The 57,671-nt window shown below is 33.4% G+C and carries 47 protein-coding genes and 1 tRNA gene (1 of these 48 running past the window's edge); 15 read left to right on the top strand and 33 right to left on the bottom strand.

Annotation, left to right across the window (positions count from 1 at the left end):
• On the bottom strand, window positions 1-590 hold the 5' portion of the coding sequence (locus BM153_RS07275) for a YitT family protein (protein ID WP_092872237.1). It extends 256 nt beyond the left edge of the window; 590 of the gene's 846 nt are visible here — the first part of the coding sequence; its start codon is at window positions 588-590; its stop codon lies off the left edge, out of view.
• A gap of 365 nt (window positions 591-955) precedes the next feature.
• Here BM153_RS07275 and gdhA point away from each other — a divergent pair, with 365 nt between their 5' ends.
• Window positions 956-2,290, top strand: a complete 1,335-nt coding sequence (gene gdhA / locus BM153_RS07270) for an NADP-specific glutamate dehydrogenase (RefSeq protein ID WP_092872235.1) — start codon at window positions 956-958, stop codon at window positions 2,288-2,290.
• Between the two features lie 228 nt (window positions 2,291-2,518).
• Here the strand turns inward: gdhA and BM153_RS07265 are convergent, their stop codons facing one another.
• The 8 genes from BM153_RS07265 to BM153_RS07230 all read right to left on the bottom strand — a co-directional run bounded on the left by BM153_RS07265 (window position 2,519) and on the right by BM153_RS07230 (window position 8,650).
• On the bottom strand, window positions 2,519-3,067 hold the full coding sequence (locus BM153_RS07265; protein ID WP_092872233.1) for a GNAT family N-acetyltransferase: 549 nt from the start codon (window positions 3,065-3,067) through the stop codon (window positions 2,519-2,521).
• Between the two features lie 12 nt (window positions 3,068-3,079).
• Window positions 3,080-3,553 (bottom strand): tRNA adenosine(34) deaminase TadA, encoded by a 474-nt coding sequence (gene tadA, locus BM153_RS07260; RefSeq protein ID WP_092872231.1) that lies wholly within the window; start codon window positions 3,551-3,553, stop codon window positions 3,080-3,082.
• Window positions 3,554-3,893: 340 nt separating this feature from the next.
• On the bottom strand, window positions 3,894-5,330 hold the full coding sequence (locus BM153_RS07255) for a DUF6382 domain-containing protein (RefSeq protein ID WP_092872229.1): 1,437 nt from the start codon (window positions 5,328-5,330) through the stop codon (window positions 3,894-3,896).
• 50 nt (window positions 5,331-5,380) lie between these two features.
• Window positions 5,381-5,809, bottom strand: a complete 429-nt coding sequence (locus tag BM153_RS07250) for a hypothetical protein (protein ID WP_092872227.1) — start codon at window positions 5,807-5,809, stop codon at window positions 5,381-5,383.
• Window positions 5,810-5,832: 23 nt separating this feature from the next.
• Window positions 5,833-6,255 carry a prepilin peptidase gene (locus tag BM153_RS07245; protein ID WP_143088284.1) on the bottom strand — a complete coding sequence of 141 codons (423 nt, stop codon included), beginning with the start codon at window positions 6,253-6,255 and terminating at the stop codon, window positions 5,833-5,835.
• 28 nt (window positions 6,256-6,283) lie between these two features.
• Window positions 6,284-7,096, bottom strand: coding sequence for a TadE family protein (locus BM153_RS07240; RefSeq protein WP_092872223.1), 813 nt, complete (start codon window positions 7,094-7,096; stop codon window positions 6,284-6,286).
• A complete protein-coding gene (locus tag BM153_RS07235) occupies window positions 7,097-8,545 on the bottom strand; it encodes a DUF5702 domain-containing protein (protein WP_092872221.1) in 1,449 nt (482 codons plus the stop codon).
• Between the two features lie 3 nt (window positions 8,546-8,548).
• Window positions 8,549-8,650 (bottom strand): Flp1 family type IVb pilin, encoded by a 102-nt coding sequence (locus tag BM153_RS07230; protein WP_092872219.1) that lies wholly within the window; start codon window positions 8,648-8,650, stop codon window positions 8,549-8,551.
• 738 nt (window positions 8,651-9,388) lie between these two features.
• Here BM153_RS07230 and BM153_RS07225 point away from each other — a divergent pair.
• Together BM153_RS07225 and BM153_RS07220 are read left to right on the top strand one after the other, a co-directional pair.
• Entirely contained in the window at window positions 9,389-9,793 is a 405-nt protein-coding gene (locus BM153_RS07225; protein WP_092872217.1) for a plasmid mobilization protein, read from the top strand.
• Entirely contained in the window at window positions 9,742-11,337 is a 1,596-nt protein-coding gene (locus tag BM153_RS07220; RefSeq protein WP_092872215.1) for a relaxase/mobilization nuclease domain-containing protein, read from the top strand. Before BM153_RS07225 ends, BM153_RS07220 begins: the two co-directional genes overlap by 52 nt.
• Before the next feature lie 35 nt (window positions 11,338-11,372).
• On the opposite strand, the gene BM153_RS07215 is transcribed toward BM153_RS07220, so the two are convergent.
• From BM153_RS07215 to BM153_RS07180, 7 genes are all read right to left on the bottom strand, one after another.
• On the bottom strand, window positions 11,373-12,896 hold the full coding sequence (locus BM153_RS07215; protein WP_092872213.1) for a hypothetical protein: 1,524 nt from the start codon (window positions 12,894-12,896) through the stop codon (window positions 11,373-11,375).
• Window positions 12,897-12,907: 11 nt separating this feature from the next.
• Window positions 12,908-13,969, bottom strand: a complete 1,062-nt coding sequence (locus BM153_RS07210) for a nucleoid-associated protein (protein ID WP_092872211.1) — start codon at window positions 13,967-13,969, stop codon at window positions 12,908-12,910.
• Between the two features lie 52 nt (window positions 13,970-14,021).
• Window positions 14,022-15,410, bottom strand: coding sequence for a DNA (cytosine-5-)-methyltransferase (gene dcm, locus BM153_RS07205; protein ID WP_092872209.1), 1,389 nt, complete (start codon window positions 15,408-15,410; stop codon window positions 14,022-14,024).
• A 64-nt stretch (window positions 15,411-15,474) separates the two neighbouring features.
• A complete protein-coding gene (locus BM153_RS07200) occupies window positions 15,475-16,608 on the bottom strand; it encodes a PDDEXK family nuclease (RefSeq protein WP_177205609.1) in 1,134 nt (377 codons plus the stop codon).
• Entirely contained in the window at window positions 16,609-18,084 is a 1,476-nt protein-coding gene (locus BM153_RS07190) for a Sau3AI family type II restriction endonuclease (RefSeq protein WP_092872207.1), read from the bottom strand.
• A gap of 80 nt (window positions 18,085-18,164) precedes the next feature.
• Window positions 18,165-19,415 (bottom strand): hypothetical protein, encoded by a 1,251-nt coding sequence (locus BM153_RS07185; protein WP_092872205.1) that lies wholly within the window; start codon window positions 19,413-19,415, stop codon window positions 18,165-18,167.
• Window positions 19,416-19,453: 38 nt separating this feature from the next.
• Complete coding sequence (locus BM153_RS07180; protein ID WP_092872203.1) at window positions 19,454-20,191, bottom strand: hypothetical protein; 738 nt, start codon at window positions 20,189-20,191, stop codon at window positions 19,454-19,456.
• 645 nt (window positions 20,192-20,836) lie between these two features.
• Between BM153_RS07180 and BM153_RS07175 the strand changes: the two genes are divergently transcribed.
• The 7 genes from BM153_RS07175 to BM153_RS07145 all read left to right on the top strand — a co-directional run bounded on the left by BM153_RS07175 (window position 20,837) and on the right by BM153_RS07145 (window position 27,829).
• Window positions 20,837-21,070, top strand: coding sequence for a hypothetical protein (locus BM153_RS07175; protein ID WP_092872201.1), 234 nt, complete (start codon window positions 20,837-20,839; stop codon window positions 21,068-21,070).
• 40 nt (window positions 21,071-21,110) lie between these two features.
• Window positions 21,111-22,223, top strand: a complete 1,113-nt coding sequence (locus BM153_RS07170; protein ID WP_092872199.1) for a tyrosine-type recombinase/integrase — start codon at window positions 21,111-21,113, stop codon at window positions 22,221-22,223.
• A gap of 143 nt (window positions 22,224-22,366) precedes the next feature.
• The gene (locus BM153_RS07165; RefSeq protein WP_092872197.1) at window positions 22,367-24,283 is read left to right on the top strand and encodes a tyrosine-type recombinase/integrase; all 1,917 of its coding nucleotides are present in this window, start codon (window positions 22,367-22,369) and stop codon (window positions 24,281-24,283) included.
• Complete coding sequence (locus BM153_RS07160) at window positions 24,274-26,163, top strand: tyrosine-type recombinase/integrase (RefSeq protein ID WP_092872194.1); 1,890 nt, start codon at window positions 24,274-24,276, stop codon at window positions 26,161-26,163. Before BM153_RS07165 ends, BM153_RS07160 begins: the two co-directional genes overlap by 10 nt.
• Window positions 26,163-26,540: a DUF6262 family protein gene (locus tag BM153_RS07155; protein WP_092872191.1), complete on the top strand. Its 378-nt coding sequence runs from the start codon at window positions 26,163-26,165 to the stop codon at window positions 26,538-26,540. Before BM153_RS07160 ends, BM153_RS07155 begins: the two co-directional genes overlap by 1 nt.
• An 18-nt stretch (window positions 26,541-26,558) precedes the next feature.
• Window positions 26,559-27,476 carry a ParM/StbA family protein gene (locus tag BM153_RS07150; protein ID WP_092872189.1) on the top strand — a complete coding sequence of 306 codons (918 nt, stop codon included), beginning with the start codon at window positions 26,559-26,561 and terminating at the stop codon, window positions 27,474-27,476.
• The gene (locus tag BM153_RS07145) at window positions 27,476-27,829 is read left to right on the top strand and encodes a hypothetical protein (RefSeq protein ID WP_089932555.1); all 354 of its coding nucleotides are present in this window, start codon (window positions 27,476-27,478) and stop codon (window positions 27,827-27,829) included. Before BM153_RS07150 ends, BM153_RS07145 begins: the two co-directional genes overlap by 1 nt.
• A gap of 588 nt (window positions 27,830-28,417) precedes the next feature.
• Here BM153_RS07145 and BM153_RS07135 read toward each other — a convergent pair.
• From BM153_RS07135 to BM153_RS07065, 15 genes are all read right to left on the bottom strand, one after another.
• A complete protein-coding gene (locus BM153_RS07135; RefSeq protein WP_092872185.1) occupies window positions 28,418-29,794 on the bottom strand; it encodes a hypothetical protein in 1,377 nt (458 codons plus the stop codon).
• Between the two features lie 2 nt (window positions 29,795-29,796).
• Window positions 29,797-30,585, bottom strand: a complete 789-nt coding sequence (locus BM153_RS07130) for a type II secretion system F family protein (protein ID WP_092872183.1) — start codon at window positions 30,583-30,585, stop codon at window positions 29,797-29,799.
• Window positions 30,582-31,793 (bottom strand): TadA family conjugal transfer-associated ATPase, encoded by a 1,212-nt coding sequence (locus BM153_RS07125; protein WP_092872181.1) that lies wholly within the window; start codon window positions 31,791-31,793, stop codon window positions 30,582-30,584. The genes BM153_RS07130 and BM153_RS07125 overlap by 4 nt, the downstream gene beginning before the upstream one ends.
• Window positions 31,783-32,802: a P-loop NTPase family protein gene (locus BM153_RS07120; RefSeq protein WP_092872179.1), complete on the bottom strand. Its 1,020-nt coding sequence runs from the start codon at window positions 32,800-32,802 to the stop codon at window positions 31,783-31,785. Before BM153_RS07120 ends, BM153_RS07125 begins: the two co-directional genes overlap by 11 nt.
• Before the next feature lie 33 nt (window positions 32,803-32,835).
• A complete protein-coding gene (locus tag BM153_RS07115; protein ID WP_177205608.1) occupies window positions 32,836-33,348 on the bottom strand; it encodes a prepilin peptidase in 513 nt (170 codons plus the stop codon).
• Window positions 33,349-33,704: 356 nt separating this feature from the next.
• Window positions 33,705-34,181, bottom strand: coding sequence for a flagellar export chaperone FliS (locus BM153_RS07110; RefSeq protein ID WP_177205607.1), 477 nt, complete (start codon window positions 34,179-34,181; stop codon window positions 33,705-33,707).
• 30 nt (window positions 34,182-34,211) lie between these two features.
• The gene (locus tag BM153_RS07105; RefSeq protein WP_092872173.1) at window positions 34,212-35,798 is read right to left on the bottom strand and encodes a flagellin N-terminal helical domain-containing protein; all 1,587 of its coding nucleotides are present in this window, start codon (window positions 35,796-35,798) and stop codon (window positions 34,212-34,214) included.
• A gap of 107 nt (window positions 35,799-35,905) precedes the next feature.
• Complete coding sequence (locus tag BM153_RS07100) at window positions 35,906-39,166, bottom strand: DUF6240 domain-containing protein (protein WP_092872171.1); 3,261 nt, start codon at window positions 39,164-39,166, stop codon at window positions 35,906-35,908.
• A 200-nt stretch (window positions 39,167-39,366) separates the two neighbouring features.
• Window positions 39,367-41,271, bottom strand: a complete 1,905-nt coding sequence (gene glgB, locus BM153_RS07095; RefSeq protein WP_092872169.1) for a 1,4-alpha-glucan branching protein GlgB — start codon at window positions 41,269-41,271, stop codon at window positions 39,367-39,369.
• Window positions 41,272-41,292: 21 nt separating this feature from the next.
• Window positions 41,293-43,467: a tetratricopeptide repeat protein gene (locus BM153_RS07090; RefSeq protein WP_092872167.1), complete on the bottom strand. Its 2,175-nt coding sequence runs from the start codon at window positions 43,465-43,467 to the stop codon at window positions 41,293-41,295.
• Between the two features lie 619 nt (window positions 43,468-44,086).
• On the bottom strand, window positions 44,087-46,093 hold the full coding sequence (locus BM153_RS07085; protein WP_177205606.1) for an ABC transporter permease: 2,007 nt from the start codon (window positions 46,091-46,093) through the stop codon (window positions 44,087-44,089).
• Window positions 46,086-46,853 (bottom strand): ABC transporter ATP-binding protein, encoded by a 768-nt coding sequence (locus tag BM153_RS07080; RefSeq protein WP_092872163.1) that lies wholly within the window; start codon window positions 46,851-46,853, stop codon window positions 46,086-46,088. The genes BM153_RS07085 and BM153_RS07080 overlap by 8 nt, the downstream gene beginning before the upstream one ends.
• A 172-nt stretch (window positions 46,854-47,025) precedes the next feature.
• A complete protein-coding gene (locus tag BM153_RS07075) occupies window positions 47,026-47,964 on the bottom strand; it encodes a sensor histidine kinase (RefSeq protein ID WP_092872161.1) in 939 nt (312 codons plus the stop codon).
• Window positions 47,948-48,625: a response regulator transcription factor gene (locus BM153_RS07070; RefSeq protein WP_092872378.1), complete on the bottom strand. Its 678-nt coding sequence runs from the start codon at window positions 48,623-48,625 to the stop codon at window positions 47,948-47,950. The genes BM153_RS07075 and BM153_RS07070 overlap by 17 nt, the downstream gene beginning before the upstream one ends.
• Before the next feature lie 459 nt (window positions 48,626-49,084).
• On the bottom strand, window positions 49,085-49,351 hold the full coding sequence (locus BM153_RS07065; protein ID WP_092872159.1) for a hypothetical protein: 267 nt from the start codon (window positions 49,349-49,351) through the stop codon (window positions 49,085-49,087).
• 510 nt (window positions 49,352-49,861) lie between these two features.
• On the opposite strand from BM153_RS07065, the gene BM153_RS07060 reads away from it, so the two are divergent.
• Both BM153_RS07060 and BM153_RS07055 read left to right on the top strand, forming a co-directional pair.
• Window positions 49,862-49,934 (top strand) — tRNA-Lys (locus BM153_RS07060).
• 1,142 nt (window positions 49,935-51,076) lie between these two features.
• Window positions 51,077-52,150, top strand: a complete 1,074-nt coding sequence (locus BM153_RS07055) for an alpha/beta hydrolase (RefSeq protein ID WP_092872157.1) — start codon at window positions 51,077-51,079, stop codon at window positions 52,148-52,150.
• A 301-nt stretch (window positions 52,151-52,451) separates the two neighbouring features.
• On the opposite strand, the gene BM153_RS07050 is transcribed toward BM153_RS07055, so the two are convergent.
• Window positions 52,452-52,676, bottom strand: a complete 225-nt coding sequence (locus tag BM153_RS07050) for a hypothetical protein (protein ID WP_092872155.1) — start codon at window positions 52,674-52,676, stop codon at window positions 52,452-52,454.
• Between the two features lie 817 nt (window positions 52,677-53,493).
• Window positions 53,494-53,733, bottom strand: a complete 240-nt coding sequence (locus BM153_RS14395; protein WP_408606176.1) for an integrase core domain-containing protein — start codon at window positions 53,731-53,733, stop codon at window positions 53,494-53,496.
• 160 nt (window positions 53,734-53,893) lie between these two features.
• Between BM153_RS14395 and BM153_RS07040 the strand changes: the two genes are divergently transcribed.
• The 3 genes from BM153_RS07040 to BM153_RS07030 all read left to right on the top strand — a co-directional run.
• Window positions 53,894-55,210, top strand: coding sequence for an IS30 family transposase (locus BM153_RS07040; RefSeq protein ID WP_207649028.1), 1,317 nt, complete (start codon window positions 53,894-53,896; stop codon window positions 55,208-55,210).
• A 1,779-nt stretch (window positions 55,211-56,989) separates the two neighbouring features.
• Window positions 56,990-57,232 carry a transposase gene (locus BM153_RS07035; protein ID WP_177205605.1) on the top strand — a complete coding sequence of 81 codons (243 nt, stop codon included), beginning with the start codon at window positions 56,990-56,992 and terminating at the stop codon, window positions 57,230-57,232.
• Window positions 57,233-57,470: 238 nt separating this feature from the next.
• The coding region (locus tag BM153_RS07030; protein ID WP_143088282.1) for a transposase at window positions 57,471-57,671 on the top strand (201 nt) is incomplete at its 3' end.

The raw sequence follows: 57,671 nt of genomic DNA, 5'->3' as shown, positions 1-57,671 counted from the left end.
TCCTGCTGATATTTGTGATACATCAGCTTCATCATTTGTGTAGAAACAAATTGAAAAATAATAGAATACAAGGCTTTTTCCCATCCAAAAATACAACCTGCTGCCGCAAGTATACATACATTAAAGACCAAAACATAATTCCAGGTGTCTACTCCTTTTTTCTCCGAGAAGTAAATTGCAATAAAATCCGTTCCACCTGAAGTTGCATTGGCTCTTAAGCAGATTCCTATGGAAAATCCGTTTAATATACCTCCGAATATACTTATCAAAAGCGTGTCGTAGGTAATGACATAAGTTGGAAGTAAATCTATTAGAATATTTGTAAGAACAATAGTCATACACGAATAAAAGGTAAACTTCTTTCCTATAAAACGAAAACCTACATAAATAGGAATTCCGTTTAATATAAGGTTTACCACTGTATATGGAATATTAATATTTAAATACATCTGACCTATTCTTTGAATAAGTACCGTAAGACCGTTCACACCGCCCGGATACAGTCCTCCTGTATGAACAAAAATATTAATATTTAATGCCATAATAACAGATGCAATCATTATGGCTGTTATTGTTTTTATTCTCTTCATTTTATCTGTTTCCTCGCAGTTTTCTACTAATCTTTTATTTTTTATATCGCCTTTTTTTGCTGATATTATTAATCCATAAGCTTTGACACCAAAGTATTATAATAAATTTTTTGATTAAAATCCTCATTATTTTTATAAAATAAAAAATGACTATTTAACGGCTTTAATCCTTCAATTTCAAGCTTTTTTTATTAATTAAAGCCAGAATATGAATTATTTATATTTATAAGTTTCACAAATTATATTTTAAAAATATTGCAGTATAAAAATGATAATGATATAATTCAAAAAAAGTTTAGTAAAGTAAATTGTTAAATTAAAATTCAGACAATTACTTTTACTTATGTTGTAAGGAGGAACAAAAAATGTCTTATGTAGATGATGTCTACAAAAAAGTAGCCGAAAAGAACGCTGCACAACCGGAATTTCTTCAGGCTGTAAAAGAATTTCTTGATACCGTTCGCCCGGTTATTGAAAAAAATGAAGAAAAATATAAAAAACTTGCTCTTTTGGAAAGACTTACAATTCCGGAGCGTATTATTACTTTTAGAGTACCATGGGTAGATGATAACGGACAGGTTCAGGTAAACACAGGATACCGTGTTCAGTTTAACAGTGCCATTGGACCATATAAGGGTGGACTTCGTCTTCATCCGTCAGTATATCTTGGAATCATTAAATTCCTTGGATTTGAGCAGATATTCAAAAACTCTCTTACAGGGCTTCCAATCGGCGGTGGTAAAGGTGGTTCTGACTTCGATCCAAAAGGAAAATCAGATAACGAAATTATGCGTTTTTGCCAGAGCTTTATGTCAGAGCTTTATCGTCATATAGGAGCTGATACTGATGTACCTGCCGGAGATATCGGTGTAGGTGCCCGTGAAATCGGTTTCTTATATGGACAATACAAAAAAATCACAGGTCTTTATGAAGGAGTACTTACAGGAAAAGGTCTTACCTATGGTGGTTCTCTTGCAAGAACACAGGCTACAGGATATGGTCTTCTCTATTTCACAGAAGAACTTCTTAAAATTAACAATAAAGACATCAAAGGTATGACAGCAGTTGTATCCGGAGCAGGAAATGTTGCTATTTATGCAATTGAAAAAGCTTACGAACTTGGTGTTAAAGTTCTTACCTGCTCAGATTCTACAGGCTGGGTTTATGATCCGGATGGAATTGACCTTGAAGCATTAAAAGAAATCAAAGAAGTTAAGAGAGCTCGTCTTACTGAATACAAGAACTATCGTCCAAACAGTGAATATCATGAAGGACGCGGTGTATGGACAGTTAAGGCAGACCTTGCTCTTCCATGTGCTACACAAAACGAGCTTGATCTTGAAGATGCTAAAACACTTGTTGCTAACGGTGTTGTTGCAGTTTGTGAAGGAGCTAACATGCCTTCCACACTTGAAGCTACAGAATACTTTAAGGAAAAAGGAGTTTACTTTGGACCAGCTAAAGCTGCTAACGCAGGTGGTGTTGCAACTTCAGCTCTTGAAATGTCACAAAACAGCGAGCGTTTATCCTGGACATTTGAAGAAGTTGACTCAAAACTTAAAGGAATCATGGTTAACATCGTTCACAATATCGATGCAGCCGCTAAAGAATACGGTAAAGATGGTGATTACGCAGCCGGAGCTAATATTGCAGGCTTCTTAAAAGTCGCTGATGCTATGATTGCTCAAGGCGTAGTTTAGTCATAATTATTTCTTTTTTAGTTCTTTAAAAAGACAGCCTCTAAGAGGCTGTCTTTTATTTTTCATAAAACACTTTTAAAAAATAATACAGAAATTAGACATATATTAGACACATTTCAAATATAGTATAAATATATCCCTTAGATATGACACAGTCTAAGAGAGATACTTTTTCATAAACTCCCCTATTTTTCCCCGGGTACCGGCCATCAGGTAGTCGGGGTTTTTTTATTCATTTCTGAGTTTACTATAAACCTCATGGTCTTCTAATTTTCCGTTAATCTTAAATTTCTTTCTAAGAGTTCCTTCATATTGGTAGCCACAATGGACAATCATTTTTTTTGAAGCAATATTGTCCGGCATAATAAATGCCTCGATTCTTGTAACATTAAATTCTGAAAATACTACATTACTCCCCATGTTCAAGGCTTCTCTTGCGTATCTCATTCCATGGTATTTTGCATCAAATTTATATCCTACCTGACAACAAGACCCGTCCCTTCTTTGAAAATTCTGAAAAGAAACCGTACCAATTATCAAATCCGGATTTTCTTTTTCAAATACCCAGTAACGAAGGGCAGACTTCTTTTTGGCACAGGCAATTTCATACTCTAATAAAGACCGAAAATAGGTTATGGTATAAAAATTCACAGGCCGTTCTGCCTCATATTTTTCAAATAAAAGTTTATTATTTAAATAAAATTCCAATACTTTGTCACTATACTCCCCACCAAGAGTTTTCAGTATCAATCTGTCTGTTTCAACTAAATCATGCATATTAATTTTCCTTTATTTCTTAACCCGTTTTTTCTCCCTCAATCCGGCAAAGAATTCCGAAATCATTGTAGAACACTCTTCCTCTAAAACACCTTTTTTTATTTCAACCTGATGATTAAATTCTTTCATATCAAGAAGATTTATAATAGAACCTGCGCAGCCTGATTTTTTGCTCATACAGCCTATTACTATCTCATCAAGTCTGGACTGTACAATAGCTCCGGCACACATTTGACAGGGTTCTAAGGTCACATACATCTTACAGCCTTCCAGCCTCCAGTCCCCCAACTTCTTACAGGCTTTTTTTATGGCTCTTATCTCAGCATGGGCCAATGTTGTTTTATCGGTATTTCTTCTGTTATAGCCTCTGGCTATTATTTTATCATCCATTACAATGACACAACCTATAGGCACTTCCTCCAGCTCATAGGCTTTTTTTGCCTGCTTTAGTGCCTCTTTCATAAATCTTTCATCTTTTGAAAGCATAAATTCCTCCAATATTTATCAATGCCACTATGAAATTTTTCTTTTTCTGAAAAATAAGCTGACTTTCGATGGTGTATAAAAAAAATAAAATCACCAACTGCTTTATTATAGCATTTTATTGGTGGAAACATAAATGGATTATTTAAGAAAATTCAGGCTCTAATTAATACTAGTTTACTACTCACCACTTAGCTTCCTGCATTAATTAAGTGTGAGCCTGATTTCATATTGTACATTTATTACTCACATATACTATCGACAAATTTATTATTCTTTATAGAAATAAGGGGCTTTAAAACTCTTATATTTTAATAAAAACTTTAATCCATATATAAAGAATTTATTCCAAAATATATTCCAAACTTGCTATGGAAATATCATCTCCTTTATGAATTTTTAAGGTTTCATTTTCTTCAAGTTTATTTCCGTTTACCATTACTCCATTTAAGGAATTTAAATCCGTTATATAAATATTTTCATCATCTTTGTCAAATTTAACATGAAAACGACTGATAAATTTTTTGTCAATTAATCCGTCAGCCTTATCTTTATTTTTCCCTATAATGAAAGGAAAATATTTTAATGTAATATCCGGATAATCTTTTGGATTTTTTGAATGTAAGGTAAGAAATTTATCTTGCTCTAAGGAAAAAAGTGCAATTGTTTCGTTGGTATCTTCATCCTCTAGGTCTGTAAAATCGGCCTCGATGTTTTGATTATTACTTTCCGGATAGGGTATTTCTATGGTTTCGCTATAGATTGTTCTGGAATTTAAATCCCCGTAGTCTTCTTCAGGTTCAATAATATTTTCCTCTTTCTTTTTATTTTCATTTTTATCAGGATTATTTAAATCTGATTTGTTTTTTTTCGTTTTGTTCTTTATTATTCCAATTACCATTTTTATAATTAATGAAACAATTAAAAAAGCTGTTCCGGCTGCTATAAAGATTTTGTTTTTTCCTATAAAATCTTTCAGTTCATCATTTATTAAAAAATATAGGAGACTTAAAAAAGCCAAAGCTGCTAAAATACCGGTTATTTTTTCAACAGCTCGCTTTCCTTTAATTATTTTCTTTTTATTTAATAAATTTTTCGATTTTTTAAGATTTTTACAATTTTCCCTCTCTTCTTCCACTAAGTTATCCACATTTTCCCCCAAGTTATTCACATTGCCCTGTTTTTTTGTCCACATATCCTTACATTTTATACTATTAAATGTGGAAAACCCCCTTTCTTCATTTACGTTTTTTATTATTTTTTCGATTTCCGATAATTTAAAGTCCTCTTTCATTGTAATACTAAAAAACTCATATGCTAAAAAGGTATCATTTTTTAAATCGTGATTTATCTTTTTCATAAAAAACTCTGACAAATCATGTAAATCTTTTTTAATATCAAGTCTCAGCCCCGGCATAAAACAAAAATACATTTTTTCTTCCTGAAAAAATATGTATTCCGGACGAAAAATAAAATTATCCTCATTTAGAAGATATTCCCTAGCATTTTTTATCAAGTCAACCATCTGACTTAATATTTTTCCCAATTCACCTTCATATAAGTCTCTGCCTTTTAGCTTTTTTTCCAGGGTTTCTTTTTTACTTATGTCAAAATAAAATTTTTCCTGCCCGTTTGTAATTTGCAGGCTGCATTTCAAAAATCCTGGAATATCGTTGTTTAAAATCATTCCTCTTTGATAATCCTTCTTATTATCTGTTTTATCACTTATTATTAAATATCGATAATTAAGATCTTCTTTTATTTCTGTTTCAAAATCCATTTTCTTCTCTCCTGATAATATTTATTCTTAAGACACTTATGTAACTACTATTAACTGATAGCCCATATAAATTTTACTGGTCTTAAAATAACGATTTTTCTTTGGCATTTATATTTCAAAAATTCCATTTGAAGTCCTTGAATTTTACGGAAAGGAATCTTCATACTTCCACTAAATTCAACATTGGCAGACAATTTGCCAACTTTTGTGTTAAGCTCATAGTTATCCATAAATACAAGCTTGTTTGTCAGCTCTTCTTCTATTTCATTTTTTAATTTAGAAGAATTCAGATCAAGACCGTAATTACACAAAACCAGTTTTTCACTTAAAACTGCTTTGGTAACAGCTCTGTTATATACAAAAAAAGATAAATAAAGCATGGAAATAATTGCAATAAGAATAAGTGGTATTAAAAATACCGCCTCGATTATTACACTTCCCTTTTCGTATTTTTTTGTTTTTTCTTTTATTTTTTTCATATAAAAACCTCTTTTCCCCTTTTTTACACTATGTTTAACTGCATGAGTAAATAAGAAATACCTACAAAAGGCAGGAAGGGAATTTCAGTTTTTCTATCTGCTTTTTTTAAAACCAGCATTATTAAAGAAAAGACTCCAACCAACAAAAAGGAATAAAATAACAGGGAAATATTATCGAAAATGTTTAGATATATACCGGTTATCCCAAAAAGTAGGGCATCCCCTTTGCCAATTTTTTCTCTGGTAATAATAGAAATAATATAAAGTATAATCCAAGTTAAAACCCCGGCTAATAAGGCTTCAGCTATATTTTCTCCCAGATATATTTTTTCAGAAATACCTAAAATCCCGAAAAAAGCAAGCCAGATAATATTTATTTTTTTCGTTTTTATATCTGTAAGTCCTAAAATTATAAACATTATCAGTAAACTGATTAGCTTTAACATTCTTTTTTCCTTTCTGTTTTTTCCTTTTTTATTCCATACCACATCTTGAACATATACCTTTACCCTGTACTTTTCCCAGTGGTACGCTGTGTATAGTCCTTTTTATTTCGCTACAATTAACAAAAGTATGATATCTGCTTCCATCATTTGTTATAAAAACAATTCCATTTTCTATTTTTTTCATTTTGCATTTTTCGCAAGGGTAGTATTTTCCTCCTGCTCTGTTTCTTGCATTTGATATATCTGAAAACAAAACAGGTCTTACGGAAAGTTTTATAAAAGTACAAGAAAGCAGGCGGTGATATACCACACCGTTTTCAGCTACATAAACCAGTTCATCATCATCTTTTATCCTGTAAATTTTTCCGGTCCAGGCCTTGCTTTTGGCCCGACAGCTTACCTTCATATTATTTAAACCAAAAAAATTATAGACCCCGGTTTTAAAATAAAAATTTACTTTTATATCAATATCATCACTAATATTCATCTGACATTTCATACCATTTTTTTCGTTTTTAACAAAATATTTTATTCTGTTTTCCCCTACGGCTTTTATAATTTTGTTTTTTGCATAAGCTGTAGTTAAAATTCCTGCAGGGATTTTATCATGGGAAACATTGGCTTTTTTTAATAACGAAGAATACTCTGAAATTTCCGTGGCAACCCCATAAGCCGCCGATGTTACCTCTGATTGCAAAGATACATATTCTCCTATGTAAATAAACAAAAGAATTGTAAATAAAAACAAAGGCATCACCAGCGAACTTTCCACAGTTAAGGATGCTTTTCTTTTAAAATGTGGAGAAATCTGTTTATTTTTATTTATTATGTTAATAAGCACCTAGTAACCTCCCTGGGATTTATAAGAAAATGCTCTTCCTAAAGAAGAATTAATTCTTCCAAAATAAGCATTATCTAACATTGATAAGGGCATAAATCTTCCTTTCGTTACAATATCCTGAGATATTTCAAAGGAATAAATGCAATTTTTTATTTTAAAATTTTTGTATTCATCATTGGAACTAATATTTTTTTCAATTAAATCCATGGTTCTTAAGGTTTTCGTTTCTTCATCCGTCAATAACAAAAGAAGATGTAAATATGCCTTATAATCCATTTTTAGACCATTATCTTTTTCTTTCTTTTCTTTATCTTTTTCCAGATTGATTTTTCCATTTATGTCTTCTTTTGCATTTTTATTTTCACTTTTTTTAATAAGTGGAACTTCTTTTCCATCAAGAAGTTTTTTTACATCATCCACACTTTCCTTCATTGACCAGTAAAATAATATTACCTGCTTAAAAGCTTCTTCATACTCGGGAAGCATGGTTAATGTGGCAATAAGGGCAGCTTTTTTTGCTGCTTCTTCTCTTTTTTTTACATCACCATTTAGATAGGCATAATTAAAAGGCTGTCTTAAAACTAAAAGCCTGTTAATTACCTCTCTTAAATTTTCTTTGTCTTCCATATTTCCTGCCAATATATATTCAACTTCATAATCAAGATTTTTTTCTTTTTTATTTGTATAATTTCCAAAATGTTCTAATATGTATTCATCAAATAAAACCGTGGAAATTAGAGATTTATCACCATTATTTATATCTTCTTCATTGTTTAAAGCTTTATCCAAAGAAGGAAGTTTTGTATTATCAATGCTTTTTTCAGAAATTCTTTTTGATTTTAAAACCATATCAACTGTATCTATAAGTTTAAAATCCCCAATAATATCCATTACTTTTGAAAGAAGCTCATTATCACTTATTAAGGACAGAGTTTTATCTGCATTTTCTTTGGAAGCATCAAAATTCCCATATTTTTCTTTCTTATCAGACAAATTTAAAATATCCTTAATCAAGTTTATTTTTTTGCTTTCCTTCATATATTCCACTGCTTCTTTTCTAAAAATTTCTCCTTTATTATCAACTGCCATTTCACAGCCCTTAATTTCTATATTTTTAACTTTAAACTGCAAAAGATTTCCTCCCTTTGAAAGACCCATACCCTCAAAAGGAAAAATATTTTCATCAATATAAGCCTTGTACTCTTTTTTCATTAAATTTAAATCAACGGTATTTTTTCCAAATCCACCATCTAAAAAAAAGAGGTCATAATCTTTTAAAAGCAGTGGGCAAAAACAAGCCAGTAAGGAATTTCCGGCATTTTGAATAACTTCCTCATATCTTGTTTCAATACATTTTATTCTTATTAATTCGCAGATGGAGGCCGAAGCCCCCAAAACTGCTGCCAGTAAAAGGCTAAGAAAAACGGTAATTGATCCTTTTTTCCTCATAAATCAGATTTTTCCTGCTCTTGTTGTAATGGTCTTAAATATAGAATTCATCAACTTTGTAAGAGAATTCTTAAAAATAACCACAAGCCCAATAAGCATGACCATTAATTACCCTGTCCCCCAGGGAAGTAAAGAAAGAAAAGCACTCGCACAGATTCTACAGTGTATATCAAATATCTATTTAAGAACTCTGTTCAAGCCAAAGAAGCTCTACTGATATCCAAGTGATATCACCTATAGATATCTAACTGATATCAGCTACTTTGGTCTTTCTAATAATCATATTCATCCAACTGGAGATTACGGCATGTAGTCCGCTTAATGAAATTATCAGCGGAATTTGACTACACATCCGTGTGCCAATTCCACTTATTCAACGAATACAGCGGCCTACCAAACCACCATTATTCTGATTTGTTACTCACAGGGCATATCTACAGCAGATTATCTGCAGCCCTGTTTATATTTTCAGAATAATAGGCAAGCTACCCACTTTGACTAGTCACTATCGTTCCTAGTCGCGTGGTACCCTCGTTTCACTTCGGTAGCTTGCCAGGGCTAGCCCTTGGAACCCACTGGAGACTTTCATTCCCCCGTCCCCTAGAGCACATCCTCTTATCCGGTAATGGACGAAAAACCGACCTAATAACAGTCAGAAAACTGTCCCATCGGTTTTATCCCATTCCCTACTAAGAGAATTAAGGGCTCTGCCCTTGCATCCCACCAAAGGAGCTCCGCCCCTTTTGGATAACCCGGTCGCTCACAAATGGAATGTTTCCATCCTATCAATCCAATCATTTGTAATCGATTTGTTCCGCACAATTTTGAAAGGAGATGATACGCATGGGAACAAAAGCAACAAAGAAACACAGAACTAGAAATCATCAGGTTAACTTCTATATGAACGATGAAGAGTATCGAAAGTTAACCAAACTAGTAACAGAATCCGGTCTGAATAAACAGACCTACCTTATCAACGCAACACTAGGAGCAACACTTGCCAATCCTGAAGCTTTAAAAGATATCCCGAAGCTCTTGTCTGAGCTTACGGAACTTTTAAATCAGTTCAAAGGTATTGGCATCAATTGTAACCAGATGGCCAAGATTGCAAACACATATAATCAGCCAGCAAATGAAAATGAACTTAAAGAACTTGCAAACGATGTACATGAAACCGGAAAGGAGGTATTGCCACTATGTCAGTCGTTAAAGCTATTAATACGAGAGCTAAATCTTCAGCAGCATTAAGTAACACCCTTGACTATATCTACAAAGATAAGAAAGTCACTGAAGAGCTTAAGCTTGTAACCGGAGATTATTTTGAAGAAAAGGTTACTGCCAATCTTGTGTATCAGCAGTTCAAAGAAACAAAGAAGTTTTGGAATAAGACTGGTGGAAGACAGTATAAGCACTTCGTCATATCCTTTCATCCAGATGAAAAGATAACTCCAGAAGAGACTTTACTTGTTGGTAAAGAATGGGCTGAACGATGCTTTCCCGGGTTTACCTGCGCTCTTGCGAGCCACATCGACTCCGATCATTGTCACTGCCACGTAGTAGTAAATTCCGTAAATAGTATTGATGGAAGTAAAGTCCATCTGTCCAAAGCGGACTTTAAACAAATGAAAAAGATAAATGATGAAATCTGTGAAGCTCACGGTTTGTCTGTTTGTGTAAAAGGAAAACACTTTGATGGATCTGATATCGAGGAAGGAACTATCCGTTCCTACGATAAGAGAGATTATCGTCTTATGACTACAAATGGAAAGAAGAGTTTAAAGACAGATTGCATCAGCGCCATACTTGCTTGTATGACCACTGCCACAAACAAAGAAGAATTTATCTCACAGATGGAAGAGCTCGGATACGAAGTGAAGTGGGAAGATAACAGAAAATACATTACCTTTACACACATTGAATCCGGCAAGTCATTTCGAGATAAGAACTTAGCAGAAACATATAGTATCGAATTATCAAAGGAGGTTTTAGAAAATGCTTTTAACAGAAACAGAACAGTTCAAGCAGAGCGGACTGCTATCGCAGACGAAGGAAGCAGAGAACGCAAAATATTGGAAAAGTCAGTACGAGAAGCTACAGAAGAATACGCTAACCCAGATGCAGATCATAGAACGCCAGCAGAAAAGAATAGCACAGTTGGAGGAAAGCCTGTCAACGGCACTTTCAGAGAATTGCCAGTTGAGAAACTTGACCGAAGAGTTGATGAAACAGCGAAACGAACTAGAGGAATCGTTGACTGGAGTAAAAAGCTCCGCGAGGCCTTTAGTCACTGCCTTGAACAGCTTAGGGCTTTCGGTTTCGGAAATGGACTAAAGAGCAATACCCTTGAAACAGAAGCAGATAGGGTAGCAGAGCACATCGAAGATATCCGAGCTAGAATTGCCGCAATCGATCACACGCTTAGAACCCAGTACCTTCCATCTCAGGGAAAGGATTCTTGGATTGATGAGCAAATAGCTCTTGAATACAGAGAAGAATACCAGTTATTAGATGAGCTTTCTGAGTTAATCAAATCAACTTCGCCTATGATTCTTGCATTAGCACAGTCTAAGCGGAATATTTTCCGCCCAGAGAAAGAAGCCGATATGCTAAGAGCCTTAACCTCAAATGAATTTGAGTTAACAAAAGAAACAGTAGCAAGAAGCTTTACAAGCGCACTCGCCGCTGCTGACAGTATGCTTAACAATGTACCTTCCACAATGAAATCCTTGGAAGAATCTCATGGCTGTCAGCCGATTGAACACAACATTGTAAAACGCAATCGCAGAAGATAAAAAAGTGGCTTGGGCTTAATCGCCCAGGCCATTTTTTATTTACATATATTTATTTTCCCAATTATTGATAATATAGTCCTTATCAATTCAATTATACTAGAACCTATAAACTTACAAACCCCATATTCGCTCAATATTTCTACAATTACCAAAACGGATATAACAACGAGAAACCATATTAAGAATAACACTCGTCTGTATCTTCTAATTTCCAGTATAGTATTATCCACTTTGCTATCATCAAAAATCTCATCAAACTCTTTTGTTCCTTTAAAGAAAGAATTGTTTTCCTTCATCGTTTCATATGAATCTCTTAATTTTTGAATTTTAAAATTTGTAATCCACCATGTTACCCCAATATAAACAAATGAACAAACAATAAAGAAATCACTAAAAGCCGTAACCTCTTTTGTAAAAATATTCTCCAATCCTTTCTCCGACATAATACTAGTTACAAACACCGTCAAAACAAATGAAAAAAAAGCAACCATGTTTTTTCCGATATCGCTAACTATTCCAAGTATCACCTCTTTAGAATCATCAACTAATTTAGCCAAAAACTCCGTTAATTTATTCTTTATTTCTATATACTTATCAACATTCTCTTTTTGGTATATAGCAAAATTTGCTTTGATTGACAAAAAAGTTTGTTCATCAATATTTTGTAGCAATATCAATCTACAATGCAAGCTTAAAAGGTTTCTTGCCAACGAAATTTTATCTACAATATTGCCCTCTGTAAATATCCAAGTATATATATCAAATAAAGTTTCATTATACTTTAGTTCACTGAATCTTACATCTATGACACTCATCCTTTTTCCATAAATCTGACAAGTTATTTTATCGTCAAAAAAATGTACATTATCAGCAATACACACAATTGCTAACAGAGTTTCAATTATCCCAAATTTTTCTTTATATGGATTGTTTTGATTATCTATAATAAAGTGAAAATCATCCGGCAACGGAAGATATTCCCCCTTCCAAAACGCAAAACTGTTTTTTTGTACCTCTTTAATTTTCTCTTTTCTATCTATCTTTTGAAACTCAGAAGTATTACTAACTGGCTTAAATGCCAATGTTTTAGTTGCAAGCAGCATATCCGAGTCATATAATTCAAACACTAACTGATTACCATTATTAATATCATCTTCTATGAACTTAATCATATTAATAATATCCAGACCAAGAAAGTGTTTATTGAAAGCCTCTAATTTATAGACAGATAATTTATTGTCTATTATCGTCTTTTCAATTAGCACCTGAACATTCAGTTTATCATCTGAATCAAAATCATCCCATTGCTCTTTCCACTGTTGGACAGAATTTCTTTCTTTATTATCTAGGCAAATAACATTGTCAATTTCATCTCTTATCTCAATCTTCAACAAATCTCGTGATGGAAATGCTTTAATTAAATCATCTATGTTATCAAACTGAATATCTTTTTTTAATACACTAAAAGAGACATTAACTGTTTTATTGATTTCATTTATTTTCTCAGCATCATTGCCAAACCCAAGTGATAACAAAAGATTTCCTAATATATCACTCATACTTTCCCCTCCTAATGAAGACGTCTGAACGTATTAAACGTATCATCATCTGTTGTAGTTATCACAATTTGTCGCTTTCCCTCTGGGGTAACATTCGTACTAATCATTGAACTAATATTATTATCTTCAACATTCACCCCTGCCTTGATAACCAATTCAACATCACTATTAACCTTAAATACACTTTTTATCTTTGCCTTAATTTCTGCTGGTTTACTTGTAAAATTAGTATCAAAATTTTTCTTCTCTGGCAACTCTAATAATAATTCTGTAATAGATTTTATATCGTCTTCTGATGCATCTATCGGCTCATAATGATTGAATATATCATCCAACATATTATTATAATCTATAACTCTAGGTCTTCTGAAGTACGTAATTACAGCATTACGTAAAGCGAAATAATCGCTCGGCTTCGTTTTTTGCAAGTTAGATTTTAATGCTCCTTCTATTGCTTTCCATGCTCTTCTTGTATTTACTTCATCATTTAAAATCTGAGTCAATTCAAGAAACTGATCCGTCCAATACACCGCTTTATGATCTAAATAGATTTTCGCCCTTGTAACTTCTATTTCATCATCAAATATGTCTACATCAAAAATGGCAGTCTTCCAAATCTTGTTTTCCTCTGGATTAAAACCTGCTTTTAAAACTAAATCGTTTTCATCAACATATTTCAGATGTTCGACTTTTGCAATAAGATATCTAGTCTTCCCACCATCACTCCTTAATAAGGCTTGTATTAAACTTCCTTTCTGAACTCCGTTCAAATGCTCCATACGTTCCTGAACTCTTCGTTCTTCACGCAAAAGTCTATTCGCAATTAATACAGCATATTCTTTATACTGTTCTTCTGCATTCTCATCAGCATTCACAATTTTAGCGATATTTTCAACATGACCAGCAACCTCTGCTCCAGCATGCTCTATTTCATATCTTTTTTCAGATTTATTCCCAAGGATTTTTTCTAACATCTCAGAAATAACTTGATCAAATTCCTCGTTTATATCTCTATCGGTAATTCTGTTTCCAAGTACATCTATTCCTTGATATGATTTAAATAAAACGTCCATTTATTTCCCCTTACTTTTTCTTTAGTTTTTATACTTATTATAGTTACTACTTTTACTCTCTACATACTATCTCATCAAGAAGTGGTTCCATCTGTTCAATAAGATTAACGACCAAGGCATTCCCCATCATAAACCGCCTCTTATTCACCGGCATTTCTATTTTTTCACCGCTTACAAGAGCGTATTTTGTATGATTTGTTGGAAACCCTTGAATACGTTCTGCCTCTGTTGGAGTAAGCAAACGTATTCTTCCTGTTTTCTTATCTTTAACAATATGCGTGGTTCTACTAAAAGATCCCTCAGAAGTAAGCATTGTTCTTGCCGGCTTATCCTCAGCATCTATCATAGGAATAGCACCTTCGGAAAAAACATACTCATGCCCATTTTTTGCCTTTCTCGGCAATTTTTTTGCACCCTTTAAGTACTGCCAGGTCTGACGTTGTTCCTTAGGCAATTTTCCCATAGACTCATCACTATGTGTAATATCCGGATATGTATAATAAAGCTTTTCTTCAGGAATAAAATACTTTTCATCCACATCACCTTGATCCATTACATCTCCGAGCGTAATTTGTTTTCCATGGTAATTCGGAACAGTTTTTACTGTATAAATAACACCATCAATCATCACTCCGCTATTCTCAAACCCGAAGCTGAAACTCTCAGAAAGTTCTCCTATTCCACTTGGCAACTTTTCAATTTTGATTTTCTTATTATCAACATCATTCACTGGGAAAGTACGTGCAAAGAATCCTTCTTTTAAAATCATCTTCGCAGCACTCTGACGATGCATTTCATCTCCATATTGCTCTATGTAATTAATTCTATTGATAACATCTTTTGCATACTTTAACTCATTCTTGTAAGCAAATATAAATGTTCTACGTCGCCTTTGCTGATATCCATACTCAGCAGCATTAATCACACGCCATTCTACGGTATATCCTTCATCTCTAAAGCAAGCCAGTATAATACCAAAATCTCTTCCTCTCTGACTAGCTGGCGATTTCAGCAATCGATCTACATTTTCTAACAACACAAATGGCGGTTTTTTGACTTCCAATGTTTCTCTAATTGACCACCACAAAACTCCCTTCTTTCCTTCCAAACCCTTGGACGTGGCTAATGATGAAGCAACAGAATAATCCTGACAAGGAAATCCTCCGACTAACAAACTAAAATCCGGAAGTTTTGTCTTGTCCACTTCTTCGATATTAATATTGGTTGTATCATTTCCATCATTATCAAGGCAGGTTCCAAAATTATACACGTAGCAATCGTGGGCCCACTGTGTCTTCTTGTCTGCAGGCTCCCACTGAGAAAACCATACCGTCTTCCAATTTTTATCTTTTTCTTTAATTTCATCGCTTGAATGTATATGATTTAATCCGCATCGAAAACCTCCGACTCCGGCAAATAATTCGCAAACTGTCTTATTCATTAATGAATAACTCCTTCTTTTATTTTTCTTTAATTATAGCAAGTAGGTAATATTTGATCAACAGTTAGTTAACGTCCTCAAACTTCAACTCTTCATTTTCATATGAATACTTAACAAGTTTTAGATTTTTCCACAAACTTGATTCTGCTGGACGATATCCTTTTACATATCCACGAATAGCATCCTTCTTTTTTTCTTCTAATACTTCATCTGAAAAATCACTAGCAACCACATATGCCTCAATCATTGAGTAATCTCCATGTGCATACTCAATATTCACCCAGTCGACATACTTCATAATTTGATCAATTACTTCTGAGGTTGCTGCGTCTTTTTTTATCTCTACAATTATATATTTAGAAATGGTGTCATATCCTTTAATATATCGATATCCAAACACATCCATCTTATCCATGTAATCAACTGGTTTAAATGGAGATGCAACTACTTGATGTGAGATATAATCCCATGGGCCTCCGAAAATCGGGTGGTTCTCACTCGAAAGAATTTTACATAAAGCAGCTTCTATAGCCATTTCATGTCCTATTTTATTTTCTGAAGCACATTTACTCAAAATAGAATATGCACTAAATCTATGATATGCCTTTATTCTATCTCTCATATCATTTTGCGTTTCAACATCGAACAAAAAGATATTTTCGTTATTTAACAAGTTTTCTTCATTTCGTTTAAGAATAATATCTCGCAATGCTTTATCTTCTTCATCATCTATTTTGATAAAAGAAACCTTCCACATTGCACGTAACATCCTAAATTTATCTGGATTACTATTTAATGCATCGTCCATCTCTACACCTTTTTTAAAGAACAGCGGAGACGGTTTAAAAGTGCAAAATACACGGTTGCAATCTGAATATGACTTATCCAACAACGTATCTAACTTCGCATACGCGACGCCTTGATTTCCTCTCGGTTTATCAGCATCTTTATAATTCAAGTACTTACAGTCTTCCCCTACATTTATCAATTCACCAATTCCATATATTCTTCTATCGGTAAAGAAATATATATGATCACCGGGTTTCATGCTCAGGTAATCTGCAAAGGTTCCCTCATTTGGGGTATTCCAAGTATCCTTTCCTGGAACATTTAGATTTGTACTATAGATGCCTGTTTCAAAACATTTCTTTAATGCTTCAGAAGCATCTTTCCCAAGTGTCATTACATATCCAGCCATCTAAATATTCTCACCTTCCTCTTTTATACATTTTAATTGTTTAAGGACATAATCATTATTAATCCAAAAACTCTGTGTAGTCATATATTCACCACTCGGAAGAATATTCGCATCTCTATCGACGTTTCCGTATTCCTCCCCATTATTAAACCTATATGCAGCCTTTATTGCATGTGGTCTAACATGAATAATTTCAGTTTCACTTTTATTTGGCAAATTGTTTTTAAAGCTTACTTTTCCAGCCTTATCAAGCACCTTTGTAAACTTTACACCATACTGAATAATTCGTTTGTACTCTTCCCACTCATTTCGCACCGTGACATCCAAATCATCATGCGACATGTTCCAAAGCTGGCAACCCTTTACTCGATATACATCTCCATCCTTTTTCCATACAAAGAAGAATAAACGAGTTTCATCAAAATAATTATGAAGAGTTGAATCGTCAAAGTCTTCTCTCACTAAGTCCATGAACTTGAAAGGGGGGAACGACATATTCTCTCTGATTTTATTATTCTCTTCAATTCGTATTGTCTTCACTCTAATATTGGCTTTTTCAAACTCATCTGCGTGTTCATCTCGAATGCCAAGAATTCTATATGCCAAATCGTTCCATTGTGCCTTATTATTGTTGTACTCTCTGCCAAACTTGTCACACAATTCCTTATCTGACATGCCAATATATTTAGAAACCAATTCCTCTAGAATATCTTCAAAACTTTTTTGTTTAATTGTTTCTGAATCCTTAAGTATTGAATTATCAGATGACCTGCCAGCAATATAATGATTCAGCACATATGTCATGTATGAGTTTTTAAAACAAAACGCTCTTTTCCTAGCCGGAATATTTTCTCCGTAATATTGTGGTACTGTACTCTTTTCCGCGTTTGCCCCCTTTGTACAAGCTCCTAAATACATAGTGTCTCCTTCAGACAATTCGTGCGCTCTACCTTCTCTTATTGTCTGAACTATATATGCATAATCTCGCTTAATAATCTCTAAATCGGTTTCTGGTGGTGTAAAAAGTTTTACATACTTAATCTTATATAAAAGATTGCTTTCTAGTTGCTTATTTCTCCAATAATAAATCAGCAAGATTAGACGCATCTTTTCCCAAGCATGCGATTTATAGAAATCGATTTCGATTGGCCCATCATAATTTATCATAGTTAAGACCAATCTTTCCCCCGCTCTCAACTCACCTTTTTTTGTAACCTCGTAAGGTGTTGTTTTAAGTTCAACCCCTGCTTCTGCAAAATCTGCTTCCTGATTTGAATTTGCCTTATACCCAAAATAAATTTCTTCTAAGAGATTTCCCAACCCGCCCTTTCTATACTTATTGGCATAGCCTTCAATATTTTTTTCGTGTCCCTTCTCATGTACTATGTCTAAAAAGGTCTTTTCCTCTAACCGAGCCGCGTAATCTGCTATACTTTCCGGATTAGCCGGATCATATCCAAGCTTTGCATCAAACATTTCTAATCACCTACTGTTTTAACAATTCTTTGCTAATAGAAAAATTACTATTTCACAAGTAATGCTTCGAAGTCATTTCTCTAAAAAACATTTCTAAAGCTATACTCTTGATACCCGAGTATTTCTGTAAAAATAATATCAATCACAAGGTTATAAAGCATTTCCACCCTATCACGAAGCCACGAGACATTAGCCTCAACGTAATATTCCTTCTTTACATTGTCTTCTTTGTAAGTAACCAAAAGATTTGTTTCATGAATATAATACCCACTATGAACATAATGATTTCTAAGAGCAACTATTTCTCTTACTTCTTTTTCTATTGTTTTTTTATCTAACTCTTTATCCTTATAATGATGTTTTATTGCTTCTTTTATTACCTTCCAATTTTTCCATTTAGGATTCTTTGCTTTATAGTAATACTCAAGAAATCTAAACGACATCAAGAAATTGTCTTCAATATTCCTATATGGTCTCATAACAACATATGGAATATTTCTTGTTGCCCCTTCAGTATCTCTATAAGGCATCTTGATATAACAATTTTTTAAAAAAGTCAGCATATCATCCTTAACAGAAAAATCTATAATTCTTGACGAATGCTTAATTTGTCTCGTGCTTTTTGAAACATACCAATAGTTTTTCCCATCTATCTCCAAAGACATTTTTTTAATAATAAATTTCCCTGGATAAAATAGCTGCATATATATCATTACTTCACGAATATATTTATAGATTTCTGTATGATCAACAGTATTTATAAATGACATTCCAAAATATCCATTTATATCTATAGAAATAGACTTATTATTACTAACAGAATGCCAATCATCACCCAAATAAATTTTTTCAATATTATGGTCATTTAAAATGACACTCTGTTCCTTTCTTTCCTTTTGCAATAGTATTTCATGTGTATCATCTGTATCCTTAACTACTACACTCGGATGATAATAATAATCATTAATAGCTTCACTATATATTCTTAATGATTTTACGCTTAAAGCACCAAACAGGTCACACAGAGCATTACCATCACCAGCTTCAAAATACTCGTATGAAAAAAACCTCGATGCATCTATCGAATCTATTGTCCCAAACCTACTATTCTTTCCACCAAATATTGCATTTTTTAGCAAAAAAGACTTTTTCTTAGCAGAATCAACTATCAGTATATCTCTTTCTTTAAAAATATCATTTGAAGAAATTATCCCAGTCGTATTCTCTGTATAAACGTCATATTCTATATCAACAGTAATACATTCCTCAGTAATTTCATATTCGCATCGATATATTTCTTTTAATTCTTTATTAAAGCAACATCTTGCCATTTCCCCAAACAACCTCCAATAATCTACAATTTCTGTTTTTATAAAGATAACGGAGTAATTGTATCATTACCCTTGTCCGTTAATCGGTACACTTCGTCCCTAGCCGTTATCTCTACGCTTGTTTTCAAGTAAGCTTCATCACCAATCAATCCATCAATCTTATTCACAAGTGCTACAGATATTCTTAGCGATATAAGGTTTAATTCGATGTCTTTTATCTGGTTGAAAACGTCTTCTCTAGCTGTAAGGAATGTAACCTTTGAATCTGAACTTATTACCTCAGCTTCCTTGCTTCCGAGAATGCCAAGGATGTCTTCCTTTGTTACGTTATCCTTTGTTACCGGAATGAAGTACCAACTTTCAAATGGTGCACCTTCAATCTTTGCGCAAAGTGGTGCACCGGCTGTTCCATCACTTACAAACTGCCACTTGAAGCTAGTTCTACAAAGTGTTGGTAGAAGAGTGTTCATTGGTGACCACTCACTATTTACCATAGTCGCACTGATATCATCACCTTCATATTTATCTGAATCATATCCGGCAGCTTCTAAAAGCTCTTTATAAGATGGGCCTTGTGATACAAGGGCTATCTTTTTTAATGTCTGCGGTGTTGGCGTTTTATCTTCGCGCAGGTTCTTATACTTACTTAAGTATGCATAACTTATTTCTGCATCCTTTGAAAACTGCGCGACAGTTCTTGTACCAATTGCAGCCATCAATGCTTCGCCGAATTTATCTTTATCAAACTTAAAATCTGGTTCTACACTTCGTTTCATGCGTAATCCTCCATTTAAGCCCTATTATACTACGGAATCGATTTTTTGTCCCATTAAAATATATTTTATTTCTACTCGAAACTCCGTTCAAATGCGCCTCTCTATATTCTAAAATATATTCTATTGCGTTATAGAATATATTTTATTGTTGCATTCCTGTATTTTCTGTGTATAATGTTAATAAAAGATATATAGAATATATTCCATTCTATATTCTATAAACATTGATTTATTTTTTAGTAATCAATGAAATATCAACCCATATATAGGGTGTAAGAAAAAATTTGGGGCTTCAGTTTAGTAATGAGCAATTTAGACCCCCAAATGTATATAGAGGGATATATTTCTGCAGATTCATACAGGAACTGTCCCATATGTTTTATGAAAGGGCATAAGCCCATATATTTTTTGAAATTTATTTTAAAAATTTACACGAGTTTTTTAGTAATCAGTTCTGACTCGGTCCAAATATAAGGTAGAGGGATAAGAAGTAAATCGGATGCAATCACTTATAAATGCTTACCTGATACAGCATCCACACTTACCACTTCTTCCATGATATCCGCAGGTGATATCACTTAAGAACTTTTGGTATCAACTCCAACTGGAGTTTACATACAAATTTTAAGAAAGGAGGACACACATATGCTTAGACACATTTGGGTTACACCAAAGCAGTTTTGCGAGCTTACCAAATTATCAATGGATGAAATGAATTCCATTGCTGATGAATATGGCTTCGTCACAAAGGAAGAAAACGGCCAGCTTTACTTAGATCTCATGGATTTTGGCTACGTCTACAAAACCGTCCATATGATTAAGCGCGTTGATTTAAGCAAAAGATATGAGCCATTCACAGAAGATGACTTATCAGCGTAGGTTCTGATTCGCAAATGATTGAGAAGGGAGGTGATGCGGATTGAGCAGATACATCGTTGATTCAGTTTCTAATGGAACAATCGTGTACTTTATCATCCGCGACACTTCCAACAACTCAATTGTTCCACTTCCTACCAAGTATCTAAAATTCAAAAAGAATCTTGGCAGAAAGAAGAAGACTTTAAAGAACATAGCGCTAAAGCTTACCTGGTATCTTAACTACCTTGAAGATAACAAGCTTACCGTTAACAAAGTGCTTTCACTTTCCGCTTTTGAACAGCAGGAGCATTTCACAAGCTACCTACACTTTATAAGAGCCGGCAGACATACTACATCAGGCAAATGTCCTGACAACAACACTGCAAACGACTACTTAAGAAGCATCTTCGATTTTTATGATTTCGTAATCCTCGAATATGACAACGGCACTGCACTTAAGGTACTTAGAGACTCCACCTTTGTATATACCAACTCCATTGGACTTCGGTATGCAAAGACAGTAAAGACTTTTCATGGTTATCTTCCTAGAGAAGAACATCATGCAAAGAGTATTACAGAAGATGATTTACACACTTTGATTTCATCAGCACATACCAAAAGAGACAAGCTCTTACTTCTTCTTTTGGAAGAAACCGGTTTTCGTATCGGTGAAATCTTAGGAATTAAATATACGACAGACATTGATTTTGAAAACAAGAAAGTATTTGTTCGCTACAGAGAAACAAACCCAAACGGAGCTTATGCAAAGTACGCAGAAGAACGTGGAGCAAGAATTTCTAACTCCACCTTTGATCTTCTCATGATTTATTTAACTGATACGACCGAGCTTCGAAAGAACACTGATTACCTATTTGTTTCTGAAAGTGGTCCTTCCAAGGGAAAGCCCCTTACCTTAAGTGGAGTAAATTCCCTATTTGAAAGACTAGAAAAGAGATGTGGTATTAGCGGACATTCCCATATGCTTAGACACTACTTTGCTAACGAGCGAAGAAAAGCTGGTTGGGACATGGCACAGATTTCAACTTCTTTAGGACACAAAAACATTGCTACTACAGAAGCCTACTTAAATGTTGAAGATGACGAGCTTGCCGAAGCAAACGACAACTACTTCGTTGAATCTATGAAGTTTGTCGACATTAACGACTTCCTTTAGGATGCCGCACTTATGATATGGCTTTCGTTCATCTGTAAAGCCTACCTACTGATATTTTCACCCCGGCTTGACAGATTCTCTTACAGCCAAGAGCAGTAGCTAAGCATCCTAAAGAAAAACATTACACGAAAGGAGATTGCCTTATGGGCGCACTGAAAATAGCTCAAATTGAATACTCTTACGTCCATGAGGAAATCATTCGCACTGGATACAAAGAAGCTACCGGTATTGATTTAATTGAAGGCTTCTTACTGAATCGAAGAATTACTTCCTTAGATGACGTAGACCTTGATACTGCAATTGATTTCTACAACATGGTTTTGACTTGTACAACAATTACAGACACACAGAAAGCTCACTTTGCATCAGCTCTTGAAATGATAATTCGCTTAAAAGGAAAGTCTTTTCCTGAGTTAAAAGAAGTCATCAAGGACAGAGCCAAGCGAAACAAGCTGGAGTTCTTCCTTGCATTACGAAACATCACCGACTTAGCTGATATTGATGCAGTCGACAGAGTAGAGTTTGAACGCTACATATCAAACACCTTTGTAGCAAAGCGAATCGAATATATAAAGATCATCGATAGAGCAAAGCTATATGCCATTGAGCAGTCAATGAATGATTTACATCCACATGTACTTCGTTATGAGAACAAGCTTATTTACCTTACATATCATCCGAACATCGCAATTGCAAAGCAGTTTGAATATACGCAGGTAAAGGAACCGCTTTTCTTTGATTTTTCGCTCAATGTTTCTGAGGTTTTAAAGCGTCAGGTATTTGCATTACTAAAATACGACCTTGAAGACGGAGACAAAGTAACTACACATATGCTTCTTCAGAATCGTATTACTCCGCTTTGGTACTTATACAAATACTGCGTTGAGCATGAAATTGATGATATTTCAAAGGTTACAAATGCTGAAGTAGAAGGATTTATAGAGTACTTAAATACATTACCAATAAAGAGCACCACATGTTCTAGAGCTGCATTTAAGCGAATACGAAAGTTTACATTTTTAAATGCACCATCAATTGATTGGGATGCATCCGCTTGGTTTTTAGAGCGCTTCTCCTTTACCGAAGGAAGAGTAAATCCTTCAAATCCACGTGAAGCATTCTACTTTGATGATGTTGAAATAACAGAAAACCTTGATTTACTGAAAGACTACATGAAATACCTACTTGGTCTTTCTCAGAGACTTTCAATTACATCTATTTACATGATTTACAACAATGTAAAGCGAATGCTTTTCTACTTCGATGAAAATGGCATTTACCTTACTAAGCTTACAAAGGCAGACCTTGAAAACTACATCAATTACTTGCAAAGAAAAGATGTCCGTGTTGCAACTATAAATTCGCACCTAGGTGAGATTTCTAAATTCATTTACTACTTAGAAGCAAAAGAATGTATACAGCCTCTTAGATTTCACTTTGAAAAATACAGAGGATTTGAGGTTTACAAACACAACGACATTTCCGTTTCAAAGGAAGATCAAAAAAAGGTTTTCGAGGTACTGGGATACTTCCCTGAGGAGCTTCGATTAATGTTTTTAAATCTTTGGTGTTTAGGTATTCGAGTAAATGAAGTCTGCGCAATAAAAGGAAATGCTTACCTCTTTGATGGCTCAACCGCTTGGTTTTTGATCTATCAGAACAAAGCCAAAAGAGAAAAGCGAATCCCTATACCAACAGAACTTTACGACCTGATGACAGAATACATCAAACGAAACAACATCGCACCCGATGAATATGTTTTTAAGGCTCCACATACCACTGGGCCTTACCGCTCCGGAACCTTCAGAAAGCAGATGAATATTCTCTTTGACAAGTATGGAATATCTGAAACCTATAAGTTCAAACCCCATGGCTACAGACACACACTTGCCACGGAGCTTTACAACGATGGCGCCAATATTCAGTGCATCAGAGAATACTTAGGACACTCTAGCGAAGACATGACCAAGCACTACATTGACCATCTACCAAATAAGATAGACAAATTAAACGAAGAATACTTCGCTACCAAAAATAAGGAGGACATTCAATGGAACTAAAATTTAAAGAATTTAACAGCTATAAGCACCTAACGGAAAAAGACTTAAAATCCGACTACTACAAACCGGAGTATGGCTTTGATTTAAGCCTACTTCCAACGCTTTCTCTCCAAGAACAGTTAGCTCCTTTTATCTTAGAGCGAGGGAACACACTAACCTTTTTAAGTCTTTACATAGACCGTAGAAGCTACATGCTCTTTGCTGAATTCATAACCACTTATTATCCGGATCTTGAATCTATGTTAGACCTTGATGTTGAAGCAGCTACTGCAAGAATGATTGGTTTTCTCCATGACAAAGACATTAACCCTAGAAGAAAGCAGATAGATGGTTTTGTCTTACATCCTGCTATTCGTTATATAAGCCAAGCACATTTTTATTGCTTACCTAAGGACAATTTCATCTTCTATAGAGACCTTGACTGCTACAAAGACATTCCAAAGAAGAAGCAAACCTCCGCACATTATCATCCGGAGTATTTCTTCAACTTAAATGTATTGCCGTCATCCTTAATAGAAGAATTTCGAGAATTCATTACTGCAAGGGGAAAGGAATTATCATTTACCAGTATGACCAATGAAAGACGATGCTTTGGCCACATAGCTGACTTTTTATGCGATACCTATCCATCCATCAAGTCTTTATATGACTTAGACAAAGATAGCTGTATTAGAAAATATAAAATTTGGGCTATGAAGCATCAGATACCTTTAACCATTACCAGTAATAAGAGAAACAAGTTACATCCAGAAACAAAGATACATCCGTTTTTTAAGTACCTAAAGACCATACTTTCTTATTTTACCTATGATGACGGATTATTCCATTTTGAGGATGATATATGGATATTGGATAGGCTTGATTTTCCCGTCAGGCGTCCTCCGGTTAACACAATTGCTAGCATCAATTTTGAGAACATCCTTCAAGACAAAATGAAAGCTGAAACAAAGAAAGCTATTCTCTTTCGTCTCAAGGAAGTTTCTGCAAGAACAGCAGTAAATGATGTACATGTAATTAATGTTTTCACCGAATATCTTGCAAGGGATTACCCACAAATAGAATCCTTTGCCGAAATTGATCGAGAGGTAATTGAATCTTACTTGATTTACCTAAATACGGAAGATACTAGACGCAAGAACTATCGCTCAGAGCTTATATCTCTAAAGAATATATTAGCCACCATAGGTCTTGTAATAGATGAATATTCTCTTACGAAATTATTCTTCCCTGAAGATATTCCAAAGAACAATATTCCAGTCTTTCGCTTTTATACGGATAGCGAGCTTGAAACTTTAAATAGAGGATTTAAAACTCTAGATCCTCAGACCGGACGATTAATGATTCTTCATGAAATCTTAGGTTGCAGAATCTCTGAGACACTTACCTTAAGAACGGATTGTATTAGAGAAGATGAAAACGGACACTTATACATCACCATTCACCAGGCCAAGGTTAACAGAAGTTATCGAAAGCCTATTAACGATGACATTAAAAACCTTATTGAAAGCGCCATCGCTTACACAACATCACATTACGGTCCACGAGATTATATCTTTGTTGACGACAATAATCCCGATAAGCCTATGACCTATGGAGCAATGTATTACCGAGTACAGTGCATGATTATTGAAAACGACTTACGTGATGACCACGGAGAACTCTTTACTGTAAGTACTCATCTTTTCAGAAAGACTTATGGAAAAAGACTTTGTGATATGGGACTTGATGATTCTATTATCGCCAAATTACTTGGACATGCCAATACTTCATCTGTTAAGCACTACCGCAGAATGACAAGTAAAGTCCTTGCTGAAGGCACTAAAAAACTTAGAGAAGAAAAGGACAAAACCATTAATAAATACAAAGGAGGTTGGAACTAATGGCAAACTACACAAACATGGTAAAAAGCAATCACGACAGATCTGAAGCTATGCTAAATCTTTCCCTTACCACAATTTCAGAAATGGTTGAGGATGGCGAAAAAGTCACTGTCGCAGAACTTGTAAGACGCACTGGCTTTTCTAGAGACTACTTCTACAAAAATAAAGATGTTCACGAAGCACTTACAAATGCTATCACCTTACAAATCGGAAAAGTCTTTATTAACAGAAAAGAAGCGTCTCTTCTAAAAGCTACCAGACGAGAAAACGAGTTACTAAAGCTAAAAATTATTTCTTTAGAAAAGAACATTGAAACATTAACTGCTGAGCTTAAAAAGAAAAGCTCTTCAGAATTTGACCTAGTTAACAATTTATAAGAAAGAGAGGAATTAAACATGAGTGAATTAATTATTGGAGTAGACGTTGGATTTGGTAACACAAAAACATCGCACAAAGTATTTTCTAGTGGAGTGATTAAGCATTCCACAAAGCCACCTATTTCAAGCATGGTGGTTGAGACAAATGAGGGATTCTATTCAGTTGGCAATCCTAAGATTACCATTCAGGAATCTAAAATGAACAATGAGGACATGCTCGTTCTTACCGAAGCTGCTATCGCAGAAGAACTTAAGATGCAGGGCATGACTCAGGCTGACATCCATCTTGGTGTAGGTGTACCACTTACACGTATGGGAGCAGAAAAAGAACCTATGCTTGATTACTACAAGCGCAATCGTAAACTTGTTTTCAAGTATGAAGATGTAACCTATAGCATCAACCTTTTAAGTATAAATGTGTATCCACAGGGCTATGCCGGAATCGTCAATTATATCAACAAATTCAGCAGACTTGCTGTTGTTATCGACATTGGAAGTTGGACGATTGATATCATGCCTATCCGTGAGAGAAAAGCTGATGCTGGTAACTGCAAGAGCCTTTCTCTTGGAACCATTACATGTATGCACAAAATCAACGAACACCTAAGAGAGCAGTTTAACGGTGAAGCAGATGAAATCTTACTTAAGGATGTAATGATTACCGGTTCAAGCGTTGATCTTCCACCTAAGTATCTTACAGTCATTCAGAACGACCTTAAAACCTACGTGGAAGACATTATGGGACAGCTTCGCGCCTTACAGTTCAACCTTGATACAACTCAGCTTATCTTTATCGGTGGTGGTTCTACAATCATTAAGAACTTCCTTGATGCTGAGAAGTATCCAAAAGCTACTGTAATCGATGATGTTCATATCAATGTGAAAGGTTATGAAGACCTTATTCGCTACCAGATTCGAAACGGAGGATTAAAGTAATGAAATCCTTTGCCAAAACCATCAGATTCTATGACACACACAAAGATCAGGTGGCAATAAAGGCAATTTCTAACTATGCCGAATACGGCTTTAGCAGTGCCAATGAAATGGTTGTGACAGCTCTGTATGAACTTGCAGAGCGTCATAACAACCATTCATCAAACGAACTGCCACTTGATGAACTAGCAGACAAAATCGTAGCTAGACTTGGCGGTAACATCACCATTGTTTCGGGAACTACAGAGGCTAATCCTTCTTCTTGTGTTTCCTCCGGCCCCGAAACATGGGATACCCCAGAACCAGCTACAGATGAAAATATCAGCGATGTAATGGCTGATATACTATCATTTTAATAAAGGAGCAAAAACATGAATTTAAGAAACAAGAGTCCTACACACACTTATATTTAGGACGTCTAATAAAACGTTCATTCCACTTCCTCAAAAGGGAATATTCATCATGGGATTTAATGGATCTGATGCATTGTGATACGTTGTAACATTGCCAATGCCTATGATAATATTTCTGACCTGGATGTTTATGATACAGGATAATAGGATATTCTGAATAAGCAGGATTCCTCTTTTGAATGATCCATGAATCCTTTGTATTTTTACTTTGAATCTCAATGAAGTTATCCTCTACAGGATACCTAAGTACCTTGAAATAACCTTTATCAATGAGATGTAACTCTTTATAAGTAAACATTAAAGACCCCCTTCTTATTGATACTGATATATTGATTGATAGGATGGATATGATACAGACATATAGATATATTCTTTCTACAGATTCTATAATGAATAAGAGATAAAGTACTTCTCTACCAAAATTAAAATTATTTCAATTGTTCCTATGGCTGTTTCTTCTTTCATAAATCTTTTTACCAAATTTTTTACTGCTGACATTTTTTCTCCTTTTAAACACATTAAAATTTTTATTTACAAATTAAATGACATAAAAGCGGGAACTACAATTATTATCATTACCACCATTAACATCATTACCATGGGAATAAGAAGCTTTGTTGATGCCTCTTCTCCCGTTTTTCTGGCAAGATTTTTTCTCATTTCAAAGGAATCGATTACTTCTTTTGAAAGAAGTTTTTTTATCTCCTTAGAGCCGATTCTAAGATTTTGTGAAATCAATGCACTTAACTTGATATACTGGTGAATCTGACACCGCCTTCCAAAACGCTCTAAAGCTTCCGGTAAAGACATTCCCTTTTCCATTTCATAAAAGCTTATTAGCATTTCTTCATAGGCATATCTTACTTCTCTGCCATTTTTTCTTTGTATTTCATACTCTTTGATTATATTTTTCCAGATTGTGGGAACGCTAAGTCCTAAAGATAAGAAAATTGTGATTTTACTTACAATTTCAGGATAATCAATAAGCATTTGCCTCTTCCTGAATTCCATCTGCCTTTCAATTTCTTTGTTTTTTGCTATATAGACAGCTATAGAAAGCACAATTCCCAAAATAAAGATTTTAACCCAGGTAAAATCCAAAGGTTCTTTCCATTTTAAGTTATTATCTCCGCTTTTTTTTGGCAATGAAAAATACGAATTGCTTTTTGATGATGAGTCTTCCTTTAAAAGTTGGGATTTTATCTTTTTTAAAAAGCCACCAACACTATCACTTTCAGGCTTAAAAACTGTTATTTCAAAGTCAAAATTATAGGAGAATTCTTCATAGTCTAAAGTTACATAAACTTTAGTTTTCTTCCCCTTTTCACCCACCTTTTCCTCTTCAATATTTCCCTGGCTGTCTAAAAGCTCAAAATCTTCAAGGCTAAAGGTTACTTCAAAAAGTCCATCCATAATAGTGTCAAAAAATTCCACTTTTTTATTAATATGATTTTTGTCTTTGTTTTCTCCAATAAATTTTTTTATAATTGCTTTTTCATTTTGTTTACATAATTTCTCAAATTCTTTTTCTGAATAGCTTTTAGAGGAAACATAAAAATCAATATCATGATACTTTTTTGATTTTTCATCATATAGCTTTAAATTATATTCTTCACTGTCCTCTCCATAATCACCTCTTTCTATTTTATTTCCCTCTACCTTTGAGGAAACAATTCCCCCAAGCAAAGCCATAAAGCTAAGCAGGAAAGTTATTAACAATATTTTTAAAACCAGATTTAGTTTTCCACATATAAAATCTTTTTTTAATTCTTCTGTGGATTTTTCCGGTTTTAATATCTTAAGTTTTGAAAACAGGCTGTCATTCTTTACAAAATCATTCTTAAATATGTATTTTACAAAAAACTTTTCATAGATTTTACCGCTTAAATTATTTATAAATTTTTCCATTACTATACTTCAATCCTTATTATCTTTTCAGCCATAATAAAGGCAATACAATATATTAAAAGACAAATGCTCATAACAGCTATACCCAAAATATTCCCGTATAAAATATCCAAAAATCCCGGAGAGCTTATATTAATATAAAAAATAATAAAAAAAGGAATTCCATTCATAATTTTTTGTTCAAATCTTTTCTGAGACATTAATGTATAAATATCCCTTTTAATCTGCACCTTTTGGCTAATAGTATCTGCAGTGTCTTTAATAACAGCGTTCAAATTTCCCCCGTTTCTTTTAACCTTGGAAAAAACTTCTGCAAAAATTTTTATATCTTCCACATTGCTGCGCCTTCCCAAATCCAAAAACAAATCTTCAATTCTTTCATTTACCTTTAACGCCTTTTTCATATTCATAAGTTCAAGACAGATAATTTCGTCTTTTCCATATATTAAAAGTGTTTCCTTTAAGGCCTGTATCAGGGAGTTTTCCGGAGAATATCCGGCATTTAAGGATGCAGACATAGAATTAATGGCATCTTTAAACTGAATAGTAAGATTGTTAATCCGCTGTTCTTTTTTCAGGGATTTTTTTCTTTTATATAAAAAGATTAAAGCTATTTGTAAAATAATAAAGGCTATAAAACTTTTGTAAAAAAGAAAGGCAGTCAAAGCTATTATTCCTTCGCTTTCCATAAAAAACATTATCCATTCATTTTTTGTAAAAATATAAGTTTCGTAATCATCCTCATTTTTATTCAAATCCAACTTATCTTTTATTTTTTTTATTATTTTCAAATCAAATCATCTCCAATTCCCCTTTGATAGAACTTTTCCCTATTTTTCAGGTCATTTCTTTTAACCAGTTTCTCATCCTTATTAGAATATTCAAATAATTGATTTAAGACTATTTCATCATTTTCAATACCTGTAATTTCCGAGATTTCAAGCACTTTCCTGCTTTTATCCCTTATTCTTCCCAAATGAACAATTATATCTATTCCTGATGCAATCTGTCTTCTAATGGCAGCTAAAGGAAAATCCATTCCCATTAGGACCATAGTTTCAATTCTTGAAAGCATATCTTTAGTGGAATTTGCGTGTCCTGTGGAAAGACTTCCGTCATGTCCTGTATTCATGGCCTGTAACATATCAATGGCTTCACTACCTCTTATTTCACCTACAATAATGCGATCCGGTCTCATTCTCAAAGCTGACCTTATAAGGTCTCTTACGGAAATACCGTTTTTCCCTTCAAAATTATCATTTCTACTTTCCAGTCTTACCAGATTTTTAATACCAATTAATTGTAATTCTGCCGAATCTTCTATGGTTATAACCCTTTCATCCTGGGGAATCATAGCTGATAATGCATTTAAAAATGTGGTTTTTCCTGAACCTGTACCACCACTTATAAAAATATTGTATCCGGATCTAACCAGATTTTTTAAAAACAAAGCAGCCTCTTTAGTGATGGAATTTATCTCTATTAATTTTTCCATATTTATGGGATTTTCCGGAAATCTTCTTATAGTTATGATAGGGCCGTTTATGGCAATGGGATTTAATACTATATTTACCCTGGAACCATTTTCTAAGCGACTGTCAGAGATTGGATTTGCTTCATTTACCATTCTGTTGGATTTGGCGGCAATTTGCTGAATTACATCTTCAAGCTTTTCTTTAGAATCAAAGTGCTTTTCCCACTCCTTTATTTTCCCTTTTCTTTCTATGAAGATACTTTCTGTTCCATTTACCATTATTTCCGAAACTGTAGGATCATCCACCAGCTCCTGAAGAATATCAAGCTTTCTTATATTATTAAAAACCGCCTCTTTTAACCGGTGTCTTTCTTCTAAAGAAATATAGCTTTTATGGGATTCTTCTGTAATCTTTTTATCAATTATTAAATATATTTCCTCATCATCTATCTGACGCAAAGCTTCGATTTCTTCTAAAACATTTTTCCTTATTGTTTCAAATTTTTCTTTATTTTCACTTTCCATCAAGCTCACCAAATTCTCTTTCACAATAATTTCCAAAATCGCTTTGAGATAAAACATCAAAATATTCTTTTCCAAAAGCATTTATATTAATTGCCGGTAAAGACATATATTGAATCTTTTTTTGAATATCTTCCTGTCCGGTATTTACCAAATAATTTTCAAAATCTTCTATTTTTTTTCGGGACAAATAATCCTCCAAAATCGGAGTAAAAATCCGCTCACACATGGAAAATACGGACATTTTGTCACATATTCGGTCTCCAAAATCTATAATTATACAGTCATACTCCCTACATTTTTTTATCTTTTCAAATAATTCTTTAAAATCGGAATCAGAAATATCTTTTAACCCTTCCGGAAATCTCACGGGACTTATAAAATCCATTCCATTAAAGTTTTGGCACATACTTTTCATTTTAAACAAACTGTTGCCCTTCTTCTTTCCGGAAAAATAAATCAAATCCAGAATATCCTCGCTGTTATCAATATCTAAAACATCATCTAAACCTGAATATTCCTCAAGGTTTATGTATAAAACTTTTTTATTTGTGGCAAGTCTTATACCCAAAGTTATGGCGAAGGAAGTTTTCATGGACCTTTTTACGGGAGAATATACTCCGTATATTTTGGTCTTTTCCTCCTCAAAACTGTAGTTTAAAAAATCTGAATTTTGGGCATATTCCTTCATGACTTCCTTTATCAGATTCTTAAGAGGCTGATATTTATAAACAACAGGATATTTTAAAAACTCCTCCTTTATGCCCCCTTCTGAAAGAAGTATAAGCTTATCTTCTTTGTATTCTATATTTTCTATAATTTCCTCATCTGCCAGATTTGCATTTATTAAAAGCAGGTCGTATTCCTTTTTTTCGAGAAATTCAATAAATTTATCCCTTACACTAAAAAATACAAATTCAAAATTGTAATTATTATCTGCTGCCACAAAGTCTGTAAATGCTTTTAAATACCTGCTTTCATCATCATAAATCGCCAGTAATGGTTTATACATGTTACCTCCTATTTAAAATTATCTATTATTTTTTTAAAATACCAGTGATATTAATACTCCCAAAAAAATCTCCAGGGAAAAATGAAGTATATTTTTATTTCCCTCTTCAGGAATATAATATGGCTTTATCTTTTTTGTAATTAAAAATTCTTTGAAATATTCTGCAAGATATTGCAGTCTTGAAAGAAGATTTCCTTCTTTAAGCATTTTTACAAGTGCTAAAACCGCACCTAAAAGAAATGAAATTATTATGCAGTCAAATACTGCCTTATATCCCAAAAACGCTCCCACCACAGCTAAAAGCTTTATGTCTCCAGCACCTATCATGCTAAAAACAAACAATGGAATTAAAATTATAAGGGGAATCATTATCCCTTCAAAAAAATTTAATGTTCCTGCCAATAGTCCTCTAAAATACAACTGACCTGTAAGCCCTATAATTAAACCTGTTATTATAATTTTATTGGAGATTTTTAAGGTTTGAAAATCATAGAATACTGCCAGAAGCAGTAGCAGAATAAGAAGACCGTGATAAATCAGATACAATATATCACCCTTTCTTATGAAATTATTTTCGTAAAGCGGACATTCTTAAATCCGCTTCGCTACTTCCTCATGAACGCAGTGGCACTTTGTGCCACCTGTCAGAAGGGGCTTTAACCCCTTCTGACACTAGTAAGCTTATACCCCCGCTTAAAGCTTACGCTTTTGAAGCGAGGGATTGCTTACACTGCGTTCAAAGATTTAATAGTTAAATTGCCTGTTAATAATACTCAGATTATTTTTTTGTGTCCATAGGCATTTTTAACAAATATTTTTTTGAAATCCCATTTATCCACAAATAATATAAAAATAAGGTGCTTTTTCCCATTTTGTTTTTTTAGAAAAAAGCACCTTTATAACTATGCTAAAAATCCTCTTGAAACTCCCTGATCATCGGTCATTTCATTAAGACTACCTTTTCCATAGGTCAGTCCCGCATATACTTTTTGTGTATTTTGCATAAGAGCCGGAGATTTATCATCTTTACTTAGCTCAAAAAATGCATCCCTTAACTGCTTTACAATCTTTTTTGCATTTTCTAATTCTTCAACTTCTTTTTTAACCAGACTTTCCACCAGACATCTCAGTAAAAATCTGTGGATTTCAATTAAATTCATAAACAGGGCATGACTATAATTAAGATTTTCCATAATGTTTACAATCACTGCCTGAGCCTTGGATAAAGAAACCTTAAACCCATCGTAATCACCGTCATTTAAGGCTAAAATGCCGTCGTCTGTATAAGCAGTAAACATGTCGTATAATACCACAATAATCTCAGTTTTATTACTGTTTGCAATCCGATTGGTAAACTCACTTATCTGTTCTCTTTTCATAGACATTTTCTCTTTCAATTAATTATTAAATTATTGTAAAAGCTGTAAAGCTGTCTCCGGAAGGTCATTAGCCTGGGATAATACTGAGGTTGCAGCCTGTACAAGTACATTTTTGCTGGTATATTCAGTCATTTCCTCTGCCATGTCCACATCTTCAATTCTGGAAACTGCTGCTGTCATATTTTCACCCATGGAGTTAAGGTTTGCAATGGCATGCTCAAGTCTGTTTTCACAGGCACCTAATCTTGACCTGGTTTCCGAAATTTTTTCTATTGCCTTATCAAGCTTATCTAAAGCTTTTGTACAGCCTATTGTACTCTTATAATTAAGATCATCTATTCCAAGACTTTCTGCAGACATATTAGGAATTCTTACTTCAATTTCCTGACCTGCATTTGCTCCAACCTGTAAAGTCATGGTTCCCATATCCGTAACTTCTATTTCCAGCTCATAACTGGTAGAAGACATAACAGTAGGAACTACTGAAATATGTGAAGATGTTGCGTTTGTGGCATCAGCGGCAGTAGGCATTGCAAAGCTTGTAGATGCAACTCTTCTGTCTATTACAACTTCCATTTCAAATCCATTTTTATCTATAATACTTATCATATTTCCGGAAGTCGAAATAGCTGCTGTAGATTCAAATCCATAATAATCTCCACTTTGAGCATCTTTTGTAAGGTCTGCCTTCGCATCAAGACCGTTTATGGTAATATTTTCAGAACCAAGTCCTAACAGATTGGCAAGACTTTCATTACTTACTTTAATTTCCATAACTGCCTTGCTTCCATACTCATCTGATACAAAAGTCAATGCTTTAGAAAAGTCATATGCTCCTGCATAAGGAGAATATCCTGCATATTTCTCATTTGAACCATCTGTACTGTAAGGAACATTGGCATTTTCATCTGCCATAAATACGGTAACATCCGCAAGTTCAGCTCCCTCACACATTTTCTGGTAAACATCCGCCGGAGAATCTCCACCGTTTATTTCAATTTTTACTCCATTAATTGTGATAATACCGCCTTCATTTGTTCCAACACTTGTCTGAGCACTTAATGTAGAATCCGGATCAGACTGGAAAATCGCCTGGCTGGCATCACTTAATACTGTTATGGAATAATCCCTTGCCGGCACATTATCAGATAGTTTTTCCATTGTGATATGGGTTGTATTAGGATAAACTCTCCTGTCAAGATTTCCATTTAACAAAGCCTTCTGGTTAAATTCTGTATCCTGGGAAATCCTGTCAACTTCAGCTTTTATGGCATCTATTTCCTTTTGAATTGACTCTCTGTCAGATGTGCTGTTCGTTTCATTTGCAGCCTGTACTGCCAATTCACGCATTCTTTGAACTATGGCCATTGTTTCATTAAGAGCACCATCTGCAATATCAATAACAGAAACACCGTCTGAGGAATTTCTTGATGCCTGTTTTAGTCCTGAAATCTGTGCATGCATCTTGTTTGAAATAGCCATTCCTGCGGCATCATCTCCGGCATGATTAATTTTTAAACCGGATGATAGTTTTTCAACTGATTTTGCCAGGGCAGTTTCATTTCTAAGTAACTGATTATTGGCTTTTACCGCCGACATATTATAATTTACTCTCATCTTCTCACCTCATATTTTCCTTAACTGTTAACCTGATTAAGTTAAGCTTTCTCTTTTTCTTTCTTCAAATATTATATCGGAATCCGAAGTTGTAATAATTACCAAAGTCACTCAATGTTCAGCTTTTCATCACTTACAAAAGTCAAAAATGATTTTGCTGCATAATAAAGTTCTTTAGTTTGCACTTCCTCATCCTGTGTATTTACTTCTTTGTTGCTTTTATCTGAATTTAACATAAATTTGTTTATTTCCAGGGAATCTGAGCTTAAAACCACCAGATTTACCATGTACTTATCATTATCAGATAACATTTCCTTTAATGTGTCACCATTGTCTTCTAAAAGTTTTGCGCTCTTTGCATACTTAGCTGCAATAAAGGCATTTACAATCTTTCCCTTTATGGAAATTTCTGCTGCCACTTCACCTATTGATTCGCTGTCAAAGGTAATATTTACCTTTCCCTTATCTTCTGCATTGGCGCCTCTGATAATCTTTAAATTAATACCTGTAAGCTTATTTCCAACCATTACCGGCACACAATAATTTTCTTCCTTTGCCAGCTGTTTCATAAGGAAAAGCTGCTGCTGCATCATTCTTACGGCGTTTACATTATCATAGGTATCACCCCAATAGGTCATTGCTTTTAAAACATTTTCTGCTTTATCAGCCAGTTCATTAAGAGCCTGAGCCATCTCTTTGGGACTTTTAACACTTTCTGCAAATTTCTCCAATACCTGTTCTTTTAAATCTGCTACCTCGATATCATCATTGGCAGATTCCAAAACCTGATTAAACCAAGTATTTCTCTTATTTAACATATTTCCTGCCGCCAGGATATTGTAGGCAGTAAGAGGAATATTGCAATCTTTAAGCAGGGCAAGCACCTGGCTTTCACTTGTGGAAAATTCAGAAAACATTCTTGCTTTTTCATTAAATATTTTATTTTCTTCTTCAATAACCGCTTCTTCATTTTCACAGGTATAAAGATAATCCTCTAATTCATCCAAACCAGCACTTTCAATATCTGAAACCTTTTCAAAAGATGCCAGCTTTTCAGGGGATATTTTATTTAAAATACTCTTTGCCTGCTCTTTATTGTACTCATCAGAATTTTTGTTATCCTTATTACTGTTATCAGAAAATGCAGTCATTGCCTGACTGGTTATTTCATTGTTAATTCCGGTAAATTCAATGCCAAAAAAGTTGTCATCAATAGAATAATCCATTCCGGAATCCCTCATATTTCTTGAAGCCGTCATAAGATTTTTCAGGGTAATTTCCGCATTTTGATTCATCAAAGCTCCAAGAAAGGCCCCGTCTGATTTTTCAATTACATTTAGTATTCTGTATAATCCAACATAGGATTCTCTTTGCTCAAATGTAATTTCGTTATTATTTTCTAATTTCCACAAAAATTCACTATATTTCTGGCTGTCCTTTTGTCCGTCGCTGTTGTCTATTTTGCTTAAGGTCTCTTTAAGCTCATCCATGTCCATTTCAAGAGGATTAATTTTATCCTTTATTAGCTTCATTACATTTGACGGTGTAAGGCCTTCTAAAACATTATTAACTTTAAGAAGTTGAACTTTTACCGTTTCAATATTTTCTTTAGTAATACTAATACTGTTATAGGCAAGAATCCTTGTGGCCTGACGGTTTTGCATACTGGTTTCAAGATTCATGGATTCAAGTATTGCATCCACATTCCTAAATGCCTTTTGAATATTATCTCCCAGGTCTTTTCTCACATCTGTCATGGATTCTTCATATCTGTCAAGGGCTTTGTTACTCTTTGATAAAGTCTCATAGGAATTATCTTGTCTTTCATTAAACTCCTGTAAAACAATCTGACCTTCGTAATATACAGTTTTAATATTTACAGATTTGTTCCAGACATTTTCTACTCCCAAAACCGTATCAGGAAGATTTTTCGTTTCCGATACGACATCTAAAATCTCATTATAACTTTTAATATTTTCATCATTGGCCTCAAGACCTTCTGTTAAAAATAAAAGTTCGTAGATTTTTTGTTTTTCTTTTCCCAATTGTGTAACAAGACTTTCCAAAGGCTCTAATTCTACATCAATGCCCATTTTCATCATTCTTACAAAGGAATGGGAGGTCATAATAAGTCTTGTCTGCTCAAGACGGGCTCTGTAGCTTATATACATGTATAGGTTCTTTTTTTCCTTATTTCCTTCAAAGTCGAAATTTTCAGAATCCTCCAATACTTCTGTTTCCGATGCCTTTGTAACAATACTCTTTATTTCCAATAAGGTATTATCATATTTAATATTTTCAATATCTATTTCCCGATTCTTATTAGCGGCCTGTCTCAAATTTGAAATAGTCAGCTCTTTTGTCTCATAAACAAGGGTAGCCAGATCAATATCACTGGCATTTTCAAGGACTTCTACATACTCTATTGACTTTTCATATAGATTTTTTTCATCTCCTGTAAGTAAAGCATCCGTTGGATTTTTTCCCAACATAATAGCATTGGCAATGGAGTTTATTACAGTTTCTTCATCTACAGGAAAAGTAATATTTGTAATAGCCTTATACTTTTCTATATTTTTTCCGGTAAGTTCAATATCATTTTCAATCATCCATTTTGAAATACTAAGATTTTCATCACTTATTTCAAAACCCTGAGATTTTAAGATACCTACTACCTGTTCTTCTAACTGCTGCCATTCTTTCTTTGACAAATGCTTAGTATTTTCTTCACTGCTGCCACTGTGTTCAGCCACATAAAGATTATTTATTGTAGGCTCTAAATCATTTTCTAAAATGTATTTAATACTGCCCTCTCCAGGTGTCATAAGGTCACCTGCAGTTTCCAAAGCCTGTTTCGACTCATAAATATTAATATCATTTACCGGAATATCCATAGTAGAAAGTTTATCCGAAAGACTTGAAGCCAGACTGGTGTTTCCCACTGCCCCTTCAATATCTGTAGCAGAAACCTCGCTTCCAAACATTTGAAAATCCTTCCCCTTTGCCAGGGCGATTTTTATTTTTTCCACAACAGTAATAATGCCCTCCACATCTGTATCTTCCAGGTTAAATCCTTCCCCCTGAATGATTTTGGCATCATTTCCTGTCATATTTTTAGTTATATATTCCAGCTGCTTTTTTACAAGGGCTATATCTTCCTTGCTAAGTTCCTCGTTTTCACCATTTTTCAAAGTATTTAAAACCTCATTAAAACTTTTTTGAATATTGGTGGATATTACACTATGGGCTTCATAATCAATGTTAATATTATTGCTTTTCTTTTCTACTTCAGTCTCACTTTCTTTAATATTAATCCCGGAAATATTAGGATTAGGTACTTTTGTAAGACTTGCTCCTTCAACTAACATTTTCTTTCCTCCATACTCAAACCTTGATTATACGCGTTTTGTAAGCAGTATAATCACCTTAAATAAACATTTCTTCTTCGATTTGTATTTCGACAGATTTAAAGAATAATATTAGTTGACCACATTTTCCCCTAATTAATTCACATCAAAAAAATGATACAGCTAATGAACTGTACCACTTTTTTATCATTATTAAAATGCTAAAATTTAAAAATCGCAACTCCAAAGGCCGGCAGCTTATATGCAAACGAAAAAGGTCTTCCATCACATTCTTTTTCTTCGCTTTCGTAAACTAAATCTCTCTTGGTTCCGCTACCACCGTATTCTTCTTCGTCACTGTTAAATATTAAAGTATATTTCTTCTTTTTAGGTACTCCCACCCTATAATCATCTCTGGCAATAGGAGTAAAATTACAAACCACTAATATACTGTTTCTCTTTTTTGAGGAATGTCTTACATAGCTAAAAATACTTCTGTAGGCATCATCTGCATTTATCCATTCAAAGCCCTCTCTATAAAAATCCAGCTCATATAATGCAGGATATTTATTATAAATATACAATAAATCCTTAAAGAAAAGCTGTAACCTTTGATGTGATTCTTCCGCTAAGAGATACCAGTCAAGCTCTCTTTTTTCACTCCATTCCCTTAGCTGTCCAAATTCCTGCCCCATAAAAAGCAATTTCTTTCCGGGATGAGTAATCATAAAAGCATAACCTACCATAAGATTTTTAAATTTATCCTCTATACAACCCGGCATTTTATTAATCATGGAACATTTTAGATGAACAACCTCATCATGGGATAATACCAAAATATAATTTTCGCTGTAATTATAGCTCATGGCGAAGGTCATCTTATTATGACATCCTTTTCTAAAAAGAGGATCCTGCTTCATATAGTCTAGAAAATCGTGCATCCATCCCATATTCCACTTGAGATTAAAATAAAGACCACCTTTTTTAACATCTCCCGTAACCATAGGCCAGGCCGTTGATTCCTCTGCAATCATCATAATTCCCGGATTTCTTCCACGAATCAAGGAATTCATATGCTTAAAGAAATTAATAGCCTCAAGGTTTTCATTTCCACCATATTCATTGGCAATCCATTGTCCACTTTTTTTGCCATAGTCCAAATAGAGCATTGATGCCACCGCATCTACCCTTAATCCGTCTATATGGTATCTTTCAACCCAGTTTAATGCACTTCCAATAAGATAATTTACAACTTCATTTTTTGCATAGTTAAATATCTTGGTTCCCCAGTCAGGATGTTCCCCTTTTTTAGGATTTGGATATTCATACAATGCCTCACCGTCAAAATCCGCAAGGCCGTGGGCATCCTTTGGAAAATGAGCCGGAACCCAGTCAAGAATAACCCCGATATTATGTTTATGAAAATAATTCACCATATAGGCGAAATCCTCAGGACTTCCGTATCGTGAGGTAGGTGCATAATACCCCGTTACCTGATAGCCCCAGGAGCCGTCAAAAGGATATTCGGAAATACCCATTAATTCTATATGAGTAAATCCCATATTCCTTAAATAAGGAGTAATATTCTTAGCAAACTCCTTATAAGAATAAAATCCGTCTTCTCCCCTTGGATGTTTTTTCCAGGAACCAATATGTGCCTCATAAATAGCAACGGGACTTTTAAAAATGTCCTTTTCACTTCTTTTAGTCATCCATTTGTCATCTTTCCATTTGATATCGTCTACATCATAGACAATAGATGCCGTTTCCGGTCGAACCTGACTAAAATTTGCATAGGGATCTGCTTTGTAAAGCTTTTTCCCGTTTTTTGTGGTGATACAATATTTGTAAACAGCACCTTCCTTAACTCCCGGAATGAAAAGTTCATATATACCATTTCCGTTAAGAAAATTCATAGGGGAGGCATGTTCATCCCAGCCGTTAAAATCTCCAATTACATGAACACATCTGGCATGAGGTGCCCATACGTCAAAAAAAGTACCAATTACACCGTTTTTTTCAACAACATGTGAGCCCATTTTTTTATAAATCTCATAATGAGTTCCCTGACCGTATAAATACATGTCTAATTCACCTATAAAATTATCTGAATCCCATTTCTGCATAGGCTCCCACTTCTCCTTTTTTTATTCTATATCCTTTTCTCTGATAATGGTAAATCCATCTTCGTCTTTATCTTTAGAGAAAAGATTTCCAAGCCTTCTTCCAAGGCCGGTAGATGAAGCTTTTTGCATAGCATGATCAAGTATTTCTATAACTTCATCCAAACTTGTCTGACTTTCGTCATATCTCATCTTACCAAGCCTTGTATAAAGAGCTAAAATACCCATTTCTTCAATTTTGAAATTATGCTCTTTTACATACTCTTTTGAAAACTCAATAAGTTCATCGTTATTAAATTTAGGAATGTTTATATTAATATTGAATTTTTTTGCAAACTTTGGTGCTTTGGATAACATTTCAGTCATTGGAGCAATTTCATCCTCCATAATAACCGTAAGTCCACCGGTTTTTCCTTCCATAACCTTAGACAGCTCTTTCACCTTTTCCGGTAAAAGATCCCCAGCTTTTTCAATAATAAGGTAACCGCCCTCAAGCTTTTTAATAAGTGAGCGTATCTCTTTATTATTTAATTTTTCTCCGGATACCTTTCCAACCTTACTTTGCTTTCCTGGAAATTCCTTTCTTATGGCCTTAACAATGTTGGTACCAAGCTTAGTCTTTCCAGAGCCTGTTCCCCCTGTAATAACAATATTATTCTTAGTAGAATCTTTTCTTGCCCCAACATTTAATTTAAGGGCGGTAAACATACTGTCTAACTGCTCTTCCATACCCCTTACCTGCATAAAATATGTAAAAATCTTCTTAACATTTTCATCCATATGATAGGTATAGGCTCTTTCTTCCTTATTTTCATTGCTGTTAATTATTGATTCAAGAGTACTTTCTTCCTCATCAATAAGTCTTTGCTCATTGTCAACAAATACTTCCTCTGCCTCTTCTATAGCCTTTTCCAGCAATTCAATGCTTTTATCTTCAGTTTTGTTTCCATCCTCTGATTTTACTTCTTTGACGCCATCAGGTTTGTTCACTTTTGCATTTTTTATTTCTAAAGGCTTAACTTCATAAGATTTATGCTTTTTAGACTTCTTCTTAATATCTTTTAATATCTTTTCCTGCTGTTTTTCAATAACAGGAATATTTCCACTGATATCATTAATAATATTTTCAGCTTCCTCTATAGCCTTTGCCTTTGCCTCTTCAAAATTCTTCTTTTCTTCTTTTAAAATAGCCTCTTCAGCACGCTTTTTGGTCTGCTCCCATTCCTTTAAAACTTCTTGTATACTACTCTTTTTATTTTCATCCTTGGCATATTTATCCTTCTTCTTGTCAAAATCAAGATTTCCGGCTATTTCTTTTTCCAGGATACTTCTGTATTTTTCAACAAGTTCAGAATTATTATCGACAAATACATGCCCTTCCCTGGTAGAATTACTGTGTTCAACCATATTTTTAATGTTATTAATGGTAAAATTCACAGTTTCCTTTTCTGTGGCATTAATAATAGTCTGCATGCTTTTAGCAAGTTCCTCCTGCAAATGAGAAGTATTAAACTTGCTGGTGGTTATTTCAATAGGCTTAATATTCAAATCATTAGCACTTTTTTCTGTCTTTTCATCGGTGGTTTTCATTTTCGCTTTTTCGTAATATTCAAGCTGAATTGGAGTAAGTGTTTCGTAAAGCATCTTTAACTCCAATGCTCTGTCAACATATTTACCCTCACCAAACCACAAAAAGAGCTCATCGCATTGCTCAACGCATTTATTAATCTTTCCGGCTTTATGATATAAATATGCAAGCTCGTAAAGCCACTTCTCATTAAATTCATGCTCTTTGTATTTTTCAAGGACATCCACCTGTTCTGCCACAGGTGCATTAGAAAACTTTAATAATTTGTATCTTAAAATAAATCTTCTTGTATCTTCCGGAGCAACATTTGCAAACTCACTGTAATAGGCAGTTGCATTATTAAACTCCTTTAATTTAATAGAAATATTTGTAAGTCTGTATAAAACAGCCTTTCCCTTAGGTGCCAAATCATAGGCTCTTAAAAGAAGGTCCCTGCTTTCAAAATATTTACCCACTCTCTCGTATACATAGGATAAATTAGTAAGAAGGTTAATACTTTTAACCTTATCCATTTCTATCTCATCCGCAATCTTACTTGCAGCCACAAAATCCTTCGCCCTAACAAGTCTTTTTATCTCATCCAATTTTAACTGAAATTCATATTTATCCACAATTATCACCTCACCAATATAAAAATATATCATGAAAAGCACAGCTAAAAAGCATAACACTTCTAACAGGTATGCTTTTATTCTTATACATTTATTTGCATAAATCTCCCATATATCACATTTTACAACATTTAATATTCCCTTACAATCTAAACTTATATCACTTATTCACTAATAGCTCAAAAATCCCCAAAAGACTTTATCTAAAATAATTAAAAAATGGCATTTTAATGTCCCTCTATAGCTTTATTAGTAAAGCGGACATTCTTAAATCCGCTTCGCTACTTCCTCATGAACGCAGTGGCACTTTGTGCCACCTGTCAGAAGGGGCTTTAACCCCTTCTGACACTAGTAAGCTTATACCCCCGCTTAAAGCTTACGCTTTTGAAGCGGGGGATTGCTTACACTGCGTTCAAAAAGATTCGAATATCTAATTTCCTACTTTGTATCGTCAGCATTGATTTTTATATTTACCTAGGTAATTAAGGCAAAAAAGATGGATGCCCCCTGTCTACTTGACAGGGGGCATATCAAATACAAGATAGCATCCATATATTTTGTTTGGTTCAAAAATATGTGTCCATGATTTTTGTTACATATCATTTTTTACGGTATTTACTTAACGATTAACAATTTCATAATACTGCCTTGAAGTAATCCTGTAAACCAGGCAATATACCAAGGCAAAAACTGCTATTGATGAGAAAATTGTTATATTAAAGGTAAATGCATCTACATAAAGTATCATTCCCAAGAATAAGCGAATAATGCTGCTGGCTACTACTGTATGAATTCCTGCCGCTATAATAGGCATAAAAAACATTATCATCACTTGTCGGTTTATGCTGGATTTTACTTCTTTTTCAGTAAGCCCCACTTTTTTCATGATTTCGTAACGGCTCTTATCCTGATATCCTTCAGACATTTGCTTGTAATAAATAATAAGTACCGTAACCATTAAAAATATTATAGCCAAAAATATTCCCACAAACAGCACACCACCGTATAAGCTTATAAAAAACTGCGTATCTTCCTGCTTAATAATAATACTATAATCATCATTATCACATAAAGAAGACAGCAAGGCTTTAATTTGAGAGATTTCATCTTCAGACATCCTTTCTTTTAAATTAAATGAACTTATATACTGCATAGAACTCTTAAGGTTTTCAGGAATACTGGGATCATTTTTAAGGAGTGAAATAGCTGTTTTTTTGTCAGGAACAACAATATAAACACTGGTAAAAAGATCCATAGTAGAATCCCTAAATAAGGATAATGTTTTATATTCTAAATCCCCCATGGCCTTATAGGTGTTATTGCCGCAGGTTAAATGAGTATATTTATTTTTTTGGGAATCAATAACTCCCACTTCATCCTTTTTAAGCTTTATAGGCTCCTTAGCAAATTTATTATAACTGTCTTCCAATATAATATAGACATTTCTCCAGACACTCATATTATATCTGTCATCATCTGATAAATATCTGAAGTATCCTATTTCATCGCCTTCATAAAATCCCCATTCACTGCTCCACAAAGCCCTGGTTTCTATATCTTTTATATCTAATCCTTTTAATTGTTTTACTGCATTTTCAAATTTCTTTCCAGATTCTTCATTCTCAGTGGTATAGCGAAAGATTATATCTTTAGGACAACGATTTTCTATGCTTCTTTTTCCAAGGGCTGATAAAGAAAACACGCTGCTTATAAGTATAATTACAGCAGTAGACAATACACATATTGAAGCAAGTCCCACAGCATTATGCTTCATTCTGTACATCAAATTTCCAACCCCGATAAAATTATTGGTTTTGTAATATAGTTTTTTATTATTTTTAATCCATTTTAAAATAGCAATGCTTCCTGCTGTAAATAAACAATAGGTAGCTAAAACCACAAGAAAAACTGCTAAAAAGAAGAAAAATAAACTATCTATCGTATTTTCACAATTTATAGCTATATAGTATCCTGCTATAAGAGAAATAAGGCCGATTATCAATATTAAAAATTTAATTTTAGGTTCTTTTTCTCCTGCTTTATTACTTCTTAACAGTTCTACCGGTTTGCTTAATTGTATGGAACAAATATTATAAATTAAGGCAATCCCATAAATAACTGTAGCTAATATGCAAGTCATTATCACCGACTTTGTTGAATAAACCATTCCTTCCACAGGTTGCTGATTTGTAAGTTTATATAAAACCATAACCATTAATTTATTTAAAAAAGTACCTGCAATAATGCTAAAGGCAAGACTTATTATAAGATAAAATGAGCTTTCGTATAAAAGCATAAGATTTATGTTCTTTTTTGTTAATCCAAGTATCCCGTAAAGCCCTATCTCCCTTCTTTTATCCCTCATAATAAAAGCATTGGCATAAAGGATTATTACTGCTGCAATTATGGCAATTATGATGCTTCCTATCATAAGAATGGAAATAATATGTCCGGCACCATAAAATACTTCTTTTTCATCTTTTATGAAAAAATCACTAAATGCCATGGATGAAATAATATAAAAAGTCATCATAGTTAAAATACTTACAATAACAAAAGGTATTCTTGTATGGCGACTTTTCGCCATGCTATTTTTAATAAGGCGGATGAGAAGTTTATTATTCACTGTCATCTCCCCCTCTCATAAGAACTGTTACACTGTCACAGATTTTATCAAGCATTTCATTTTTAGTCATTGCCCCTTTATAAAGCTGATGAAATACTTCTCCATCTTTAATAAACATAACTCTGTCTGCATAACTGGCTGCCACATTGCTATGAGTTACCATTAAAATAGTCTGACCTTTTTTATTAATTTTTCTAAGCTGGCTTAAAAGATTTGTTGAAGCTTTAGAATCTAAAGCTCCTGTAGGTTCATCTGCCAAAAGGATTCTGGGATTTGTAATAAGTGCCCTTGCTATAGCAGCCCTTTGTTTTTGTCCTCCGGATACTTCATAAGGGTATTTTTTTACAATATCTCTTATTTCAAGATTTTCAACTATGGGAATCATCCTGCTTTCCATCTCATCATAATTTTTTCCTTCAAGCACCAAAGGAAGTAATATATTATCCTCTAATGAAAAATTATCTAACAAATTAAAATCCTGAAAAATAAATCCAAGATTTTCTCTTCTAAACATAGTTCTTTCTTTATCTTTAAGTTTTGAAAAATCTTTTCCATCCACCAAAACGCTCCCCCCACTAGGAACATCTAAGGCTGCCATAATATTTAAAAGGGTTGTTTTTCCACTTCCGGATTCTCCCATTATGGCTACAAACTCTCCCTCTTCCACTGAAAAATGAACATCTTTTAAAGCTGTTACTTCATTGCCTCCAAAACGTGTTTTATATACCTTTTTTATATGATTAACTTCTAGTAATGACATGATTTTCTTCCTTTCTTTTTATTTAATCTATCAAGGATTTTCTTTTCCAAAATATATATTTTGCTCTAGCTAAAACTTATAAAAATATATAACTCCTATTCTTTACAATACTAATATATAAAAAAAAGGATTGTGAAACCATTTCTTTGGCTTACAATCCCGGTTTTTAAACTTACATTTTTGTAAGATTGGATTTTTTTAACAGATCTTTTTTACAAATTATTGAAAAAGTACTTCCTTTTCCCACTTCAGAATAAAGCTTTAATTCATGACCTAATTTTTCACAAATGCCATTGCAAAGATAAAGTCCTATGCCACTGGCCTTTTTGTCTAAGCGGCCGTTAAAACCGGTAAAACCTTTTTCAAAAACCCTGGGAATATCCTCAGTTCTGATACCGATTCCCGTATCTATAATATTAATTGCCACAAATTCTTCATTTATTTTTCCGGTAATGGTAATACCGCCTTCATTGGTATATTTTAAAGCATTGGAAATAATCTGTTCTAATACAAAAGAAAACCATTTCTCATCTGTTAAAACAGAAATATCAAGATTTTCAAGCTTAATGCTTAAATGCTTTTGAATAAAAACAGGAGCATATTTTTTTATAATCTCCTTAACTATAGTATCTATTTTTTTATTTTCAATAACTAAATCTGAAGACATACTGTCAAAACGAATATAATTAAGAGCCATTTCAACGTAACTTTCTATTTTAAATAATTGATTTTTATAATCTAAAGAACTTTCTTTTGATGTATCAAATAAGGCTCTTAAGGCTGAAATAGGAGTTTTAATCTGATGTGCCCATAATGTAAAAAAATCTTCCTTTTCCCTGATGATTTTCCAATACTTTTCTAAATCCTTCTTTTCTGACTCTAAAAGAAGCTTATTGCTTTCGTTATTATATTTTTCTACTAATTTCTTGTTTTTATTTAAAGTAATTCCTATAAGAAGTCCCCAAATAATTAAATTAAAAACTACAATATAAATAATATATTCTCTAGTAATATTATAAAGATATCCTATTGCCATATCTATTAAAAGATTACAAATACAAAAAATCAAAAGATAGGAATTTTCTTTTAAAATACTATTTTTCTTCCACAATGTAACCCATCCCCCTTTTTGTAACTATCATATCCTCTTTACCAAATTTCATAAGCTTTTTGCGAATTCGTGTCATATTAACCGTTAAAGTATTATCATCCACAAATTCCTCGGCTCCCCAAAGCCTTTCCATAATCTGCTCACGGCTTACAAGTTTTCCCTTGTTTTCAAATAATATTCTAAGGATTAAAAATTCATTTTTAGTAAGATCAATCCTATCACCTTCATAAATCATTGTGCATTCATCTAAATTAAGGATTACATCGTTAATTAATAAGCTATTTGAACTGGCAAAAACCTCACCACTACGCCTTAGTACTGCCTGAATTTTTGCAATTAAAACCGACATATCAAAGGGTTTTGATATAAAATCATCCCCTCCCATGTTCATTGCCATTACAATATTCATGCTATCATCTGCAGAAGAAAGAAACACTATAGGTACCTTTGAAAACTCACGAATTTTAGTGCACCAATAAAAACCATTAAAAAAAGGAAGGCCTATATCAAGTAAAACCAGATTTGGATTATACTCTTTTAATTCTCCCACGATATTTTCAAAATTCTTTACGCACACCGCATCCATATGCCAGCTTTTTAACTGTTTTATTATACTTTCCGCTATAACTTTATCATCTTCCACTATAAATATTTTACTCATCTTATTTTCCTTTTTCATTATTTTTCTTTTGTATTAAATTATATACTTTTGTTTTTTTTAAATGCAATTAATAATTAAATCCAATTTGGAAATGCCTATTATCAACTTATGTACCATTTTGTTTTTTTAAATGCAATCAATTATTAAATCCCCTTTGGGGACTTTCACCTGTTAGAAAGATACGCTACAAGGCACACCGCAAAAAACCGGCTGCTGAATTTCTACAACAACCGGTTAAATAACTACCATCATACTTACCTTTTCTATTTTCTACTCATGATTATTTCCAAACTTTTTATAGGGAAATGAAACTACTACCAGTAAACCACATAGTAAAAAAGCAAAACTAATACCTGGAATAATATATTCTATTAATGCACTTCCAAATATATTATAAAGCAAGTCCTTAATACCAAGATTTATCAATGAAGCATCCGAAAGCATTGAAAATGTAGCTATTTACATAACCACCGTAAAAATACCTAAAAAATAAAAAACCATCCTATTGCCTTCAATTTTAACAAATTGCTTGATAATAATTCCTAATGCAAAACCTATTAGCAAAAATAATAGTGGTTTAATAGATGCACCAAATGAAAGAATTGAACTAATGTTATATTCTTTGCTAATTTGCTCATAACCGTTACGTGTTGCAATAACATTTATCAACACGTATACCATTATCATTAAAAAAGACGCTCCACAACTTACAACCTTCTTTTTCATAAAAATCACCCCTTATCAAATAGACATTGAAGCTATTTTTTTATTTTTATCATAATTATTTAAATCTCCTATAGTTAATTTTCTTAAATCGCGACTTCTTATATGTGAATGTTAGCATTATTCTGAAAATGATTAAAATAACTTTTTTTTACCATTAATGTTAAAAAATCTACCATACTTCTATAATAATATGAACTTACATAGATTTATTAAAAAATATAATATTGGTATTAAATTAAGAAATTTACAAATAATATAGAATTAACACAAGAGAGAAATTTTTCTTTAGCTTGTGGAGACCGTGTAAAACTAAAACTTTAGTAGCAATATAGTGGTCGTAGAAAACAAGAATCCCACGACTTTAGTTTTGTGTGGAGTGTCAACATAGTTAATTTGCATAAAATAATTCATTATCAAATAATATTATTATAGATTTTTTTTCTTGCATTTTTTCCATTTATACTATATACTAACTTGGTGTCTTAAAGACATCTTCATCATTTTGTGAATGGGATATTAGCTCAGTTGGTAGAGCACTTGACTTTTAATCAAGTTGTCCGGGGTTCGAATCCCCGATGTCTCATATAGTACAGAAAAGAACATCCTTACAGGATGTTCTTTTTTTGCTTTGCAAACACAGGTTTCATAAAATAACGAAGTGAATGTATCTAATTCAGACACCGTAAACACAAAAGTCTTCAATGAAACTTTTGAGAAACCCGGTGGTGAAAATTCCAAAGTAACAGAGCGTACAATCTTTTTCCAACGGAAAGAACATGAGTACGATTTGATGTATCATGTTTATTTCAGAAAACGGTGATGCTTTCCCTGATAGATATGCTCCGTTGACACAAGCACAAAATGATTACTTCACGGTTTTTTAATTTTAAAATCTTTTGTTTCATAATTTTTTAATCTTTTCTGAGCTGATTATCTCATAAATATTTTTCCTGTTTGTTTCCCTTTTTTTCACTCCTCACCTTTTTTATTCTGTTTTCAGGTTTCATAAAAACTCTTATTAAAACGGACTTTAATAAATCAGCTTCCTTACTTCCTCATGGACACAGAAACATCTTTTGCTCCATTTCAAAAATAACTTTGCCATTTTCTATCACAAGTAAGTTTTTGTCTTATTTTAAAACTCACCCTTAGGAGCAAGATATTGTTTACACTGCCCTAAAGATTCTAATAATCCTAGTGTTGCATTGCGTACAATTAGAACCCAATGAGTAATTATAGTATACATTTACGCATTCATTAAGTGAAAATATACAAAAATATTTTACTTTGCCCTCACATTTTCAGCATATTACATAAAGTATTCAAGTTTTTTTAATAGGAATTTTTAAATTCAAATAATTATTTTCAATAAATTCAGAAAATAGTATAACTATTCTTTTGCTACACCTTTTACCAAAATAGAATAAAGAATATAATAATGTAGAATATCAATTATTAACCAAAACTCAAAGAATATCAATTTTCCACGATACACAAGATTAGATAAAAAATTTCGTATTTGACTTATTCAGTTGTAAAAACCCAAAAAGTATACTTGAATTTTTTCAGAAAATAATTATCCATTATTCAATAATCCTAGAACAAAAAATACTGAAATTTCCGTAACAGAAATCATACAAAATCTTCCTATAGCTTTCATTAATAAGAACAGTTAAAATAGTCTACGGATATTTTTAATTAAAATTAAATTATAAAAGGAGAGCCATGAAAAAACGTAAAAGAAAAATACTAATAATTATTAGTAGTTTATTGCTGTTATTAGTTGTTGGATGGGGAATATTTTGTGTGAGAATCTATGATGAAAACATTAATATCCGTTGCGAAACTTATGATTTAACTAAGCTCCGTGTAGAGGATTTTGATGGACTTAACTGCAAGGAATATTCATTTCCGTCAGATAAAGGACAGATGTTGGCAGGATATTTATACAGTGCCGGTGAACATCAGCGGGGAATTGTAATTATCGCTCACGGATTTGGCGGAGGCCATAATTCCTATATGGATTGTGCAAACTATTTCGCCCAAAATGGTTATTTCGTTTTCGCCTATGATGCCACTGCAAGCGATAAAAGCGAAGGTGATGGTATAGGCTGTACACCACAGGGTGTTGTAGATTTAGATAAAGCCATTTCATATATTGAGTCAAATGAAGATATTCCTGATTTACCTATAGTTCTTTTTGGACATAGCTGGGGTGCCTACAGTGCCTACAATGTGCTGACCTACCACCCTGAAATTAAGGCTGTTATTGGGGGCGCAGGTTTTAACAAATCCTCGGATATGTTTGAATCATTTGGTAAGAAGTCTGTCGGCAATATTATATATGCCCTAATGCCATTTGTTAAGCTTCATGAATTTGTTCATTACGGTAAATATGCCGTTAACACAGCATTAGATGCTTTTGAGGCTTCAGATGCCCAGGTGATGGTTGTACACAGTACAGATGATGACATAATTATGACCGAGTATGGATATGATTTATTTTATGATAAATATAAAGATAATCCCCGCTTTAAATTTGTAAAATTTAAAGACAGGGGACACAACAAATTATTCTTTGACCCGGATAACACCTATGTGGACGAATTTAATGAACAATACCAAAACTGGCGTGCAAATCTGGATTATGATACGGATGCCAAGGAAAACCATGACCGCTTTATAAAAGACGAGGCCAAATATTACAAAGAACATCTGGACCGTAGTAAATACTGTAATCGCCTGGAAAAAAAATTGTTTAAAAAATTCCTAAATTTCTACGATGAGGCAATAAAGTGAACTACTCCGACTTATAAAAGTCGGAGCTTCCTGTTTCAACCACTACTGCATCGGCTACGAATATACGCAACACAACGTCTTACACAGTGTCCACAGGCGTATAAGTTAGGGCTATCCCATCCCTACTATATATTTAGTTTTATGCTACTACAAAAAATTCCTTTAGTATGCGCAATCCTTCATGTAAGATGTTGATAGTGGCGTTCTGGTCACGGCTTATTGTAAGATCACAGTCACATTTCATTGTACGAATGGTGAGATTTTTAATCTATATCCATAATTGTTAACTGAGAACGAAATCCTAACTTAGTATCAATCCATAAATATGCCTTGCCATCCTCACAAATTGAACACATATATCAAATCCTCTCTCTAAACTAATACTTTTATCAGCTAACCTATATATTACAAAATCTCCATTATCTTTTTTAAACCAGGCAGATGTAATATCACTTTTACAAGAATACTTATTATACTTCTCAAAAACCTTCACCACGGAAAGGTTTTGTCTAATCAAATATTCCATGTATTTCTCATAAACCTTAGTATTTAAAGATACATCTAACTCTTCGCAACCGACATACTCTAAAGAAAAATCAGCCTTAGTAGGATAATTATCTATTTACGCCGTTTAAATGCTTTGATGACCATTGTAAAGCGGACATTCGGAATCCGCTTCGCTACTTCCTCATGAACGCAGTGGCACTTTGTGCCACCTGTCAGAAGGGGCTTTAACCCCTTCTGACACTAGTAAACTTATACCCCCGCTTAAAGCTTACGCTTTTGAAGCGGAGGATTGCTTACACTGCGTTCAAAAACCCCTATCTCTCGATTTATATTGCTAACTTCAAGCACACTCCTCTTATTATCTTATAAGGATTCTCATCTATATTCTGTGTTTTTAAATTATAGATATGAAACGAACATGCTGGTAAACTATGTCAGAAAAAAAACTTCAAGTCGCAAATCTTTTTTATACATAATTAATTTCATCATTATTCATTTTATAAGATAATTATCACATATATTGTGCATAAACAAATTAAATTAAAAAACAGACTATCCTTGCAATTTCAAAGTTAGCCTGTTTACCATCGCCCATTCTTATTCACTTTGTCATTCATCTAGCTCTAGATTTTCTTCAAATAACTTTACCATAGCTTCTATATCACATACAAGTTATTGATAATAAGCTTTCTTTTTAGGATTTCTACAGCCTTGCAATACAGTTCTAATCATTTACCCATCTTATTTTTCTGTTCCGTTGTCATAAAAGCCTCCTCGATTATATATAATCTCCTCTAATGTACTGTAGTGGTCAGACATTTTTGTAACACCTCTACCTAAATTATTCCAATCTTCATACTCCTTTTTTTGAACGATGTTAAATATCCGTTGTACGAATGCGGGCGGATACAGTTGTACCAACTATATGCAAACTGATAGATAACATCGTCGAGTTCCTTATCAGTGCGAAAGTGGTACTGATAAATCAGTTCTGCTTTCATGGTGTTGTAATAACGTTCCATAGGCGCGTTGTCATATGGAGTTCCAGTATAAAGTTGTACTAATTTATGTACAATTAGTATTAAATAAAAATATACAAATGCTCCTAGAATGCAAAATTAAAACCGTAGTTTGACAACTGAATATCGCTTAAAAAGTCTAGTTTACTCTTGCAATAAGGTCTGTTAGTGTTCATATAACAATTACTATCTGAGGATAGGAGCGGATATGAACTTTATGTATAAAGGTCAGTTAGATCTGACAGATAGGATAACAATAGAAACAGGATTATGTAAGGGAGAATCTTTTAAGAAAATTGCAAAGAGAATAGGGAGATATCCATCTACTGTTTCGCATGAGGTTCTTGAAAATAGAACTTATATCAGAAACACCTATTTTGCAGGTAAAGATTGTAGATTGGTAAGAAATTGTCGAAAAAAGGGTATGTGTGGCGCTGATGAGTATGCTTGTCATTATTTCTGCAAGCATTGTAGAGGCGTTAATTGCACTAAAATCTGCGATAAATACCAATCCGTAGCATGTCGTAAACCAGAAAGACCACCTTATGTGTGTAACACCTGCAAAGAGCGAAAATTATGTATTAAAGACAAGTATATCTATTCAGCACAGTATGCTGATGCAGCATCAAGTAGAAGACGTTCTGAAAGTCGCCAAGGTATACGTTTGACGGATGAGCAGAAAGTTTTTGTTGATAAGCTTGTTACAAGATTGGTGCGAAAAGGACAACCTTTGACACATATTTATGCGGAGCATGAGGCCGAGATGCCTATATCGTTGAGGAGTCTCTATAATTACATTGATGCTGGAGAGCTAACTATTAAAAATATCGATTTAAGACGTAAAACAAGCTATCGCCAGCGTAGAAAGAATGCAAAGGGAGTATCTAAAGGATTCGCGAATCTGAAGTATCGAGAAGGACGAACTTATGAAGATTTTGAATCGTTCATGAAGTACTCAGCTCTAAGTGTCATAGAAATGGACACTGTTAAAGGTGTTAGAGAAAAAGGCAAAAGACTTCTCACAATGATATTTCGAGATAACTCTATAATGCTGATGTTTCTTATGCAGGATGGTTCATCTTCATCAGTCAAGATGGTCTTTGACTTTCTTGAACGAGGATTAGGTACTGAAAGATTCGTGAGGTTGTTTCCCGTTTTCCTGACTGATAATGGAAGTGAATTTAAAAGACCTGAAGACCTGAAAATGACAGAAGATTATCTCATAAGAACAAATATTTTTTATTGTGATCCAATGGCTTCTTGGCAGAAACCTCATATAGAGAAGAATCATGAATTTATAAGATATGTGATTCCGAGAGGAAAGAGCTTGAATCCATACACTCAGGATGATATGACGCTTTTAATGAATCATATCAATAGCACTCGCAGACAAAGCTTAGGTAACAAGGCACCGTATGAACTTATTAATGAAGATGACGAGGATATGTGGGCATTATTTAATTTATTAAAAATGGACCTCATCCCGCCAGATGAAGTCCACTTAATGCCTGACCTGTTCTTGAAGAACAAGTAAACTTAGATTGAATGCAGATTGTAATTGCGACCATAACTTATGTAATTAAACGAGTCGCTTTTACTTTTGCATAAGAAAGCCGAGTCGTTTGTTTGCTATGCACTTTTTAATTACATACTACATTCGGATGATTTGATTTTAGCATGTTTTATAAAAACTTACACCTGAAATTTAAGTGATTTTAGGGTCAAAAAACGCCTCCATGTAATTGAGCGATATTTCAGTATGGTCTTAGTTTTTCATTCAAGGAATCATAAAAGAACTGTTAGATTCAAATAATCCACAGATTTTTTATTACAAGTCAGTTTTATGGCAATACCTGGTAGACAATCATAATTATTCTGGCAGCTATGTAAACTTCTGTTTGTATCTAAAAAAATATGAGGAATTTGAAAGCTATTTTAAAAAGAGAAGACCTTCTAATGTTAACAATGTAACCTTAAGATATGAAACAGGTATGGAGAAACAAGCTCAGCTTGATTGGAAAGAAAGAATAGAATTTTTTGCTTGATAATGGTGAAAAGATTATTGTTAATGTTTTCGTGCTACTTTTGTCTTATTCACGGTTTAGGGTATACCGACTATCCATTTCAAAAACTCAGGATGTTTTATTTAATTTTTTGGATAACGCATTTGAAGTGTTTTAATGTATTAGGGCAAAGAAAAAACTCCCCTGAACTATTTCAGGAGAGCGAGTTTCTCTTTAATTTTGTAGAATATATATAATCCGAACTCTGTTTTAGACTCAAAACTTCCATCCAGATTCTTAGATCAACACAATAATTATGGCTAGAAAAGACTTTTGATATATCTCTGAATTAGAATTCGAACGAGAATAGATTCGCTATCTTTTTTCTTATGAATGCCAGAATTGAATTATTATGTTGTAAAGACCCATACTAAACTTGATTTCATAACCAAACACCTAAACGATCTCACAATTTTAGATATTTGGTTATAAAATCAAGTAATAGAATATTTATAATCCGTTTTGGTATAAACCTTATAAACTATAATTCAACAGGAAAACAAGGCTACATACAAAAATATATGTTAAATTCCTTATTTTATTTATTAAAATTTCTACAGTGATTATATGGAAGAAGCTAGTCAGATATAAAATATCCTCTTCCCCTCCTATTTAACAAGTAAAAGTCATATACAACTAAGGTAAATATTAAAAAATTCCTTTATCTTAGTTAACGATTTTGGCGAATACCATTGGATTATATTTAGTTCATATCTTAAATTTCTCAATTTATCATAAAAATATACCTCAAATTACACTTAATATCATCTTAAAACCTTTCAAAAGAGCATACTTCTAAAACTTTTTGTATGCTTTTCAATTATTTATTCTATTTTTTAGTAAAGGATTATTACGAATTAGAAATAATATAATAGACTTATTTAACGCTATTTAGAATCCTTTATGCTATCGTTTCTTGGTAACATATTAATTAGATTAACTTGGAACAATGTTATTGTATTACAATTATATTAATATTTCAAGTATACTTTTTTACAAATGTTACTTAAATATTAATAACTTTTTTGTGAATTTTTTAGTCACTCATAAAATAAATACTTTTTTATTGTTTCATATCTTTACTTTAGAGTTAATCACAACATTGATTACAATGTATTGTCTCTATCCCTTCTAAAATTACCGCATTCTATCTCTCATCAAAACTCTTTAATACTGCTATTAGTATGATTTAGTGGACACGAAAAGTACGACACATTAAAATCAATAATAAAGAAAGGATGTGTTTCACAATGGCCCACAATGGCAAACGATACTCTGAAGAATTCAAACAACAAATCATTGATTTGTATTTATCTGGAAAATCAGCGAAACAGCTCGCAGAAGAATATGGCTTAGTCGAGCAAACAATCTACAAATGGAAGAAGCTTTATGCTCCATCTATTGAGGTAGATGAAAATCAAACAATCTCCATGAAGGAGTACAATGATCTTCAAAAGAAGATGCATGAACTTGAAATGGAGAATGAAATATAAAAAAAAGCTACAGCCATATTCGCCAGAAAACAATAATTGAAATCGTTGCCTTCATAACAGAATATCAAAATAAATATCCGATTAAACTCATGTGTAAAGTGTTAGGTATTAATCGCAGCACTTATTACAAGGTCGCTAATCGAACTGAATCTGCAAGAGACTGATGCTGTATCATAATTGTTGACACTTTATACTCGTATATGATGATATATAGTACGAGGAAAAGGAGGTGCTTTTAATGGCACGAAATCAGAAACACTATGATACAGATTATAAGGTTCAGTCTGTAAATTTAGCTAAGGAAATTGGTCTTAGCAAAGCTGCACGTGAACTTGGTATTGCTCCAAGTACACTAAATGGTTGGATAAAAGCCACTCGCGAAGGACGTCTTATTTCAACCCCTGATTCACAGACTCCTAATGAAGCAATGTCTCTTGCT

The sequence above is a fragment of the Acetitomaculum ruminis DSM 5522 genome (genome assembly GCF_900112085.1).
Taxonomy (GTDB): domain Bacteria; phylum Bacillota; class Clostridia; order Lachnospirales; family Lachnospiraceae; genus Acetitomaculum; species Acetitomaculum ruminis.
The sequence above is the reverse complement of the archived record's forward strand: the minus strand, read 5'-3'. Positions and strand labels throughout refer to the sequence as shown.

Excerpts from the sequence above, each read along its gene's own strand:
- gdhA (WP_092872235.1), top strand. The coding sequence starts at position 956 with ATGTCTTATGTAGATGATGTCTACAAAAAAGTAGCCGAAAAGAACGCT.
- BM153_RS07265 (WP_092872233.1), bottom strand. The coding sequence starts at position 3,067 with ATGCATGATTTAGTTGAAACAGACAGATTGATACTGAAAACTCTTGGT.
- tadA (WP_092872231.1), bottom strand. The coding sequence starts at position 3,553 with ATGCTTTCAAAAGATGAAAGATTTATGAAAGAGGCACTAAAGCAGGCA.
- BM153_RS07255 (WP_092872229.1), bottom strand. The coding sequence starts at position 5,330 with ATGGATTTTGAAACAGAAATAAAAGAAGATCTTAATTATCGATATTTA.
- BM153_RS07250 (WP_092872227.1), bottom strand. The coding sequence starts at position 5,809 with ATGAAAAAAATAAAAGAAAAAACAAAAAAATACGAAAAGGGAAGTGTA.
- BM153_RS07245 (WP_143088284.1), bottom strand. The coding sequence starts at position 6,255 with ATGTTAAAGCTAATCAGTTTACTGATAATGTTTATAATTTTAGGACTT.
- BM153_RS07235 (WP_092872221.1), bottom strand. The coding sequence starts at position 8,545 with ATGAGGAAAAAAGGATCAATTACCGTTTTTCTTAGCCTTTTACTGGCA.
- BM153_RS07230 (WP_092872219.1), bottom strand. The coding sequence starts at position 8,650 with ATGGTCATGCTTATTGGGCTTGTGGTTATTTTTAAGAATTCTCTTACA.
- BM153_RS07225 (WP_092872217.1), top strand. The coding sequence starts at position 9,389 with ATGGGAACAAAAGCAACAAAGAAACACAGAACTAGAAATCATCAGGTT.
- BM153_RS07220 (WP_092872215.1), top strand. The coding sequence starts at position 9,742 with ATGTCAGTCGTTAAAGCTATTAATACGAGAGCTAAATCTTCAGCAGCA.
- BM153_RS07215 (WP_092872213.1), bottom strand. The coding sequence starts at position 12,896 with ATGAGTGATATATTAGGAAATCTTTTGTTATCACTTGGGTTTGGCAAT.
- BM153_RS07210 (WP_092872211.1), bottom strand. The coding sequence starts at position 13,969 with ATGGACGTTTTATTTAAATCATATCAAGGAATAGATGTACTTGGAAAC.
- dcm (WP_092872209.1), bottom strand. The coding sequence starts at position 15,410 with ATGAATAAGACAGTTTGCGAATTATTTGCCGGAGTCGGAGGTTTTCGA.
- BM153_RS07200 (WP_177205609.1), bottom strand. The coding sequence starts at position 16,608 with ATGGCTGGATATGTAATGACACTTGGGAAAGATGCTTCTGAAGCATTA.
- BM153_RS07190 (WP_092872207.1), bottom strand. The coding sequence starts at position 18,084 with ATGTTTGATGCAAAGCTTGGATATGATCCGGCTAATCCGGAAAGTATA.
- BM153_RS07185 (WP_092872205.1), bottom strand. The coding sequence starts at position 19,415 with ATGGCAAGATGTTGCTTTAATAAAGAATTAAAAGAAATATATCGATGC.
- BM153_RS07180 (WP_092872203.1), bottom strand. The coding sequence starts at position 20,191 with ATGAAACGAAGTGTAGAACCAGATTTTAAGTTTGATAAAGATAAATTC.
- BM153_RS07175 (WP_092872201.1), top strand. The coding sequence starts at position 20,837 with ATGCTTAGACACATTTGGGTTACACCAAAGCAGTTTTGCGAGCTTACC.
- BM153_RS07165 (WP_092872197.1), top strand. The coding sequence starts at position 22,367 with ATGGGCGCACTGAAAATAGCTCAAATTGAATACTCTTACGTCCATGAG.
- BM153_RS07160 (WP_092872194.1), top strand. The coding sequence starts at position 24,274 with ATGGAACTAAAATTTAAAGAATTTAACAGCTATAAGCACCTAACGGAA.
- BM153_RS07155 (WP_092872191.1), top strand. The coding sequence starts at position 26,163 with ATGGCAAACTACACAAACATGGTAAAAAGCAATCACGACAGATCTGAA.
- BM153_RS07150 (WP_092872189.1), top strand. The coding sequence starts at position 26,559 with ATGAGTGAATTAATTATTGGAGTAGACGTTGGATTTGGTAACACAAAA.
- BM153_RS07145 (WP_089932555.1), top strand. The coding sequence starts at position 27,476 with ATGAAATCCTTTGCCAAAACCATCAGATTCTATGACACACACAAAGAT.
- BM153_RS07135 (WP_092872185.1), bottom strand. The coding sequence starts at position 29,794 with ATGGAAAAATTTATAAATAATTTAAGCGGTAAAATCTATGAAAAGTTT.
- BM153_RS07125 (WP_092872181.1), bottom strand. The coding sequence starts at position 31,793 with ATGGAAAGTGAAAATAAAGAAAAATTTGAAACAATAAGGAAAAATGTT.
- BM153_RS07120 (WP_092872179.1), bottom strand. The coding sequence starts at position 32,802 with ATGTATAAACCATTACTGGCGATTTATGATGATGAAAGCAGGTATTTA.
- BM153_RS07110 (WP_177205607.1), bottom strand. The coding sequence starts at position 34,181 with ATGAAAAGAGAACAGATAAGTGAGTTTACCAATCGGATTGCAAACAGT.
- BM153_RS07105 (WP_092872173.1), bottom strand. The coding sequence starts at position 35,798 with ATGAGAGTAAATTATAATATGTCGGCGGTAAAAGCCAATAATCAGTTA.
- BM153_RS07100 (WP_092872171.1), bottom strand. The coding sequence starts at position 39,166 with ATGTTAGTTGAAGGAGCAAGTCTTACAAAAGTACCTAATCCTAATATT.
- glgB (WP_092872169.1), bottom strand. The coding sequence starts at position 41,271 with ATGCAGAAATGGGATTCAGATAATTTTATAGGTGAATTAGACATGTAT.
- BM153_RS07080 (WP_092872163.1), bottom strand. The coding sequence starts at position 46,853 with ATGTCATTACTAGAAGTTAATCATATAAAAAAGGTATATAAAACACGT.
- BM153_RS07070 (WP_092872378.1), bottom strand. The coding sequence starts at position 48,625 with ATGAGTAAAATATTTATAGTGGAAGATGATAAAGTTATAGCGGAAAGT.
- BM153_RS07065 (WP_092872159.1), bottom strand. The coding sequence starts at position 49,351 with ATGAAAAAGAAGGTTGTAAGTTGTGGAGCGTCTTTTTTAATGATAATG.
- BM153_RS07055 (WP_092872157.1), top strand. The coding sequence starts at position 51,077 with ATGAAAAAACGTAAAAGAAAAATACTAATAATTATTAGTAGTTTATTG.
- BM153_RS07050 (WP_092872155.1), bottom strand. The coding sequence starts at position 52,676 with ATGGAATATTTGATTAGACAAAACCTTTCCGTGGTGAAGGTTTTTGAG.
- BM153_RS07040 (WP_207649028.1), top strand. The coding sequence starts at position 53,894 with ATGTATAAAGGTCAGTTAGATCTGACAGATAGGATAACAATAGAAACA.
- BM153_RS07035 (WP_177205605.1), top strand. The coding sequence starts at position 56,990 with ATGGCCCACAATGGCAAACGATACTCTGAAGAATTCAAACAACAAATC.